The organism is Oceanobacter kriegii DSM 6294 (assembly GCF_000422845.1).
Classification (GTDB): domain Bacteria; phylum Pseudomonadota; class Gammaproteobacteria; order Pseudomonadales; family Oceanobacteraceae; genus Oceanobacter; species Oceanobacter kriegii.
Map to the genome: position 1 here is coordinate 239,412 of NZ_KE383932.1, position 57,671 is coordinate 297,082.

53 protein-coding genes (2 of these 53 cut by a window edge) are annotated in these 57,671 nt (G+C 56.1%); 38 read left to right on the top strand and 15 right to left on the bottom strand.

Translation table 11 applies throughout. From position 1 onward, the window contains the following. The 7 genes in view from lepA to acpS are tightly spaced (at most 35 nt apart) and all read left to right on the top strand, a layout consistent with a single transcriptional unit that may run on beyond the window. Window positions 1–375, top strand: partial view of a translation elongation factor 4 gene (gene lepA, locus G516_RS0117635; RefSeq protein ID WP_028294762.1) — the end only. It extends 1,425 nt beyond the left edge of the window; the window shows 375 of its 1,800 coding nt (coding positions 1,426–1,800); the start codon falls outside the window, past its left edge; the stop codon is at window positions 373–375. Between the two features lie 12 nt (window positions 376–387). After that, window positions 388–747 (top strand): DUF4845 domain-containing protein, encoded by a 360-nt coding sequence (locus G516_RS0117640; protein ID WP_084645186.1) that lies wholly within the window; start codon window positions 388–390, stop codon window positions 745–747. After that, window positions 748–1,434 (top strand): ribonuclease III, encoded by a 687-nt coding sequence (gene rnc / locus G516_RS0117645; RefSeq protein WP_028294764.1) that lies wholly within the window; start codon window positions 748–750, stop codon window positions 1,432–1,434. Then, window positions 1,431–2,321, top strand: coding sequence for a GTPase Era (gene era / locus G516_RS0117650; RefSeq protein WP_028294765.1), 891 nt, complete (start codon window positions 1,431–1,433; stop codon window positions 2,319–2,321). Before rnc ends, era begins: the two co-directional genes overlap by 4 nt. 35 nt (window positions 2,322–2,356) lie before the next feature. Beyond that, on the top strand, window positions 2,357–3,013 hold the full coding sequence (recO, locus tag G516_RS0117655; RefSeq protein WP_169449556.1) for a DNA repair protein RecO: 657 nt from the start codon (window positions 2,357–2,359) through the stop codon (window positions 3,011–3,013). 32 nt (window positions 3,014–3,045) lie between these two features. After that, window positions 3,046–3,783, top strand: a complete 738-nt coding sequence (pdxJ, locus tag G516_RS0117660) for a pyridoxine 5'-phosphate synthase (protein WP_028294767.1) — start codon at window positions 3,046–3,048, stop codon at window positions 3,781–3,783. 7 nt (window positions 3,784–3,790) lie between these two features. Further along, entirely contained in the window at window positions 3,791–4,207 is a 417-nt protein-coding gene (gene acpS / locus G516_RS0117665; protein WP_051219569.1) for a holo-ACP synthase, read from the top strand. On the opposite strand, the gene G516_RS0117670 is transcribed toward acpS, so the two are convergent. Continuing rightward, window positions 4,180–7,056, bottom strand: coding sequence for a response regulator (locus G516_RS0117670; protein WP_156879095.1), 2,877 nt, complete (start codon window positions 7,054–7,056; stop codon window positions 4,180–4,182). The two genes, acpS and G516_RS0117670, sit on opposite strands and share 28 nt — an antisense overlap. Before the next feature lie 303 nt (window positions 7,057–7,359). On the opposite strand from G516_RS0117670, the gene cysM reads away from it, so the two are divergent. From cysM to mazG, 4 genes are all read left to right on the top strand, one after another. Further along, complete coding sequence (cysM, locus tag G516_RS0117675) at window positions 7,360–8,271, top strand: cysteine synthase CysM (protein WP_028294770.1); 912 nt, start codon at window positions 7,360–7,362, stop codon at window positions 8,269–8,271. Between the two features lie 92 nt (window positions 8,272–8,363). Next, the gene (gene rlmD / locus G516_RS0117680) at window positions 8,364–9,728 is read left to right on the top strand and encodes a 23S rRNA (uracil(1939)-C(5))-methyltransferase RlmD (protein ID WP_028294771.1); all 1,365 of its coding nucleotides are present in this window, start codon (window positions 8,364–8,366) and stop codon (window positions 9,726–9,728) included. A gap of 2 nt (window positions 9,729–9,730) precedes the next feature. Continuing rightward, a complete protein-coding gene (gene relA, locus G516_RS0117685) occupies window positions 9,731–11,977 on the top strand; it encodes a GTP diphosphokinase (RefSeq protein WP_028294772.1) in 2,247 nt (748 codons plus the stop codon). Further along, entirely contained in the window at window positions 11,974–12,834 is an 861-nt protein-coding gene (gene mazG, locus G516_RS0117690) for a nucleoside triphosphate pyrophosphohydrolase (protein WP_211225143.1), read from the top strand. Before relA ends, mazG begins: the two co-directional genes overlap by 4 nt. A 113-nt stretch (window positions 12,835–12,947) precedes the next feature. On the opposite strand, the gene G516_RS0117695 is transcribed toward mazG, so the two are convergent. Continuing rightward, window positions 12,948–13,280, bottom strand: a complete 333-nt coding sequence (locus G516_RS0117695) for a hypothetical protein (protein WP_028294774.1) — start codon at window positions 13,278–13,280, stop codon at window positions 12,948–12,950. Between the two features lie 173 nt (window positions 13,281–13,453). On the opposite strand from G516_RS0117695, the gene ppc reads away from it, so the two are divergent. From ppc to G516_RS0117720, 5 genes are all read left to right on the top strand, one after another. Beyond that, a complete protein-coding gene (gene ppc / locus G516_RS0117700) occupies window positions 13,454–16,093 on the top strand; it encodes a phosphoenolpyruvate carboxylase (protein ID WP_156879096.1) in 2,640 nt (879 codons plus the stop codon). A 463-nt stretch (window positions 16,094–16,556) separates the two neighbouring features. Further along, window positions 16,557–17,210, top strand: coding sequence for an adenylate kinase (gene adk / locus G516_RS0117705; RefSeq protein WP_028294776.1), 654 nt, complete (start codon window positions 16,557–16,559; stop codon window positions 17,208–17,210). Window positions 17,211–17,353: 143 nt separating this feature from the next. Then, window positions 17,354–18,085, top strand: coding sequence for a tRNA (adenosine(37)-N6)-threonylcarbamoyltransferase complex dimerization subunit type 1 TsaB (gene tsaB / locus G516_RS0117710; protein ID WP_028294777.1), 732 nt, complete (start codon window positions 17,354–17,356; stop codon window positions 18,083–18,085). A gap of 80 nt (window positions 18,086–18,165) precedes the next feature. Then, window positions 18,166–18,963: an undecaprenyl-diphosphate phosphatase gene (locus G516_RS0117715; protein WP_028294778.1), complete on the top strand. Its 798-nt coding sequence runs from the start codon at window positions 18,166–18,168 to the stop codon at window positions 18,961–18,963. A 35-nt stretch (window positions 18,964–18,998) separates the two neighbouring features. Further along, window positions 18,999–19,805 carry a class I SAM-dependent methyltransferase gene (locus G516_RS0117720; protein ID WP_028294779.1) on the top strand — a complete coding sequence of 269 codons (807 nt, stop codon included), beginning with the start codon at window positions 18,999–19,001 and terminating at the stop codon, window positions 19,803–19,805. Between the two features lie 71 nt (window positions 19,806–19,876). Here G516_RS0117720 and plsB read toward each other — a convergent pair whose 3' ends face one another. Both plsB and G516_RS23170 read right to left on the bottom strand, forming a co-directional pair. Further along, the gene (gene plsB / locus G516_RS0117725) at window positions 19,877–22,324 is read right to left on the bottom strand and encodes a glycerol-3-phosphate 1-O-acyltransferase PlsB (RefSeq protein ID WP_028294780.1); all 2,448 of its coding nucleotides are present in this window, start codon (window positions 22,322–22,324) and stop codon (window positions 19,877–19,879) included. Between the two features lie 145 nt (window positions 22,325–22,469). Then, window positions 22,470–22,715: a SlyX family protein gene (locus G516_RS23170; protein WP_036537261.1), complete on the bottom strand. Its 246-nt coding sequence runs from the start codon at window positions 22,713–22,715 to the stop codon at window positions 22,470–22,472. A gap of 143 nt (window positions 22,716–22,858) precedes the next feature. Here G516_RS23170 and G516_RS25220 point away from each other — a divergent pair, with 143 nt between their 5' ends. From G516_RS25220 to G516_RS0117820, 17 genes are all read left to right on the top strand, one after another. Further along, entirely contained in the window at window positions 22,859–23,329 is a 471-nt protein-coding gene (locus G516_RS25220) for a cold-shock protein (RefSeq protein WP_028294781.1), read from the top strand. 272 nt (window positions 23,330–23,601) lie between these two features. Next, window positions 23,602–25,824, top strand: coding sequence for a flagellar biosynthesis protein FlhA (flhA, locus tag G516_RS0117745; protein WP_051219571.1), 2,223 nt, complete (start codon window positions 23,602–23,604; stop codon window positions 25,822–25,824). Window positions 25,825–25,864: 40 nt separating this feature from the next. Next, window positions 25,865–27,319, top strand: a complete 1,455-nt coding sequence (flhF, locus tag G516_RS0117750; protein ID WP_028294783.1) for a flagellar biosynthesis protein FlhF — start codon at window positions 25,865–25,867, stop codon at window positions 27,317–27,319. A gap of 2 nt (window positions 27,320–27,321) precedes the next feature. Further along, window positions 27,322–28,140: a MinD/ParA family protein gene (locus G516_RS0117755; protein WP_028294784.1), complete on the top strand. Its 819-nt coding sequence runs from the start codon at window positions 27,322–27,324 to the stop codon at window positions 28,138–28,140. Between the two features lie 20 nt (window positions 28,141–28,160). Next, entirely contained in the window at window positions 28,161–28,877 is a 717-nt protein-coding gene (locus G516_RS0117760) for an RNA polymerase sigma factor FliA (protein ID WP_036537264.1), read from the top strand. Window positions 28,878–29,181: 304 nt separating this feature from the next. Further along, a complete protein-coding gene (gene cheY / locus G516_RS0117765; RefSeq protein ID WP_456090133.1) occupies window positions 29,182–29,556 on the top strand; it encodes a chemotaxis response regulator CheY in 375 nt (124 codons plus the stop codon). 16 nt (window positions 29,557–29,572) lie between these two features. Continuing rightward, window positions 29,573–30,349 carry a protein phosphatase CheZ gene (locus G516_RS0117770; RefSeq protein ID WP_036537266.1) on the top strand — a complete coding sequence of 259 codons (777 nt, stop codon included), beginning with the start codon at window positions 29,573–29,575 and terminating at the stop codon, window positions 30,347–30,349. A gap of 12 nt (window positions 30,350–30,361) precedes the next feature. Then, a complete protein-coding gene (locus G516_RS0117775; protein WP_028294788.1) occupies window positions 30,362–32,662 on the top strand; it encodes a chemotaxis protein CheA in 2,301 nt (766 codons plus the stop codon). Between the two features lie 94 nt (window positions 32,663–32,756). After that, window positions 32,757–33,929: a protein-glutamate methylesterase/protein-glutamine glutaminase gene (locus G516_RS0117780; protein ID WP_028294789.1), complete on the top strand. Its 1,173-nt coding sequence runs from the start codon at window positions 32,757–32,759 to the stop codon at window positions 33,927–33,929. 62 nt (window positions 33,930–33,991) lie between these two features. Beyond that, entirely contained in the window at window positions 33,992–34,732 is a 741-nt protein-coding gene (locus G516_RS0117785; RefSeq protein WP_028294790.1) for a motility protein A, read from the top strand. Then, window positions 34,716–35,615 carry a flagellar motor protein MotB gene (locus G516_RS0117790; protein WP_028294791.1) on the top strand — a complete coding sequence of 300 codons (900 nt, stop codon included), beginning with the start codon at window positions 34,716–34,718 and terminating at the stop codon, window positions 35,613–35,615. The genes G516_RS0117785 and G516_RS0117790 overlap by 17 nt, the downstream gene beginning before the upstream one ends. A gap of 175 nt (window positions 35,616–35,790) precedes the next feature. Beyond that, complete coding sequence (locus tag G516_RS0117795) at window positions 35,791–36,573, top strand: ParA family protein (RefSeq protein WP_028294792.1); 783 nt, start codon at window positions 35,791–35,793, stop codon at window positions 36,571–36,573. A gap of 1 nt (window position 36,574) precedes the next feature. After that, window positions 36,575–37,054 carry a hypothetical protein gene (locus G516_RS0117800; protein ID WP_028294793.1) on the top strand — a complete coding sequence of 160 codons (480 nt, stop codon included), beginning with the start codon at window positions 36,575–36,577 and terminating at the stop codon, window positions 37,052–37,054. Between the two features lie 7 nt (window positions 37,055–37,061). Continuing rightward, window positions 37,062–38,513, top strand: a complete 1,452-nt coding sequence (locus G516_RS24135; protein WP_051219572.1) for a chemotaxis protein CheW — start codon at window positions 37,062–37,064, stop codon at window positions 38,511–38,513. 197 nt (window positions 38,514–38,710) lie between these two features. Further along, on the top strand, window positions 38,711–39,193 hold the full coding sequence (locus G516_RS0117810; protein ID WP_028294794.1) for a chemotaxis protein CheW: 483 nt from the start codon (window positions 38,711–38,713) through the stop codon (window positions 39,191–39,193). A gap of 19 nt (window positions 39,194–39,212) precedes the next feature. Next, window positions 39,213–39,605, top strand: a complete 393-nt coding sequence (locus G516_RS0117815; RefSeq protein ID WP_028294795.1) for a DUF2802 domain-containing protein — start codon at window positions 39,213–39,215, stop codon at window positions 39,603–39,605. Between the two features lie 110 nt (window positions 39,606–39,715). Next, window positions 39,716–39,991, top strand: coding sequence for a hypothetical protein (locus G516_RS0117820; protein ID WP_028294796.1), 276 nt, complete (start codon window positions 39,716–39,718; stop codon window positions 39,989–39,991). 71 nt (window positions 39,992–40,062) lie between these two features. Here the strand turns inward: G516_RS0117820 and bcp are convergent, their stop codons facing one another. The 4 genes from bcp to nrdA all read right to left on the bottom strand — a co-directional run bounded on the left by bcp (window position 40,063) and on the right by nrdA (window position 44,643). Next, window positions 40,063–40,548: a thioredoxin-dependent thiol peroxidase gene (bcp, locus tag G516_RS0117825; protein ID WP_036537271.1), complete on the bottom strand. Its 486-nt coding sequence runs from the start codon at window positions 40,546–40,548 to the stop codon at window positions 40,063–40,065. Between the two features lie 18 nt (window positions 40,549–40,566). Next, window positions 40,567–41,073, bottom strand: coding sequence for a class I ribonucleotide reductase maintenance protein YfaE (gene yfaE, locus G516_RS25300; protein ID WP_407635456.1), 507 nt, complete (start codon window positions 41,071–41,073; stop codon window positions 40,567–40,569). Next, window positions 41,073–42,203: a class Ia ribonucleoside-diphosphate reductase subunit beta gene (gene nrdB / locus G516_RS0117835; RefSeq protein WP_028294799.1), complete on the bottom strand. Its 1,131-nt coding sequence runs from the start codon at window positions 42,201–42,203 to the stop codon at window positions 41,073–41,075. Before nrdB ends, yfaE begins: the two co-directional genes overlap by 1 nt. A gap of 160 nt (window positions 42,204–42,363) precedes the next feature. After that, entirely contained in the window at window positions 42,364–44,643 is a 2,280-nt protein-coding gene (gene nrdA / locus G516_RS0117840; protein WP_028294800.1) for a class 1a ribonucleoside-diphosphate reductase subunit alpha, read from the bottom strand. Window positions 44,644–45,354: 711 nt separating this feature from the next. On the opposite strand from nrdA, the gene G516_RS0117850 reads away from it, so the two are divergent. Continuing rightward, window positions 45,355–46,095, top strand: coding sequence for a response regulator (locus G516_RS0117850; protein ID WP_028294801.1), 741 nt, complete (start codon window positions 45,355–45,357; stop codon window positions 46,093–46,095). 28 nt (window positions 46,096–46,123) lie between these two features. Continuing rightward, window positions 46,124–47,653 carry an ATP-binding protein gene (locus G516_RS0117855; RefSeq protein WP_028294802.1) on the top strand — a complete coding sequence of 510 codons (1,530 nt, stop codon included), beginning with the start codon at window positions 46,124–46,126 and terminating at the stop codon, window positions 47,651–47,653. A gap of 43 nt (window positions 47,654–47,696) precedes the next feature. On the opposite strand, the gene G516_RS0117860 is transcribed toward G516_RS0117855, so the two are convergent. Both G516_RS0117860 and G516_RS23180 read right to left on the bottom strand, forming a co-directional pair. Continuing rightward, complete coding sequence (locus G516_RS0117860) at window positions 47,697–48,608, bottom strand: LysR family transcriptional regulator (protein WP_028294803.1); 912 nt, start codon at window positions 48,606–48,608, stop codon at window positions 47,697–47,699. Window positions 48,609–48,655: 47 nt separating this feature from the next. Next, entirely contained in the window at window positions 48,656–50,206 is a 1,551-nt protein-coding gene (locus G516_RS23180; RefSeq protein ID WP_051219573.1) for a methyl-accepting chemotaxis protein, read from the bottom strand. Window positions 50,207–50,289: 83 nt separating this feature from the next. On the opposite strand from G516_RS23180, the gene G516_RS0117870 reads away from it, so the two are divergent. Then, window positions 50,290–51,384 carry a GGDEF domain-containing protein gene (locus G516_RS0117870; RefSeq protein ID WP_156879097.1) on the top strand — a complete coding sequence of 365 codons (1,095 nt, stop codon included), beginning with the start codon at window positions 50,290–50,292 and terminating at the stop codon, window positions 51,382–51,384. 175 nt (window positions 51,385–51,559) lie between these two features. Here the strand turns inward: G516_RS0117870 and argF are convergent, their stop codons facing one another. The 5 genes from argF to maoP form a co-directional block, all read right to left on the bottom strand. Then, complete coding sequence (gene argF / locus G516_RS0117875) at window positions 51,560–52,480, bottom strand: ornithine carbamoyltransferase (RefSeq protein WP_036537275.1); 921 nt, start codon at window positions 52,478–52,480, stop codon at window positions 51,560–51,562. Between the two features lie 11 nt (window positions 52,481–52,491). Further along, window positions 52,492–53,658 (bottom strand): aspartate aminotransferase family protein, encoded by a 1,167-nt coding sequence (locus tag G516_RS0117880; RefSeq protein WP_028294806.1) that lies wholly within the window; start codon window positions 53,656–53,658, stop codon window positions 52,492–52,494. A 358-nt stretch (window positions 53,659–54,016) separates the two neighbouring features. Next, a complete protein-coding gene (gene rimK / locus G516_RS0117885; RefSeq protein WP_028294807.1) occupies window positions 54,017–54,922 on the bottom strand; it encodes a 30S ribosomal protein S6--L-glutamate ligase in 906 nt (301 codons plus the stop codon). Between the two features lie 4 nt (window positions 54,923–54,926). Continuing rightward, window positions 54,927–55,346, bottom strand: a complete 420-nt coding sequence (locus G516_RS0117890; RefSeq protein WP_028294808.1) for an ATP-dependent zinc protease family protein — start codon at window positions 55,344–55,346, stop codon at window positions 54,927–54,929. Continuing rightward, a complete protein-coding gene (gene maoP, locus G516_RS0117895; RefSeq protein WP_036537278.1) occupies window positions 55,339–55,668 on the bottom strand; it encodes a DUF413 domain-containing protein in 330 nt (109 codons plus the stop codon). Before maoP ends, G516_RS0117890 begins: the two co-directional genes overlap by 8 nt. Window positions 55,669–55,800: 132 nt before the next feature. On the opposite strand from maoP, the gene G516_RS23185 reads away from it, so the two are divergent. Both G516_RS23185 and G516_RS23190 read left to right on the top strand, forming a co-directional pair. Next, entirely contained in the window at window positions 55,801–56,718 is a 918-nt protein-coding gene (locus tag G516_RS23185; RefSeq protein ID WP_169449557.1) for a LysR family transcriptional regulator, read from the top strand. Then, window positions 56,705–57,671, top strand: partial view of an alcohol dehydrogenase catalytic domain-containing protein gene (locus tag G516_RS23190; protein ID WP_051219575.1) — the 5' portion only. It continues 2 nt past the right edge of the window; only the first 967 of its 969 coding nucleotides appear in the window; its start codon is at window positions 56,705–56,707; its stop codon straddles the right edge of the window (only 1 of its three bases is visible, at window position 57,671). The genes G516_RS23185 and G516_RS23190 overlap by 14 nt, the downstream gene beginning before the upstream one ends.

Sequence of the window (57,671 nt, forward strand, 5' to 3'; positions counted from 1 at the left end):
AAACGCTTCCAGGAAGCGCCACTGGTACGTCTGGACGTGCTGGTTAACGGTGAGCGCGTAGATGCGCTGGCGGTGATCATGCACCGTGACAACGTACGCCGTCGTGGTAATTCCCTGACCGAAAAAATGAAAGAGCTGATTCCGCGTCAGATGTTCGACGTGGCGATTCAGGCCGCCGTCGGTAACCAGGTAGTAGCACGTACCACCATCAAGGCAATGCGTAAGAACGTACTGGCCAAGTGTTACGGCGGTGACGTCAGCCGTAAGAAGAAACTGCTGCAGAAGCAGAAAGAAGGTAAGAAACGTATGAAGCAGATTGGTAGCGTGGAAATTCCTCAGTCTGCGTTCCTGGCCGTGCTCAAGGTAGATGATTAAGGTACTCGACCGATGAAACGACAATCCGGAATGTCCATGATGGGCTTTATGGCCCTGCTGTTGGGTGTCGGTGTGGCAATCAAACTCAGTATGGCGATTGTGCCTATGTACTGGGATAACCGTTTGCTACAACAGGTGATCAGCACCATGCACGAATCCCGTTCCGTTAACTCGGCGTCGACCATCAAACAGGTGCGCGCGGTGTTTCAGGACCGGATTCGTTCCAACAACCTCAACATCCCGCTGGACAATCTGGAAGTCAAACGCGGCCGTAACAAGCTGACCGTAAACCTCAACTACGAGGTGCGCGGTCATCTGGTCGCCAACCTGTTTGCGGTTGGCCAATTTTCCGTACATGAAGAATTCGAATAAGTGAACGACCCATTACTCAAGCTCTCCCAGCGACTGGGATACACATTTAACGACGAAAGCCTGGTGACGCTGGCGCTGACTCATCGCAGCAAAGGCGGCACCAACAACGAGCGACTGGAGTTTCTGGGCGATTCGATTCTGAATTTTGTGATTGCCGAAGACCTGTACCAGCGTTTCCCGCAGGCTCGTGAAGGCAAGCTCAGCCGTTTGCGCGCCCGCATGGTGAAAGGTAAGACACTGGCTGAAGTGGCACGGGATTTTGATCTTGGCGACTTCCTGCTGTTGGGCTCCGGCGAGTTGAAAAGCGGCGGCCACAAGCGTGAATCGATTCTGGCCGATGCGGTTGAAGCCATCATTGGTGCCATTTATCTCGATTCCGGTCTCGACAGTGCTCGTGATCGCATTCTGTCCTGGTACGCCAGTCGACTGGATGATCTGAGCCTGGAAGACCCGATCAAGGACCCGAAAACCCGCCTGCAGGAATACCAGCAGGGGCGTCATCTGGCCTTGCCCAAATACGAAGTCCTTTCTGTACAGGGTCCTTCCAACGAGCAGGTGTTCAAGGTCGAAGTGAAAATCCCTGACGCCACACCATACGTTGCCGAAGGCAGCAGCCGCCGCTCAGCCGAGCAGGCCGCAGCACTGAAATTACTGTCCGCATTGGGCATCAGCGAGGCTGAGGAATGAGCGTGAAAACCGGATTTGTGGCCATTGTTGGCCGCCCGAACGTAGGCAAATCGACCCTGCTGAACCGCATTCTGGGGCAGAAGCTGTCGATCACCTCGCGCAAGCCGCAAACCACCCGTCACCAGATTCTGGGGATCAAGACCGAAGACGACGTACAGATTATCTACGTCGACACGCCGGGGATGCACCAGCGTCAGGAAAAAGCCATCAACCGCTATATGAACAAGGCGGCGACGACGGCGGTAAAAGACGTTGATCTGGTGGTGATGGTGATTGACCGTACCCGCTGGACCGAAGAAGACGAAATGGTACTGGAAGCCATCAAGGGCCAGCGTGCTCCGGTGGTGCTGGTGGTTAACAAGGTCGACTTCCTCAAAGACAAGGATTCCTTGCTGCCATATATGCAGGAGCTGTCGACCAAGTACCCGTTCGAGCAGATCGTGCCGATCAGTGCCAAGCACGGCAACAACGTCGATCGCCTGGAAAACCTGATTGATAGCTACATTCCGGAAGGCGATTATTTCTACCCGGAAGACCAGATTACCGACCGCAGCTCGCGCTTTCTGGCGGCTGAACTGGTGCGTGAAAAAATCATGCGTCAGCTGGGGGATGAACTGCCGTACGAAATGACGGTTGAAATCGAAGAGTTCACCCACGATGGTACGCTGGCAGAAATCAGTGCGCTGATTCTGGTTGAGCGCGCCTCGCAAAAACGCATTGTGATTGGTGAAGCCGGTTCCCGTATCAAGCGCATTGGTCAGGACGCCCGCAAGGACATGGAAACCATGTTCGACTGCAAGGTGATGCTGAACCTGTGGGTGAAGGTCAAATCCAACTGGTCCGACGACGAACGCGCCCTGCGCAGTCTGGGATACGACGACCGCTAATCATGCAGCGGCTGGTGGTTTTGCATCAGCGACCAATGGGCGAAAGCAATTGGTTGCTGAACATCTTCAGTGAGCAGGATGGCCACCAGCTTGTGCTTGCCCCCCGTCGTGCGGGTCGGCTGGCGCTATGGCAGCTGTATCAGGGCGAATGGCGCAGTGATAAGGACTGGCCGCGCATGACGGTCAGTGATCGCTTGTCCGAGCTCAAGTATCAGCGCCAGCAACTCTTCTGTTGTACGTATCTTTCCGAATTACTGATCCAGCTATTGCCCATGGCCGATGCCCAGCCGCAGCTGTTTCAGCGTTTCCTGACCCTGCTGGAAGCCATGCAAACGCCACAGGCGCTGGAGCCCTGGCTACGCATTTTCGAATACCAATTGCTACAGGCCCTCGGTTTTGGCTTTGACTGGCACCAGACGGTGGAAGGGCAGCCGGTGCAGGCAGAGCTTAGCTATCAGTTTCGGGCGGAGCTCGGGCTGTTGGAAATCGATGCCAGACAGTCGGCCGGTACGGATCAGACAGTCCCTGTCATGACAGCAAGCCAGAGCTTGCCGGGGCAGGCGCTGCTGGAGCTGGCCGATGGCGCGTTTAACCGCCGCAATCTGGCGGTTGCCAAACAGGTGCTGAGGCTGGCACTGTCGCAACATCTTTCAAAACCTTTGGTCAGTCGGCAATTGTTTGCCATGCCCTGAAGGGCAGCTATCCACCTTGAGGAGAATTTACCGTGTCTCAATCCCGCGTATTGTTGGGCGTTAACATCGATCACATCGCTACCCTGCGTCAGGCCCGTGGCACTCGTTACCCAGACCCGGTACAGGCGGCGTTTATTGCCGAGCAAGCCGGTGCGGATGGCATCACCATTCACCCTCGTGAAGACCGTCGTCATATCCAGACCCGCGATGTCTACGTGCTAAAGGAAACCCTGGCAACCCGTATGAACCTCGAAATGGCCGTCACCGACGCCATGATTGAGTTGGCCGAAGACATCGAGCCTGCTTGTGTTTGTCTGGTGCCGGAAAAGCGTGAAGAGCTGACTACAGAAGGTGGCCTTGACGTTGCCGGTCAGGAAGCAGCGATTACCGCAGCGGTTGCGCGTTTGGCAGCGGTTGGCAGTGAAGTGTCGCTGTTTATCGACCCGGATAACGCTCAAATTGACGCCGCGGTTCGCTCTGGTGCGCCAGTAATCGAACTGCATACCGGCCGTTATGCCGACGCCGAAAGCCGCGAAGAAGCCGATGCCGAGCTGGAACGCATTCGTGCCGCTGCGGCCTATGCCGCTGACAAGGGCCTGATTGTGAATGCCGGTCATGGCTTGAACTATCACAACGTTGAGCCGATTGCTGCCATTCCGCAAATGAACGAGCTGAACATCGGCCACGCCATTGTTGCCCATGCCGTGTTTGTGGGCTTTGAGCGTGCGGTGGCAGAAATGCGCACGCTGCTGGAAAACGCTCGTCGCTGAGTAAGCCATGACCACTGAAGCACAGTCGCTGAATAATTTGCCAGCCGGTGTGATTGGGGTGGGCACGGACCTGATTAGGGAATCCCGTTTACAAGGTTCGCTGGATCGCCACGGTGAGCGGTTTGCTCGCCGTATTCTGACCGAAGCCGAACGGCTGTTATGGCAGCAGCGCCGCTGCTCGGTGAATTTCCTCGCCAAGCAGTACGCCGCCAAGGAAGCGCTTGCCAAGGCACTGGGTACCGGGATCGCGAAAGGCGTGGGCTTTCAGCAACTGGAAGTGTTGCGCAATGAGCAGGGGGCGCCTTATGCCGTGCTGCATGGTGCCGCCAGGGAGCGACTGGAAGCGCTGGGCGGTAGCCGAGCCTGGATCAGTCTGACCGACGACGATCAGATGATTCAGGCTTTTGCCGTGCTGTCTGCCTGATTCAACAGCGCTGGCCAGTCGTTCTGGCTGGCCCATTGCTCCAGCGTCACGGACGCTTCAATCACTGTGCGCAGCTTGTTTGGCAGTTGCTCGTGCTGCTGTTGTTTCAGGGCTGTTTCCATGCTGTATAACGCCTGTTGCAGAGCGGGCACACCACAGTAGCGGGTTGCCCCGTGCATGCGATGAATAGCACTCTGCAATCCTTCCAGATCTTCTTCTTCCCACAGTTCGCGGATCACATCGGTTTCTTCACGGAGCGTTTTCAGCAACATGGTCATCATGTCGGTTGCCAGTGCTGGCTTGCCACTGGCGGCTTTTAATGCCCGCTGGGGACAGAATACCGGGGCGGCTTCGTCGGCGCTGTTTGCTGCCGGTTCAGCAGGATTGGAAGGTTCAGGTTCCTGAGCTTGTTCATCGGTCCATGTGTTGTCTTCATCGGCTCCGGCGCTGTCTTCACTGGCACGGTAGCCGGTCCATTCCTCAACGCACTCAATCAATTCGTCGGTAGAAATAGGTTTGGTGCAGTAGGCGTTCATGCCAGCCCGCAGCAGCTCTTTACGTTCATCGGCCATGGCATGGGCGGTGAGGGCAACCACCGGCAGTGCTTGTTTGCCCGGCAGCTGGCGGATTTTCTGGGTAGCTTCCAGACCGTTCATGCCCGGCATCTGGATGTCCATAAACACCATATCAAAGTTGCCTTCAGCAACCCGCTCAATGGCTTCGGGGCCGGAGCTGGCACCTTCGGTTGGCAGGCCCAGCAGGTTCAGCAGGGTGACCTGCATCTTCTGGTTCGGCTCGGAGTCATCCACCACCAGAATCGACGGTGCTGGCATGTTCTGGTCTGACGGGTTGCGTTGTTTATCGCGCTCGTCGTAGTCGGCTTTTTTGCCATTCAGCAGGTTGTTCAGCACCTTGTGCAAGCGCATGCTGTTGAGTGGTCGGGACAGGCAAATGGCTGCGCCATAGCTGTCGAGGGCCTGACGGTCCTCTTCGCGGTCGCTGTCGACCAGCGCAATAATTGGCACGCCATGAGGCACCAGTTGCGACACCAGGCGCTGGCATTTGGAGCTGCCAATCAGCTCGCTCTTGATGGCCATGACCACGGCATCAATATTCAGGCGCTGGTTATTCAGCAACTGATCCAGCTCGTCGGCGTTGCGGCAGTTGGTGCTGTCCAGTTGCCATTCCGTCAGTAGCTGGTGAATGTTGTTACTGCTGTGCTTGCGGTCGTCCAGCACGGCAATGTGGCCGTGACCCAGTGATGGCAGTGCTGCACGTTGCTCAGGGTCGATGTCCAGCGATACATGGAAGCTGAAAGTGGAACCTTCGCCGGGGGCGCTTTCGATACGAATGTCACCGTGCATTTCCTGCACCAGTGCCCGCGCAATAACCAACCCTAGGCCGCTGCCGCCAAAGCGTCGTGATGTGCTGCTGTCGGCCTGGGTAAAGGCATTGAACAACTTGTTTTGTTGTTCGGTGCTCATGCCGATACCGGTGTCACGGATCTCGACCAGAATACTGGCCTGATTATTACGTTGGTTGATCAGTGAAATCTGCATCGACACGGAGCCGCTCTCGGTGAACTTGATGGCGTTGTTCACCAGATTACGTATCACCTGCTTCAGGCGACTGCCATCACCGACGACGCAGCAAGGCACGGCAGGATCAATATTCAGCAACAGGTCGAGGCCTTTCTTCAAACCCATAGGGGCACAGGCAATCAGTTCATGCTCGGCTATTTGACGCAAGTTGAACGGCTCGTGCTCCATGATCAACTTGCCCGCTTCAATTTTCGACAGGTCGAGTACGTCAGTCAGCAGCCGCAGCAAATCGGCCGCAGAGGTTTCCATGATCCTGAGGTAATCGATCTGCTGGTCGGTCATACGGGTACGGCCCAGCAGATTCATGTAGCCGTTGATGCCACTGAGCGGGGTGCGGATTTCATGGCTGATGTTGGCCAAAAACTCCGATTTCATGCGGCTGGCTTGTTCGGCTTCACGCTGGCCCAGCAACAACTGACGGTTGCGGATTTCGAGGTCGTCCATGGTCTCCTGAATGTCCCGGGTGGCTTCTTCCAGGGTACGTTGGAATTCCGCTTCCGAGCGTTGCAGGTTTGACGCCAGCTTGTTCAGGTGTATGGCGATATCGCCCAATTCGCCGCCGCCATCAGGTCGAACACGTGTTTCATACTTGCCTTCGGTCATACGGCGCATGGCGTCGAGAATTTCCCGCGATGGACGCGAAAACTGACGGCTGATGTAGATAGCCAGCATCAAACAGGCGAACAGGGTAGCCAGAATCAGACCCAGCGATGAGGCTAGGTGACGGTAGGCTTCAAGGCTGGTATTGGCTGACGACAGTTCGAGCTCGGCCCAGCCCAGCAAACGCGGCGTTGGGTCCTGCTCGGCAAAGAAGTCGTCCGATACCTGATCGGAAATTTCGAGGTTCTGGGCAATGATGGGCGCGCGAATACGAACCGAGCTCGAGGTGCGCATCAGGTGCAGCTGTCCCCGCTGTACCTGTGAGCCGCCTAACTGATCGGTTTTCATGCGGGGGCCGGAGTGGGCCAGTAAATCCATGTCCTGGTTGTAAATACTGACCGCACGAACGTCCGGTTCTTCCAGCATGTTGTTGGCGATATTTTGCAGAATGGCGTTATTGCCGATGGTGACACCGTATTCGCACACCGGAGCCAGCTGTTTGGCCATGGCCAGTGCCCGCTCTTCCAGCAGATCGCCGAGATCCTGAAAACGCTGGGTAATAAAGAAGCCGCCCAACACCAGTGACAGCAACAACCCGGGCAGCATGCCCATCAGCAAGAAACGATGTTGAATATTCCAGTTTTTCATCGGCAAACCATCATGCAGGCGAACGGCCGCCAGCAATGCAGCCCTGTATTCGGGAGAGGTCGGTAGAGACTACTGGTGATGGTCGGGGGGTGCAATAAAAGGCCGTTGATATCTGCCGTTTGGTGGCTGAGGTTGTGGGACGATTTGCGCCATGAGTTTGGCGATTGCTGTTCCTTTGCACACTGCTAACCACTGCATAACCAAAGAAAGATTTATTATTAAAATATTTCGCGCTTCAGGCGTACCATGTATGCCATTTTGTTATAAGCGCCGTATTAGCCGGCCAACGTACCAGGTTTCCTTATGTCTTCAGAGCAACACCCGAACACCCAGTATCCAACCATTACGGATTGCATTGGCAATACGCCACTGGTGCGATTGCAGCGTATGGGCAGCAACGAGCGTGGCAATCAGGTATTGCTGAAGCTGGAAGGCAACAACCCCGCGGGTTCGGTCAAGGATCGTCCGGCCTTGTCGATGATCCAGCTGGCTGAACAGCGTGGCCAAATTACCCCGGGAGATACCCTGATTGAAGCCACCAGTGGCAATACCGGTATTGCGCTGGCAATGGCTGCGGCCATGATGGGCTACAAGATGATTCTGATCATGCCGGACAACAGCACCATGGAACGCCGCTGGGCCATGCAAGCCTACGGTGCCGAGCTGATTCTGGTGGCTGGTATGGAAGAAGCCCGCGACCTTGCCTCGCGTATGGAAGCAGACGGCAAAGGCATTGTGCTTAACCAGTTTGGCAACCTCGACAATCCACAAGCCCACTATGAGGGCACAGGGCCGGAAATCTGGCAGCAGACGGCCGGTCAGGTGACTCACTTTGTCAGCTCCATGGGTACAACGGGAACCATCATGGGCACCTCCCGTTACCTGAAGGAACAAAACCCGGACGTGCAGATCGTCGGTTTGCAACCGTCAGACGGTGCATCCATTCCCGGTATTCGACGTTGGCCGCAGGAATACCTGCCTACCATTTTTGATCAGCAGCGGGTTGATCAGGTGCTGGATATCGGCCAGCAGGATGCCGAAGACACCATGCGTCGGCTGGCTCGTGAAGAAGGGATTTTCTGTGGCGTATCGTCAGGTGGCGCTGTTTTTGCTGCGTTGCAGCTGGCACAGACACTGCAAAACGCCACCATCGTGGCGATTGTGTGTGACCGCGGTGATCGTTATTTGTCCTCTGGTGTGTTTGCACCCCGATAAATAGCCAAACCCTGTCGGCTTTCTGACCGGCGGGGTTGCAAAACCTTCTCCAGTGCCAATACTGTGCGCCGACTCGAACGGAGGGGACTCAGGTGGCATCACCACGAACATTGCAACTAACCATTCAGGATCTGACTTCAGAAGGGCAGGGCGTTGCCCGGCTTGGACGTGATGTGTATTTCGTGCCGGGGGCGTTACCCGGAGAAACCGTCACGGCGCGTCTGGATGGCCGTCGCAAGAAAGTCTGGATGACCCGCCTGCTGTCGGTGGATACCCCGAGTGCCGATCGGGTCGAAGCTCCATGTGCGCATTACCAGCGTTGCGGTGGTTGCGACTTGCAGCACCTGCAATACGACGCTCAGGTGAACTTCAAGCAACAGCGGGTTGAGCGTGAGTTCCGTCGCTACGGCATTGAAGTGCCCGAGTGGGCGGCACCGATCACCGCATCGCCATGGCAGTATCGCCGCAAGGCGCGTCTGGGCGTGCGCTTCAGCAAGGACAAACAGCAAAACTTTGTTGGCTTTCGGGAGCATGCCTCCGAGCACCTGACCAACATCAACCATTGTCAGGTACTGCCGTCGTTTGAAGTACTGGACTGGTCTGCCTGGCGTAGCTTGCTGGAAAGTCTGGCTGGGCGCGATCGCATCAGTCAGATTGAAGTGGTGGCTGCCGATAACGCCATGGCGCTGGTGCTGCGAGTATTGAAACCGCTGTCTGCTGGCGACAAAAAAGCGCTGGCCGATTTCGTGAGTCATCATGGTGCAAAGATGCTCAGCAACACCGTTGCGGGCAGTACGCTGGAATCCGGCCAGTTGCCAGAGAACTACGAAGTGCAGCTGTGGACCAGCGGTGGGCGCGGCACTGAGCCTGAATGTCTGTACCCTGACGCCGCGCAAACACTGGTGCATATGGTGGATGAGCAACCGCTGAAAATGCAACTGAGCGACTTCTTTCAGGTCAATGGTGCGGTTAATCGCACCATGGTCATGCAGGCCATCGACTGGCTGAATCCGCAACCGGATGACGTTATCTGGGACCTGTTTGCCGGTCATGGCAACTTCAGTATGCCACTGGCACGGCGCTGTCAGCAGGTTCATGCAGTGGAAGTGCAGGACAGCATGGTCAGCAGTTTGCGGCAGCAGGCCGAATCGCTGGCGCTGTCCTTGCATGCGGTGGAGGCGGATTTGTCCGAGCCCGGCAAGCTTGCTGCGCTGCCACAACCGGACAAGGTGCTGCTGGACCCGCCAAGAGCGGGGGCGGCGGCCCAAATAGACGAATTGAACGCCCGTAAGGTGTCGCAGATTGTGTATGTGTCTTGTGACGCGGCGACCCTTGCGCGTGACCTCGGTCGGCTCACCGAAGCCGGCTATCGAGTTGAAAAAGCAGGCATCATGGATATGTTCCCACAGACCCATCACGTGGAAACCATGGTGCTGCTAAGCCATCAGGGAAAATAACAATGGTAAAGGTGCGGGAAGACTTGCCGGTTTGGCACGACGGATCACTGGACATCGAACAATGGCTGGAAAAGGTCAAACAGGTCTACGACCTGCGTGAACCGGAAGCCTTGCTGAATGCACTCGATCTGGCCAAACAGCTGTCGGACGAAGCCATCGCCAAGCAAACCTGGTGGGCGGTCGACAGTATGCAAATGGGCCTCGAAATGGCCCAGATTCTGATGGACCTGCGGTTGGATACCGAATCCATCATCGCCGCCGTGCTGTATCGTGGTGTGCGTGAAGGCCGTCTGCCTTTGGCCAAGGTGGAACGTGAATTTGGCAGCGAAGTTGCCAAGTTGATTGAAGGCGTACTGCGGATGGCGGCTATCAGCGCCATTCAGAACTCTTCCGGCGAAACCGTGCTGGGCCAGCGTGAAGCCCAGGTCGATAACCTGCGCAAGATGCTGGTGGCCATGATCGACGATGTGCGGGTAGCGCTGATCAAGCTGGCCGAACGTACCTCAGCCATCCGGGCGGTGAAGGACGCTCCGGACGAACGCCGTCGCAAGGTGGCTGAAGAAGTCTTCAATGTCTATGCCCCACTGGCGCACCGGTTGGGCATTGGTCACCTGAAGTGGGAGCTGGAAGACCTGGCGTTCCGCTACATGCAGCCGCAAGCCTACAAACAAATTGCCTCCTTGCTGGACGAAAAACGGATTGCCCGTCAGGACTACATCGACAACGTGGTGCAAACCCTGCGCGATGAGCTGTTCGGAGCCGGTATTCGCTGCGACGTTTACGGCCGCGCCAAGCATATCTACAGCATCTGGCGCAAAATGAGCCGCAAGAATCTGGATTTCTCGCAAATCTATGACATTCGAGCAGTGCGCATTCTGGTGCCGGAACTGCGCGACTGCTACGCCACGCTGGGGATTGTTCACACCCGCTGGCGTCATATTCCCAATGAGTTTGACGACTACATCGCCAACCCCAAGGAAAATGGCTATCGCTCGCTGCATACCGCGGTAATCGGTCCGGAAGGCAAGATTCTGGAAGTGCAAATCCGTACCCATGCCATGCACGAAGATGCCGAACTGGGCGTTTGTGCGCACTGGCTTTACAAAGGCACGGACACCGGTGGCAAGGACCAGGGCTACGAGCAGAAAATTGCCTGGTTGCGCTCGGTGCTGGAATGGCACGAAGAGCTCGACGACCTGCCGGAGCTGGCGCAGGAGCTGCGCAGCGACATCAATCCGGATCGCATTTACGTGTTTACGCCAGAAGGCCACGTGGTTGATTTGCCCCCTATGGCCACGCCGGTCGACTTTGCCTATCGGGTGCACACCGAAGTGGGCAACAAGTGCCGTGGTGCCAAGGTGAATGGCCGTATAGTGCCACTCACCTACATTCTCAAAACCGGCGAGCAGGTGGAAATTCTGACCCACCCTAACGCCCATCCAAGCCGCGACTGGATGTACCCGGATTCCGGCTACATCCATACCAGCCGTGCCCGTGCCAAGGTGGCCCACTGGTTCAAATTGCAGGCTCGTGACCAGAACGTCGAAGAAGGCCGCGCGTTGGTATTCCGTGAACTCGACCGTCTCGACCTGTCGCAGGAACCGCTGCACGACATTGCCCAGCATATGAACATGAAATCGGTCGACGATATGTTTGCGGCGGTCGGCGCTGGTGACATGCGTGTTGGCCAGATTGTTAATCAGGTATTGCGCCAAACCGATCAGGGCCATTCGCAGCAAGAGCTGCCGTTGCTGCGCAAGAGCGAGTCCAATTACAAGCCGGGTAAGGACGATATTCATATCGATGGTGTCGGTAACCTGCTGACCCAAATGGCCCAGTGCTGTCATCCGGTGCCGGGTGACGACATCAAAGGCTACATCACCATCGGCCGTGGGGTTACCGTACACCGCAGTGACTGTGAAAACCTGCTGCACCTGGAGGCCATCGAGCCAAGCCGGGTATTGCAGGTCAGTTGGGGCAGTGCACCGGCGAAAACCTACCCGGTGGAAATGTCGATTCTGGCTTACGACCGTACCGGCCTGCTGCGTGACGTCAGTGCCATTCTGGCCAACGAGCGGGTTAACGTGATTGGCGTAAATACCCAGTCCAACCAAGGCGAAAACACCGCCAGCATGCAGCTGACGGTGGAAGTGGAAAGCCTTGAGAACCTCGGTCGTCTGATGCAGAAGATCGAACAGCTGCCGAACATCATGTCTGCCCGTCGAATCCGAGCCGGAGGTCAATCTTGAGTTATCAGCTCGACGACCTGCTGACCTTAATGGCCCGTTTGCGTAACCCGCAAACCGGCTGTCCGTGGGACTTGAAGCAGGACTTCGCCAGTGTGTTGCCACACACGTTGGAAGAGGCATACGAAGTTGCCGACGCCATTGAACGGCAGGACTGGCCCCATCTTGAAGAAGAGCTGGGCGACTTGCTGTTTCAGGTGGTGTTCTACGGCCAAATGGGCACCGAGCAAGGTCACTTTGACTTCTCCAGTATTATTGACCGGCTGGTTCGCAAGCTGATCCGACGCCATCCGCATGTGTTTCCGGATGGCACTATGAACAGCGAACGCGACCCTTCTGTTACCCCGCAAGATGCTGAAATTGGTGCCAACTGGGAAGCCATCAAGGCCGAAGAAAAAGCCGAAAAGCGCCAGCGGGCGATTGAGGCTGGCATTGAACTGCGCGATTGCGAACGCCTGTTAGACAGCGTGCCGCCGGCCATGCCTGCGCTGACCCGTGCGGTGAAACTGCAAAAGAAAGCCAGCACCGTCGGCTTCGACTGGAACGACCCGAAGGCCGTGATTGGCAAAATCCGTGAAGAACTCGACGAAGTTGAAGTGGAAGTTGTCGCCGACGACCGTGACCGCATCGAGTCGGAAGTGGGCGACCTGTTGTTTGCCGTGGCGAATCTGGCTCGTCATTACAAAATTGACCCGGAAGTTGCCCTGCGCGGCACCAACAGTCGCTTCAGTCGTCGGTTTGAAACCGTTGAAGACGACGCCATCGAGGCCGGCGGTTGGGACCATGTAGACTTGGCGCAGATGGAAGCCTCTTGGCAAAAAGCCAAGCTAAAAGAAAAGCAGGGCGAAAAGGTCAAATAGAAGCTGGCTGCTTCGACAGGCGCGAACCCTCAGGTTTCCTGAAGCTACGCGCCTGGCTTACACCTGACACCCGACACCCGACACCCGACACCCGACACCCGACACCCGACATTTTAATGCTTGTCGGCGTTGATCTTCTGCAAGTGCTTGCGGGTTAACGCCAGAAATTCCGGCGTTGGCCCGACGTCTTCGTACATCGGAAACCCTTCCTCATCCTGAGCGATGACCTTGTCACCCTGAACATACGGAAAGCCACTGGCCAAATCATTCAGTGCGGCATGCACCAGGTCGCGCATCAGGCGTTCCTTGGTTAGTCCCGGAAACATCTCCAGCAGGGCTTCAACCCGCGCCGAATCCTTGTGATTAAGCTGTATCGGGTAGCTTTCGGCTGATATCTGCTCCCCATACTCGGCTTCCCAATGGTTGATCAATTCGCTGGCTTTCATCGTTTTCTCCTTTCACATCGCTCTTTTATTTTGGTATGAATGTTCGAAAACGTTCGGAAATTTTTTCAATCAAAGCCGTCAAGACTGGCAATCATGTCGTTGCGGCTGCTATCCATTTAAGTAGAGAAACAACATTCAGACAGTCATTTACGTCAGCTAGGGAGACACAGGCCATGAGCGAACTCGACCCGAGATTGCGTGACAAGGTACGTATGCTGGGCAATCTGCTGGGCAATACCATTCGTAACGGCGAAGGCGAAGCCATTCTGGACTGTATTGAAACCGTCCGGCAGCAGGCCAAACAGGCACGAACCGGCGACAGGGATCAGCGAGAGGTGTTGTTGAACACCCTGAAAAACCTGTCTGAAGACGAGCTGCTACCGGTGGTACGCGGTTTCAACCAGTTCCTTAACCTTGCCAACATTGCCGACCAGCAACATGGCACCAGCTGGCGTCGCTCTGACGCACTGAAATCCGACCTCGACACCATGTTCTCGAATTTGCTGGAGCGTTTGCAGCAGCACCAGACCGACATGGCCTCGCTGACTCAAAAAGTCGCCGACCTCAACATTGACCTGGTACTGACAGCACACCCCACTGAAGTAACCCGGCGTACCCTGATTCAGAAATACGATGCTGTGACCCGGGCCTTGCAGCAGCTCGATGACCTTAGCGAATCCCACCCCAAACGGGCGCAGATTGAGACCGAGCTGGCTCAGCTGGTGGAAGAAATCTGGCATACCAACGAAATCCGTAAAACCCGGCCAACCGCCGTTGATGAAGCCCGCTGGGGCTTTGCGGTGATCGAAAACTCTTTGTGGACGGCGATGCCGGACATGATGCGGGACCTCGATAAACACTTGCAGAATTACGGCGCCGAGGCGCTGCCGCTGGATGCCCGGCCGATTCGTTTTGCCTCGTGGATGGGCGGCGACCGTGATGGCAATCCGAATGTGACCGCCAAGGTGACTCGCGAAGTGTTGTATCTGGCTCGCTGGATGGCGGCCGACCTGTTCCTGCGTGATATCGATGCGTTGGGCAACCAGCTGTCGATGAGCTGCGCCTCGTCGGAGCTGAAACGCGCTTACCCGGAACAACCGGACGAACCGTATCGAGCCTGCATGCACGAATTGCGCAGCCGTCTGGAAGACACCCGCAACTGGGCCAATGCCCGCAGGCGGGGACAGGAATTTGAAGGTAATCCGCTGCTCGACGACGCCGAGCTGATGGAACCGCTGCAAATGTGTTATCGCAGCCTGATGGAGCAAGGGCTGGAGAGCATCGCCAAAGGGCAGTTGCTGGATACCATTCGTCGCGCCGCCTGTTTTGGCTTGACGCTGGTACGACTCGACATGCGACAGGAATCGTCCCGCCATGCCGGGGTGATGCAGGAAATTTGTGAATATTACGGCTGGGGTGACTACCGAAGCTGGCCAGAACAACAAAAGCAGGAGTTCCTGCTGCGTGAACTGTCGTCCCGCCGACCACTGGTGCCGAAGCACTGGTCGCCTTCGGCGGAGGTGCAGGAAGTGCTCGACAGCGTGGCAGTGCTGGCGACCGAAGCCGGTGCCGGGGTGTCGTGCTATATCATCTCCATGGCCAGTGAGCCGTCCGATATTCTGGCGGTCACCTTGCTGCTGCAAGACGCCGGTGTTCGCAATCACTTCCCGGTGGTGCCGTTGTTCGAAACCCTCGACGACTTGCAACAATCTGCCCCGCGGATGGAAAAACTCTGGCAGGTTGAATGGTATCGCCACTACTGCCAGCGCAAGCAACAGGTGATGATCGGCTATTCCGACTCGTCCAAGGATGCCGGTCAGCTGGCGGCCGTGTGGGCGCAGTATCAGGCTCAGGAAGCACTCACCGACATTGCTGAGCAAGCGGGCATTTCGCTGGTGCTGTTCCACGGCCGTGGTGGCACGGTTGGCCGTGGTGGCGGTCCGACCCACCGGGCGATTCTGGCGCAGCCGCCGGGGTCGGTGGCGGGTGGCTTGCGCGTGACAGAGCAGGGGGAAATGATCCGCTTCAAGTTTGGCCAGCCGGATATTGCTCGTCGTAACCTGAAGATTTATGTCTCGGCGGTGCTGGAAGCCAATCTGTTGCCGTCGGAAGCGCCCAAAGCCGAATGGCGTCAGCAAATGAGCGAGCTGGCAGAGCTTGGGGTTGCGTCTTACCGTGAGATGGTGAAAGACACGCCGGAGTTTGTCCGTTACTTCCGCAGTGCTACTCCGGAGTCCGAGCTGGGCAAGTTGGCTCTGGGCAGTCGCCCGGCGCGACGCAAAGCTGGTGGTGGCATTGAAACCTTACGGGCGATTCCGTGGATCTTCGCCTGGACCCAGATGCGGCTGATGCTGCCCGCCTGGCTTGGTGCCGACGATGCACTGGAACAATGTCAGCAAGACGGCAAGCTGGAGCAACTGAAAGGCATGTACCAACAGTGGCCGTTCTTCCGCACCTACGTTGATATGCTCGAAATGGTGGTCAGCAAGGCCGATCCGGCCATTGCCCAATATTACGAAGCGCGGCTGGTCGAGCCTGAATTGCAGGCGTTGGGTAGTCAGTTGCGGTTACGGCTGGGCAAGGTGAAAGGGCTGGTGTTGGCCATTAACGGACAGGACCAGCTGCTGGATAACCATCCGATTTTGCGGGATTCGATGACGGTACGGGACCCATACACAGACCCGCTGCATTACTTGCAGGCAGAGCTGCTGTACCGCGAGCGTCAGCATCCGGAGATCGTGCCGCAAGTGGTTGAAGAAGCGATCAAGGTCACCATGGCGGGCATTGCCGCGGGGATGCGAAATACCGGTTAACCTTTCCCGGAACCGGCTGAATAGTGAATATTCAATCGATGAATAAAGCGCCAGCCACTTGTGTGTCTGGCGCTTTTTTGTACGGGTGTTAGTCGTTTTCGGACCGGAATTGCGAATCAATTTGTATAAATCTCATACCATGACCGGCCGCTGGACCGAATTTCGACAGCTGCTTTATCGATTGCTCAAGTCACTGATTCTGAAAGACTAATTGTGTACATCTGGCGGTCTGGGTCATTGGTATCAAGAGGGAGTTAAGCCCTAATGGCGGTTCTGTGACGCCAATCAAGTCGCTATACCAAAGTCTTGCGACACTGAAGGCCGAATTCGGTCAGAATAAGTTGAGATTGGGGTCTGGCCAGAGTAAGGTAAGTTCTTTTTTTTGCCCTGGTTAAAAAATAATCAATAAGATTTGACCGAAGGGATTCAAGAAATTCCAAGCTAAAACAACGAGGGGAAACGCATGCGCGTAATTCTTTTGGGCGCGCCGGGTGCGGGTAAAGGCACTCAGGCTCAGTTCATTTGTGAAAAGTACGATATTCCACAAATCTCTACCGGCGATATGCTGCGTGCGGCAGTGAAAGCTGGCACCGAGCTGGGTTTGAAGGTGAAAGAAATCATGGAAACCGGTGGTCTGGTTTCTGATGAAATCATCATCGGTCTGGTAAAAGAGCGTATTCAACAAGACGACTGTGCCAATGGCTTCCTGCTGGATGGCTTCCCACGCACCATTCCACAGGCAGAAGCCATGCTGGAAGCCGGTGTGGATATCGACGCGGTGGTTGAAATCCACGTTGATGACGAAGAAATTGTTCAGCGTCTGAGCGGCCGTCGTGTACACCCAGGTTCCGGCCGTGTGTACCACGTGGTGTACAACCCGCCTAAAGCGGAAGGCAAGGACGACGAAACCGGTGAAGACCTGGTTCAGCGTGACGATGACCAGGAAGGCACTGTTCGCAAGCGTCTGGCTATCTACCACGAGCAAACCGAGCCGCTGGTTTCCTTCTACAAGGAACTGGAAGCCAAAGGTGGCGACAAGGCACCAAAATACAGCCACATCCCTGGCGTTGGCTCCCTGCAAGACATCACTGCTCGCGTTATGGAAGCACTGGGTTAATCCCGACGCTCCAGAACTGCAAAGAAGCGCCTTCGGGCGCTTTTTTTATGGCCGCTGTTTCTGCGCTGCCGTTGCTGTAATCGGCCATCGTCCAGTCCCGTCTTCATTGCTATACTGCGCGCTTTTCGCTTAGGGCAGTACGTATGGCCAACCTGTTGATTCTCGATGCATCTTCTTCCTTGTGTTCCGTGACCTTGCTGAACGGGGAGCAGCGCCATGATTTGTCCGAGACCCAACCCCGTCGTCATGCCCAGCGGTTGCTGCCAATGGTGGATGAAGTGCTGCAATTGGCCGGTTTGCCCAAGGCTGAGCTGGATGGCATTGCCTACGCTCGCGGCCCAGGCTCTTTTACGGGTATTCGTATTGCAGTGAGCGTGGTGCAGGGCATTGCCATGGGGCTGGATATTCCGGTGTACGGTTTCTCTACCCTGCAAATGCTGGCTCAGCAGAGTGCCGCCAGCCTGGGTGGTCAGCCGGACCGTATTGTCAGCATTCTGGATGCTCACATGGGCGAGGTGTTCTGGGGCGTGTATCAGCGTCAGGACAATGGCATCTGGGCCCTTGTGGGCGACGAGCACGTTGGAGCGCCGGACGTTTGCGCGGCGGCTCTTGCCGAGGCCTTTGGCTCTGAGCCTGAGTCCAACTGGTGTCTTGCTGGCAATGGCGTCAAATTGCTGCCAGAGAGCATGCCGCTACCGACTCAATGCGCACGGCTGGAAGACATAGAGCCTTTGTGTGGTTTTGCTACGGCACCGGTGCAGGCTGCCTGGCAGCAACAGCTGTTTGGTGAGCTGGACCAATACCCACCGGTTTACCTGCGGGATTCCGTTGCCTGGAAGAAACTCGACGAGCAGCCGAGCCTGCTGAAACGCTGAGTGACATAATTCCCTGATTGAATTCAGGATCTGTTTTGCCCGGCGGCTGATCGCCGGTTGTTCATTATCAAGGAGAGCCCGTGGGATTTTTTGAAACCTTTGTTCTGGCCATTGTGCAGGGCATTACCGAATTTTTGCCAATCTCGAGTTCAGCGCATCTGATTCTTCCCTCCCAGGTGTTAGGTTGGCAGGATCAGGGCTTGGCTTTTGATGTGGCGGTGCACTTTGGCACTTTGCTGGCGGTAGTTTGGTACTACCGGGCCGAATTGCAGCGCATGATTGCCGGGTTCTTTACCACTGGCTTTACCAAAACGCCCAACGCCGACGCCAAGCTGTCGTGGATGGTGGCACTGGCGACCGTGCCAGCGGTGATCTTTGGCCTGTTGGGCGAAAGCTTCATTGAAGAAAACCTCCGCTCCACCACTGTGATTGCGACCACGACCATCGTATTCGGTGTGATTCTGGGGCTGTCGGACCGCTTCAAATCCCATCGCAATGATCTCACCGAAATGACCATCGCGTTGGCATTGGCGATTGGCTTTGCTCAGGCTCTGGCGTTGATTCCGGGTACCTCTCGCTCGGGCATCACCATGACCGCGGCGTTGTTTTTGGGTTTCCACCGTCTGGATGCAGCGCGTTTCTCATTCCTGCTGTCGATCCCTCTGATTCTGGCGGCCAGTGGCCTGAAAACCATTGAACTGATCAGTGCCGACACTTTGGTCGACTGGGGTACTTTGCTGCTGGGCGTGGCCATTTCCGGCATCAGCGCCTGGGCGGGCATTCATTACTTCCTGCAGTTGGTCGATCGTGTCGGCATGTTGCCATTCGTGATCTATCGCCTGTTACTGGGTGCCGTGTTGTTCCTGTTCTTTGTGTAAAACCCTTGATGATGTGAGCGGACCGAAAACGCCTTATGCCTGAATTGATTTGTCTGAATGCCGACCTGCAACCTGCCGCCCGTCAGTGGTGTGAACAGTTCGGATTTACCTATGGCAGCAAGGCGTCGCTTCTTGAGCCAGGGTTCCATCTGGTGTTGGGCTTCGATGGACTGGCGTTGCAAGAAGGCGGCAAGAAAGGCAAAGCCCGGGTACAGGTCGACTTCACCGCTGGAGCAGCCGCCCATCGACGCAAGTTTGGTGGCGGCATGGGACAGGACATTGCCAAGGCCGTTGGCATCAGCAGTGGCTATAAACCGTCAGTGATTGATGCCACCGCCGGGCTTGGCCGTGACAGCTTTGTGCTGGCCACCCTTGGTTGTACGGTGCGAGCCCACGAGCGTCAGCCGGTGGTTGCAGCCTTGTTGCAGGATGGTTTGCAGCGAGCGGTGGATGACCCGGATGTGGGCGATATCATTGCCCGTATGTCGCTGAAATTCGGCTCCAGCCACGAATTGCTACAGCCGATCGACAACCCGGCGGATAAGCCCGATGTGGTGTATCTGGACCCGATGTTTGGTGAAGATGCCAAGGGCTCGGCGCAGGTGAAAAAGGACATGCAGGCGTTTCGTAGCTTGGTTGGTGCCGATATGGACGCCGATGAATTGCTCGATCATGCCCTTGGGGTGGCTCGCTGTCGTGTGGTGGTCAAGCGGGGCCGTAAGGCAGTGCCATTGGCCGACCGTGCTCCCAGCTATTCACTGACGGGCAAGTCGAATCGCTTTGATGTGTATGCACTCGCCAAAGTCGCTCCGTTCGCAAGCGAAGCGTTTGTCGATAGCTGAGCCTCTGGTGTTAACAGCGAGCTGAGTTAGAACAATCTACAACCTGCGTGTCTCGCAGGCTGGTCCTCCTGTTACAAGCTGCGCTGAATGGTATGGCGCACGCTGCCATCCAGTGCTTTCTCCAACTGCACAATCAAGAGTTCCAGGCCGCCAACAATGGCCAGCTTGCCGTCGTCGGATTCGGCCAGTACCTGCTGCTTCAGTAGCTGGTTAACCAGCGTACGGAACAGGCTCTTATCGAAAAACTCCGGCGCATTGAGGCCATGCAGCAGGCTGATACGCTGGGCAATCAGGGTGCTCTGTTGTTCCAGCCGTTCGGCGCTAAACACCTCGGAACCGTGATGGTTCAACAGTGCCAGTGTCAGGTAGTAACGTTCCAGTGTTGGCATCATCAGGTGAGCCATGGCCTCCAGCTCGTTGTAAGCCGAGTCACGGTCGTCGACGGCCTTGTAGATGCCGTCGTCGTGCTTCAGGTAGCCCGCCGAACACAACTGTTGCAGCCAGCCCAACACCTGATGTTCCAGTTCATCCTCTTGCCATGGCAAGAACAGTTCGGCCTTCAGGTACGGGAACAAGGCCCGCACGGATTCGTGAATCTGGCTGAACAGCATGCCCTGACGGTGGCTCAGCAAACAGCACAGGATGCCAGGCAGGGCCAACAAGTGCAGAACGTTGTTGCGATAGTAGGTGAGTGACACCGCCTGACGGTCGTCGGCGTGAATCAGATCGCCCATGTCGTGGCTCAAACGGCTGATGGTGCCGAGGGTTTCGGCGTGGTCAATCCAGTCTTCCGGTTGGCCTTCGCTGACGTGGGTCATCTGGCTGATGGGGACCGCTTCGATCATGGCAGACCATTGCTCCAGACGCTGGATCAAGGCGGTTTCCGGCATCGCCTCGCGGGGGCTGGCCAGCAAGGCCATGGCCACCAGGTTGATCGGGTTCACCGACGCTGCACGGTTGATTTCAGTGACAATGCGCTGGGCCAGTTGGTCGACCACGTCGCGTGCCCATTCCGGCCGGTATTCGCTGGCGGCATGATCCTGCTGACGCCACTCGGGCTGTCGCTGGTTAAGGAATTCGGTCAGGTACACCGGGTCGCCAAAGGTCACGTGCACCTTGCCAAAGTTACGACGGAAGGATTTCAGGGTGCCGACAACGCCCAGCAAACTTTCCTTGCGCTTTTTGGCGCCTTTCAGCTCTTTCTGATAGCTGTTGGCTTCAAATACTTTTTCATAGCCGACATACACCGGCATAAACAGAATCGGTTTGCGGCTGTCGCGCAAATAGCTGCGCAGGGTCATGGCCAGCATGCCGGCTTTCGGTTGCAATGTCCGGCCGGTACGGCTGCGGCCACCTTCAACGAAATATTCGGCCGAATAACCACGGGTGAAAATGGTGTGCAGGTATTCGTCGAACACGGCGGCATAGAGTGGGTTGTCGCGGAACGAGCGACGAATAAAGAAAGCACCGCCACGGCGTAAAATTGGCCCCACTACTGGAATATTGAGGTTAATGCCTGCGGCAATTTGCGGCAGCTGCAAGCCACTGTGGTACAGCACATACGACAACAGCAGGTAATCAATGTGGCTGCGATGGCAGGGCACATAAATCACTTCGTTGTCGCGGGCGGCGGTTTTCAGTTGTTCGATGTTGTGGATTTTGACGCCGTCATAGAGGGTGTTCCAAACCCAGCTTAACAGCACATCCAGAAAGCGTACGGTGGTGTAGGAGATGTTGGAGGCGATCTCGTCAGCGTATTTGAGGGCTTTCTTGCGCGCTCGTGGTGGCGACATGCCGTTGTTATCGACGGCGTTGTCGATGGCTTTCTTCACCAGCGGACGGTTGGGGATCTGGCTGATCAGGGTGCGGCGGTGCGACAGGTCCGGGCCAATAACGGTTTGGCCAACCACGCGGAAATGGGTGCGCAGCAACATACCGGTTTTACGCGCCAGCTGGGCCGGGGTGGTGGTGTTCTTTACCAGTCGCTTCATCGACACCGGCCGACTGAAATGCACGAAGGTATTGCGGCCGTTAATCAGGATCGCCATCAAGGTGAACAGGCGACCACCGAGAGTACCGCTGTTCTGAATCCAGATACGCAGGAATGAGCCTTCTTTCTCCGGGCCGCGGCCCCAGAACACGCGTACGGGGACAATTTCGAGTTCCTGCTCCGGATGAGCAATTTGCCATTGGGCCAATTGCTGCAAGGCCTTGCTGGTGACCGGTTTGCCTTCCTTGCGGAACGGGCCGCCAGCACGGCGATAGACATGGAAAAAGGGTGTCAGGCCCGCTGCGGCGTAGCCTTTTTGCAGTGGCTGGGGCCACTCAAACTCGGCCACTTCGCGGTCAACCACCAGGGTTTCAGCCAGTGACGGGTATAAAAAGGCATACACCCGGATGGTGCCGTCGGGATTGCCCTGGGACTGCTGTGGGCCAATCAGTCGGGTTTTCAGAATCAGATACAGCGCCTTTTGTAGCCAGCGCAGCATGGTTTGTCGCGTTCTTGATAACCAGCTCATGTTGCCAAAGTGTCCGAATCAGGGTGAATGTTATGGGAGTGTGGAAAAAACCGATGTTGTTTTTATAGGTAATGATTTGGGGTATCGGTTGTCAGAACGATTTAAGCAGACTGCTGTGATGTATTCACGATAATCAATTCATTCATTAATAATGTGGTGGAGGCACATCATCGGATGGCGATTTTGACATGCCCTGGGACTGCATCAGTTGTTCCAGACGCTGATTCATCAGTTGCATGGCCTGGCGTGCCAGTTCAAAGTCACCGTTCAAACGCGAAACCTGCTGGTTCAGGGCGTCGATCAGCTCATCGGAATAGGCATTTCGCATTTCCAGTTCCTGGATTCGGTCCAGTGCTGATGCGAGTTGGGCGGAAAGATCGGTATCGCTCATTGTGTTTTTGGTCCTGCCTTTGCGTGGTTCGCTATCATATTGATTTTTTTGGAAATTTGGGATTACATTCAAAGAGTAAGGTTAGTTTGTCCTTACTGCGTGAATGATAAAAATATCGTTAGTCGTTATATACAGGTAGCAATATGGCAAAAAAAATAAGTTTGGCACTGCTGTGTGCCGTCATTGTACTGGTTGCGTTCTGGTTGTCATTTACTTCCCTGCTGGGTGATCTTGTACTGGCAGATGGTTCTTCTGTGGCAGATGCATTGCCACTGGCAATTCCGATGATTGTGTTCCTGGCCGGTTTGGCAGGGGGCCTGGTAGCCGTGTTTATGGCGGGTGGGGATTCTGAACCACGTCGTCGTCAGCGCAGCTCTGGCACCATGGTTGAGGAAGACGTTGATGACGGCCGTGAGCGTGGTGTCGTCAAGTGGTTCAACGTAAAAAAAGGCTTCGGCTTTATTACCTGGGATGAAGGTGAAGACGTGTTCGTACACTTCCGCTCCATCCGTGGCCAGGGCCATCGCTCCCTGACCGAAGGCCAGCGTGTGAAGTTCACTGTGGTTCGCGGTGACAAAGGCCCGCAAGCCGAGGATGTATCCGCGGTGCGTTAATACCGCAGTTTGGTATTTTCCTGAAGAAAGCGGCTCCGGCCGCTTTTTTTGTCGCTGGCGTTTGGTGTTTGATTATTGTTCGCCAGACGCCAGACGCCAGACGCCAGACGCCAGACGCCAGACGCCAGACGCCAGACGCCAGACACCAGACACCCGACACCCGACACCCGACACCCGACACCCGACACCCGACACCCGACACCCGACACCCGATTTTCTGGCCCGGTTAGTGCAACACCCTCCATAGATTCAATTTTCTGACGGGTAGGGTTATGGCGACGGCCGCGTCTCAGGTGTTTTCCCAAATCAAGCAAGGCAGCTCGTTGCTGCTGAAAGGCAACCTCAGCATTCCCATGATGGTGGTGGTGCTGCTGGGCATGATGACCCTGCCGTTGCCACCGCTGCTGTTGGATACCTTTTTTACCTTCAACATTGCGCTGTCGATCGTGGTGTTGCTGGTCAGCGTATATGCCAGAAAGCCGCTCGATTTCGCCATTTTTCCGACGATTCTGTTGGTTGCTACCTTGCTACGTCTGGCCCTGAACGTGGCGTCTACCCGTGTGGTACTGATGAATGGCCACGAGGGTGGAGATTCCGCCGGTAAGGTAATCGAGGCCTTTGGTGAAGTGCTGATCGGCGGTAACTATGCCGTCGGTCTGGTGGTCTTTATGATTCTGATGATCATCAACTTTGTGGTGGTCACCAAGGGCGCCGGCCGGGTATCCGAAGTGAGTGCCCGCTTCACCCTCGATGCCATGCCCGGCAAGCAAATGGCAATTGATGCCGATTTGAACGCCGGTCTGATTGATGCTGACCAAGCGCGCACTCGCCGTGCTGAAGTGGCCGGTGAAGCTGACTTCTACGGTGCCATGGACGGTGCCAGTAAATTCGTTAAAGGCGATGCCGTCGCCGGTATTCTGATTCTGTTGATCAACGTGATCGGCGGTTTTGCCATTGGTATGGGACAGCATAACCTGGGCTTTGGCGACGCCGTCGAGGTCTACACCCTGTTGGCCATCGGTGATGGTCTGGTGGCGCAAATTCCGTCGCTGCTGCTGTCGGTGGCCACCGCCATTATGGTGACGCGCAACGGCAATGATGAAGATATGGGCACTCAGGTGGTTGGCCAGATGTTCTCGTCGGCCAAGGCGCTCGGCGTCGCTGCGGGTTTGATGTTCCTGATGGGCGTTATCCCCGGTATGCCTCATGCGGTGTTTCTTGGGGCGGCGCTGGTCGCTGGTGTATTGGCCTACGCCATTCGTTACAGCAAGGACGGCGGTCAGCTGGGTGATGCGGTGGTCAAACGCTTCGGCGGCAAACCCAAGCAAGATCCCAAGGCGTTGCCATCGGCTGCTGGTGGCAAGGGCGGTGCTCTGGAGGCTCCGAAGCAGAAAGCGGAGCAGGCGATCAAGCAAATGGAGGTCAAGGAGCTGGGCTGGGACGACGTTGAACCGGTTGACCGGGTTGGGCTGGAAGTCGGCTACCGCTTGATTCCACTGGTCGACAAACACCAGAACGGTCAGCTGCTTAGCCGCATTAAAGGCGTTCGCCGCAAGCTCTCGCAAGACCTCGGTTTTCTGATGCCATCGGTGCATATCCGCGACAACCTCGACCTGCTGCCGAATCAATACCGCATCACTCTGATGGGCGTCACCCTGGCGGAAGCGGAAATTCATCCGGAACGTGAAATGGCGATCAACCCCGGTGAGGTGTTCGGTAAAATTGACGGCATCGCTGGCAAGGACCCGGCGTTCGGGATGGACGCCTTCTGGATTGAAGCCAGCCAAAAAGACCGCGCCCAGACCCTTGGCTACACCGTGGTAGATGCCAGCACCGTGGTGGCGACTCATCTGAATCAGAAACTCTACCGTCACTCCCACGAGCTGCTGGGCCATGAAGACGTTCAGAAGCTGGTGGACATGCTGGCCGACAAGTCGCCGAAGTTGGCCGAAGAACTTGTGCCCAACAAGGTGAACGTCAGCCAGCTGCTGGGCGTACTGCAAAGCCTGCTGAAAGAACACGTGCCGATCCGCGACATGCGATCCATCGCCGAATCTTTGGCGAACTCACCGGCAAACAGTCAAGATCCTGCCGCTTTGATGGCCGCTGCCCGCATGGGCTTGCGTCGCCTGATCGTCCAGAACATCTACGGCCATGCGGATGAGCTGCCGGTTATCACCCTTGATCCAGGGTTGGAACAGTTATTGCTGAAGTCCTATCAACAGTCATTGCAACAGGCCCAGCAGACCGGTGGGCAAGCAGGATTGGTTCTGGAACCGGCGATGGCCGAGACACTGCAAAAGTCGCTCACCGAAGCGGTCCAGAATCAGGAAATGGCAGGTCATCCGGCAGTGCTGCTGGTAACCGCCCAGATCCGTACAGCGATGGCGCAATTTGTACGTAACTCACTGGAACAGCTGCACGTGTTGTCGTATCAGGAAATACCCGACACCAAGAGCATCACCATCTCGGCAGCAGTGGGTGGCAAACGATAATTGATGGCAGGGCGTGCCCAGCGGAAATAGAGACGTTCTTATGAAAGTAAAACGCTTCATTGGACCCAACATGCAACAGGCGCTGCGCATTGTTTCCCGTGAACTGGGAGACGACGCCGTCATCCTGTCGACCAAGAAAGTTGCCGAAGGCTTTGAAGTGGTGGCGGCACTGGATTACCAGAGCGACAACCAGAAGAGCCCCAGCGAAGTGAACCGTCAGCTGGAGCTGCAAAAAGAACTCGAACGTGCCCGCGCCTTGCAGAAAGACCGTCAGCAGGCCATTGCCCGCGGTGAAACCCCGGCGCCGGTCGATCTTGAGCGCGACATTCGTTTCGACAGCGGTCATCGCAATGCGGCGATGTCACCGCTGGCAGGCTATGAACGTCCGGCGGTCGACATTGCCGCAGAGCCAGCCTCCATACCGACGTCAAAACCAGCTTCTGCGGCACGGTCAGACATGGCTAACGGAATGTCTGCTGGAGTGGCTGCTGGAATGACGTCAGGTGCTGGCATCGACAGCGAAGCCTACGGCGACATGCTGGAACGTATGAAAGGCGAACTCAGCGACCTGAAAAACTGGATGGTCAGCCACGGCGGTAGCGCCTGGGATACCGGTCGTCCGATGACCTGGCAGCAGAGTCAGCTATGGCAGCGTTGCCAGGACATGGGGCTGGAACCAGTCTGGTCGGATCGCATCGTTACCTCCATTGAAGACCACGAGAATCTCGAACAAGGCTGGAAGCAGGTGCTGCAACAAATGGCCTCTGACGTACCCATTGCCAAGGCCGGCAGCCTCGACAAAGGCGGAATTTTTGCACTGGTTGGTCCTACGGGGGCGGGTAAAACCACCACCATTGGCAAGCTGGCCGCCCGCTTTGTGATTCACCACGGCGCTGATTCGGTGGCGCTGGTGAGCATGGACAGTTACCGCGTTGCCGCCCAGGACCAGCTGCGCAGTGTGGCACGGATTCTGGGCGTGCAATTGCACACCGCAGCGCCAGGGGACGACCTGTTGGCGATGGTGGAACAGCTGTACAGCAAGGAACGGAAAAAGCTGGTGCTGGTGGATACCGCCGGTCTGGCCAGCCAGGACCCGTCGTTTCCCGTGCAATTGTCTATGCTGAAGAAAGCCTGCAACCGTCAGGGCAAGGGCCCTCGACTGCGTTGCCTGCTGACACTGCCATTGACCAGTCAGGGACGTTGTTTGCAAGAAAATTACGAGCATTACAAAGATGCCGGCCTGGCCGGCTGCATTTTCACCAAGCTGGACGAATGCTTCAGCCTCGGTCCTGCCATGAGCATTGCGGCATTGACCCGCACGCCGGTAGTGATGGTGGCTGATGGTCCACATATCCCGGACGACCTGCATTACCCCGACGCGGGCAAGCTGGTCAAACTATCCGAGCAAATGGCGCGGATGGCACGTACACGCTGGCAAGCGACCGTATCCGGTCGTTTTGGTCAGCAATCCGGTTCACAACACGGAGTTCAGTAGTTATGGCACATCCAGTTCAGGTAATCGCAGTAACTGGCGGCAAGGGCGGGGTTGGCAAAAGCAACCTCTCGGTCAATCTGGCCATCGGCCTGGCTGAACTCGGCCGTCGGGTGGTGGTGCTGGATGCCGATTTGGGCCTTGCCAACATCGACATTCTGCTGGGGATCAGCTCCTCCAAAACCATCGAAAATGTGCTGGCAGGGGAGTGTGACCTGCGCGACATCATGGTTCGCGGGCCGGGCGGCATTCGCATTGTGCCGGCGGCGTCGGGAACCCAGAAGCTGTCGCAGCTGAACACCATGGAGCACGCGGGCCTGATTCAGGCATTCAGCGAGCTGGCTGACGACATCGACGTATTGATCGTGGACACCGCTGCGGGGATTTCCGACACCGTTATCAGCTTCGTCTGTGCCGCTCAGGAGGTGCTGATGGTAGTGACCGACGAGCCGACGTCCATTACCGATGCCTACGCCCAGATCAAACTGCTGAACCGGGACTACGACATGTTCCGATTCCGCATCGTTGCCAACATGGTGCGCACCCCACAAGACGGCCACGCTCTGTTTGGCAAGCTCACCAAGGTGACGGACCGCTTCCTCGACGTTGCCCTGCAATACGTTGGCGCGGTGCCGCAAGACGACGCCGTCAAACGCGCAGTGCAGCGGCAGAAAGCCGTGGTCGAAGCCTATCCGCGTTCGCGAGCTGCAACGGCATTCAGGGCGCTGGCTAAAAAAGTGGATGCCTGGCCGCTGCCGGCTACCCCACGGGGTCACCTGGAATTTTTTGTTGATCGACTGGTGCAGCAACAGATCGGAGCCTGACAGTGAATCACACGAGTTGTATGGCCTATGCCGCAGTAGAAAAGAACAGCGTCGACGAGCGCGTTCGGGAGCATGCCACGCTGGTAAAACGCATTGCCCATCATTTGATGGGGCGATTACCCGACTCGGTGCAACTGAACGACCTGATTCAGGCGGGCATGATTGGCCTGCTGGAAGCTGCTCGTAAATACGATGGTGACAAGGGCGCCAGCTTTGAAACCTACGCTGGTATCCGCATTCGAGGCGCCATGTTGGACGAAATGCGGCGCGGTGACTGGGCTCCCCGCTCGGTGCACCGCAATACCCGCCGGATCAGCGACGCCATTCACGAAATCGAAAGTGAAAAAGGCCGTGACGCTGAAGACAGCGAAGTGGCTGAACGGTTGGGCATGAGTACCGATGAATACCATGGGGTACTGCGCGACAGCGCCAGCTGTCGGCTGTTCAGTTACGAAGAAATGCTGGAAAACAACGACAGCGCCGTCGATGCCATGATGGACGATGACAACGACGACCCCTCTCATGGGGTTGAGCGAGGGGCGTTTCAGCGCCAACTGGCCGACGCCATCAAGGAATTGCCGGAACGCGAGCAGTTGGTGCTGGCGTTGTACTACGACGAAGAATTGAACCTCAAGGAGATTGGCGCGGTGCTGGGCGTCAGTGAAAGCCGGGTGTGCCAGATACACAGCCAGGCGGCCCACCGACTGCGCTCCCGTCTTGGCGGCTGGCTCGACTAGCCAGTCTCCGGCCTTATACCGAATCAGGGCTACTGAGCTTTGCTATGGCTCTGTCTATAGCTCTTTATAGCTCACTATAGCCCCTGTCCTATCCCTTCCAACTGCCGATGCATGGGCTGATTTACAGCCCTGCGCGCAGAAAAAAGCCCAATTGATTCAACTTGTTGAAAACTGTTACCGAGTTTCTGGATAACCGCCAGAGTGGGTCTACACTTCCTTTAAAGCCCTTACGCCAAGGCGTGTTCGGGTAGCAAGTACGGCTTGTGAGTGAAGTCGATAATTGGAGGTCGTTTTGGACAAGAACATGAAAATTCTCATCGTTGATGATTTCTCTACGATGAGACGCATCGTTAAGAATCTGCTGCGGGATTTGGGATTTACCAATACCTCTGAAGCGGATGATGGCTCAACCGCCTTGCCGATGCTGCAGCAGGGCGACTTCGATTTTCTGGTCACCGACTGGAACATGCCTGGCATGACCGGTATCGAGCTGTTACAGAAAGTTCGGGCAGACGAACGCTTGCGAAGCCTGCCGGTGCTGATGGTAACGGCCGAGGCCAAGCGAGAACAGATCGTCGCAGCGGCGCAGGCCGGTGTGAACGGTTATGTAGTGAAACCTTTCACTGCGGCGGTGCTGAAAGAAAAGATTGAAAAGATCTTTGAGCGTGTTGAAGGCTAACCCAGGGATGTAAACCATGTCTGAAAGCAATCAGCCTGTTATCGCTCAGGCCACCAGTGAGGAAATGAAGACTCTGGCCCAGAACATGGTCGAGAGTATCGAGCGCGGGGAACTGACCCACGCCGTATCACTGGTCAGCCAATTGAACGATGTTCGTGACAAAACATTGTACGAAGAGATCGGCCGTCTGACGCGGGCGCTGCACGAGTCGATCAAAAACCTCAATATCGAAACCGTAGGCGCTGGCTCGGAGATTGAAAAAGCCACCGACAAGCTCTCCTACGTGATCGAAATGACCGACAAGTCGGCCAACCGCACTATGGACCTGGTGGACGAAGGCATTCCGTTGGCTTCCGAAATGAACGAGCGCGCAGCAGAGCTGGGTGAGCAGTGGCAAAAGTTTCTTAACAAGGAACTCAAGCCCACCGAATTTCGGGCGTTAACCAAGGATATACAAGACTTTTTGGCCCAAAGCGAAAGTCAGTCCCGGCAAATAAAGAATCAGTTTAACGAGATTCTGCTGGCACAGGACTTTCAGGATTTGACCGGCCAGGTGATTCAGAAAGTCGGCACGCTGGTGCGTGACGTCGAATCCCAGCTGGTGAACCTGGTGGTGATGGCAGGCACTGTGGATAAGATCACGGGCATACAACACCATGGGCTGGATGCAGAACCCGAGGCCGAGCCGGATTCACCGATCAAGGCAGAAGGTCCTCAGATTGATACAAGCGTAGATGGCGTGGTCGCCAGTCAGGATGACGTTGATGACCTGTTATCCAGTTTGGGTTTCTAAAGGAGCAGGTAGATGAGCTTCGATGCTGATGAAGAGATTCTTCAGGATTTTCTGGTAGAGGCAGGCGAGATTCTTGAGCTGTTGTCCGAGCAGTTGGTTGAGCTGGAACAACGCCCTGATGACAACGATTTGCTGAACGCCATTTTCCGTGGATTCCACACCGTCAAGGGTGGTGCAGGCTTCCTGCAACTGACCCCTCTGGTGGACTGCTGTCACGCTGCTGAAAACGTGTTCGACACCTTGCGTAACGGCTTGCGGGGTGTGAACTCCGACCTGATGGACGTGGTGTTGCAGGCGCTTGACTCGGTCAACGACATGTTCGACAACGTTCGCTCCGGCGTGATGCCTGAGCCCGCTGACCCGGAATTGATTCATCAGCTGCACAAGTTGGCCGAGCCACAAACCGCCGACGAGCTGGAACCCTTGCCAGAGCAACCACCAGAGCCTGCGGCAGAAGCCCCGGCTGCTCCTGTGGAAGCGGCTGTCTCTGAGGGTGGTCAGACGGAGGCTGCTCAGGCAGACGCAGGTGCCCCTGATGCCGATATCACTGACGACGAGTTCGAGCAGTTGTTGTCGGCGTTGGATGAAGACGGTACCGGTCAGGCTCCGGCACCTGAAGCGGCTCCGGCAGCGGCGGCAGACGACGATTTGTTCGATATGCCAGGCGCCAGCGCCAGCGGTGACGATGAAATTACCGAAGACGAATTTGAAGCCCTGCTGGATCAGATTCACGGCAAAGGCAAGCACGGCGCTGCAGCACCGGCTGCTGAAAGCGCTCCGGCACCGGCTGCGCCAGAACCAGCTGCCGCGCCAAGCGGGGGCGGTGACGACCTGATTACCGACTCTGAATTTGAAGAGTTGCTGGACCGTTTGCACGGCAAAGGCAAACACAGCTTTGCGAATGGGGACGAAGCGGCTGCACCTGCAGCGCCTGAACCAACGCCAGAGCCTCCTGCTGCTCCAGTGGCTGCACCACCACCGGCTGCACCTGTTTCCGAAAGCAAGCCGGCGCCGGAAAGCAAGCCTGCTGCCCCGGCAGCCAAACCCGCGGCACCGGCTGCCGCCGGCGGAGGCGCCGCTGGAGGCAAGCCGCCCGCAGCGCGAGCACCTGCCAAAAACGACAAGGACGCGGGCGGGGAAGCCACCGTGCGTGTGGATACCAAGCGTCTTGACGACATCATGAACATGGTCGGTGAGCTGGTACTGGTACGTAACCGATTGGTACGTCTGGGCCTCAACAGCTCCGACGAGTCGATGTCGAAAGCGGTGGCCAACCTCGATGTGGTTACCGGTGATCTGCAAACATCCGTGATGAAAACCCGGATGCAGCCGATCAAGAAAGTATTTGGTCGTTTCCCTCGAGTGGTACGGGATCTGGCCCGCCAGTTGAAGAAAGAAATCAACCTTGAGCTGCGCGGTGAAGAAACCGACCTGGATAAAAACCTGGTTGAGGCACTGGCTGACCCACTGGTTCACCTTGTGCGTAACTCGGTTGACCACGGGGTTGAGACACCGTCTGAACGTGAAGAGTCCGGCAAGCCACGGGTAGGCCATGTGGTGCTGTCAGCGCAACAGGAAGGTGACCATATCCTGCTGCAAATTCAGGATGACGGTAAAGGGATGGACGCCAACCTGCTGCGCCGCAAGGCGGTTGAGAAAGGTTTGATGGATCAGGATGCCGCCGACCGCTTGACTGATCAGGAATGCTTTAACCTGATCTTTGCACCGGGATTCTCCACCAAGGAACAAATCTCCGATGTGTCGGGCCGTGGTGTGGGCATGGACGTGGTGAAAACCAAGATCGCCCAGCTCAATGGCACCATCAAGATTGATTCAGAACCCGGTGTGGGCACCAACATTGTGATCAAGGTACCGCTGACGCTGGCGATCATGCCAACGCTGATGGTGATGCTGGAAGATCAGGCGTTTGCCTTCCCGCTGGTGAGTGTGAATGAAATCTTCCACCTCGATCTGACCCAGACCAACATTGTTGATGGTCAGGAAGTGGTGGTGGTGCGTGAACGGCCAATACCGTTGTTCCACCTCAAACGTTGGCTGGTGCCAACCAAGTCCAGCAAAAACGACACCAGCGGCCACGTGGTAGTGGTGTCGGTTGGCACCAAGAGTGTGGGCTTTGTGGTTGACCAATTGGTTGGCCAGGAAGAGGTGGTGATCAAACCGCTGGGCAAAATGCTGCAAGGCACTGCCGGTATGGCGGGTGCCACCATCACAGGTGATGGCCGCATTGCTCTGATTCTGGATATTCCTAGCATGTTGAATCACTACGGTGCCCGACAGGCCAGCGCGGCCTGATCAGGCAGGGCCAGCGAACAACGACTGGCCCAGAGGTAATGCACATTTGAAATGGATGTCCTGACGGCGTCAGGTCTAGAAGAGTTACCACTATATGGCTATCAAGGTACTGGTTGTCGACGACTCGGGTTTTTTCCGTCGCCGGGTGTCCGACATCATTAATGCAGATCCTCGAATGAAAGTGGTGGGTGAGGCTTGCAACGGTCGCGAAGCGATTGAGCAGAACGACGCCTTGCAGCCAGACGTCATCACCATGGACTACGAGATGCCGGTGATGGATGGCATCACCGCGCTGCGTAATATCATGATGCGCCGTCCGGTGCCGGTGTTAATGTTCTCATCGTTAACGTTCGAGGATGCCCGCGTAACGCTGGATGCCCTCGATGCTGGGGCACTGGACTACCTGCCCAAAAACTTTGACGCGGTGGCCAAAGGCACCGCAGAAATGCGTCGTACCCTGACCGACAAAATCGTGGCGGTTGCAGCCAGCCGCTTGGGCCGTAAAGACAGTGCGCCGAAAGGCGATGCGCCGTCAGCAGCGCCGTCAGCAGCGGCGTCTGCTCCGGCAAGTGCACCGCAATCGGCGGCTCCGGCTGCCAGTCAGCAGAACATTCCCAAAGTGGATGCTGGCACGGTCAAATCCACTCAAACCCAGCAAGCTGCTCCGGCAGCGCCTCGCAAACCACCGGCGCAGCTCAAGGGCATCGAGCTGGTGCTGATTGGCACCTCGACCGGCGGCCCCGCGGCCTTGCAAAGTGTATTCAAGGGGCTGGCTCCCAACTTCCGAACTCCAATCATTATTGTTCAGCACATGCCGGCGTCGTTTACCAAAGCCTTCGCCGAGCGTTTGAACAGCCTCAGTTCCATGACGGTGAAAGAAGCCGTCGATGGCGACAAGATTATTCCGGGCCATGTTTACGTGGCTCCGGGTGGCATGCAGCTGATGATCGAAAATCGCGGCCAGCCGGCCATTCGCATCCGCGAAAGCGACGACCGCATTAACTATCGCCCCAGTGTCGATATTGCCTTTGCCGCAGCTGCCAAATACTTCGGCAGCAAGGCGTTGGGTTTGGTACTGACCGGCATGGGCGCGGATGGCAAGGAAGGGGCGCGATTGATGAAAGCCGCGGGGGCTCATATCTGGGCGCAGGACGAAGCCAGCAGTGTGATCTACGGCATGCCGATGGCGGTTACCAAAGCCGGTTATGCCGACGACATTGTGTCACTGAAAGACATCGGTCCACGGCTGTCGACAGACCTGCTCTGACCTACCGCACAGCCGCAGCCAGGCAAGGCCGTCAACGATAGCCAACGGCAAAGGAGCGCTTTATGGGATATTGGCGATTACCACTGCTGCTGTTGGCTCCGGTACTGATTATTGCCATGTTTGCCAAAGAAGGCGGCGTGGTGTCCCTGCTGTGGGACCCGATGGCAATGATTGTGGTGGTACCGGGCAGCTTGTTGGCCACCTTTATTCCCGCTCCGGTGGATGCTATCCGCCACCTTCGACACGCCTTGCTGCACTTGCCAGCAGATCACCATTACGCCATGGAACAACTCGCCAGTCGCCTGATAGAGTGGGGCAATACCCGTCGCCGTAAAGGCAACCCCGGTTTGGAAACCCTGCTGCACGCCGAGCAAGATGGCTTTTGCCAGCGTGCCCTGCAGCTGATGGTGGATGGCCATCCGCCTGCTGATATTCGTCAGGCGTTGGAGAACGAGTTGTTGTATCGCCAATCCCGCGACCAGCAAGCGCTGGCGCTGTTGGGTAACTTGGCCGGTTACTTGCCCACCCTGGGCATCGTTGGCGCGGTATTGGGTCTGATTCAGGTGCTGTCGGGTATCAGTAATCCGGACACTCTGGCGCAAGGCATTGCCACCGCCTTTGTGGCCACCTTCTACGGGGTGGCGTTATCCAATCTTGTGGTGCTGCCATTGCAGCAATATGCCCAGCACCGGCTTGGGGTGCAGCAGCAGTTTTACTGGGCGTTGTTGCAAGGGGTCGATGACCTGCTGCACGGCTCCAACCCTGCCGCCATCGTGGATCGTATCCGTGTCTGGCATCAATAAACGTGCGACTGGTGTTCAAGCGCCCGTCAAACGACGCCGGGCGGCGCCTTCCATTGCCTCACCGGTAACACCGGACTCACAACGCTGGCTGCTGTCCTACGCCGACTTTATTACCTTGCTGTGTGCCTTTTTCATCATGCTGTACGCCATGAGTGAAGTGGACCGGCGTCAGGGCACCAATCTGTTGGTTGAGTTGCAAAACCGCATTAACAGTCTGGCGGAACTGCCCAACGGCATCGCCGAAGGGGAGGCTGAATCGATGGCGTTACAAAAACAGCCCATTGATGCAGCCGACCAGCCATACCGTGGTAATCAGCCGTTGCAGGTGGCGCAACGATACGTCGACAAGGTAGCTCAACTTTTTCCGGCCAGCGCCGATACAAAAGTCATGAAAGGTCCCGACTGGGTCAGTCTCAGTTTGGCCGGGGAATTCCTGTTTGATGACAGTGAGTACCTGCTATCGCCGCAAGCCAGGCAAGCCGTCGCCGAATTGGCGGCAGAAATTCGCCGCTGGCCCTACACCATCAGGGTTTATGGGCACACGGGAATTCGGCCCGACAGCGCTTATGACAGTAATTGGCAGTTATCGGCCATGCGAGCGGCGTCGGTTGCCGAGGCTTTGGCGGGCGGCGGTGTAGCACCACAACGACTGGAAGCCACCGGCATTGCGCACTACCACGGGCTGGCGACGGCTATCGATGATGAGCGGGTTGAGTGGCAAATGGATGCCTCTCTTCAACCGCAGCAGAACCGGGTTGATGTGGTGTTAAGCGTGGCTGCCAGCCCGACACCCTGGAATAGCCAGATACCTGTGAGTAGCTCTGAGCCTGAAAATACGCCGGGGTCTATCAATCCTGCAACGCCGGGGACGGCAGCCCCGTAACGGCGAAAAAGCGTGCTGGAACGGCTTTTGCTGTAACCGCTATAGAGCAACAGAACGAGCGATAAACGACTGAATTCCGACACCGGAGCCGTCGTCGTCGCGCAACAGAATGACAAGGCCGGGGTGGCGGTAACAAGACTGCCATTCGGCCCATGAACAACCCAGAGGTGAGCGCATGCGAGTCTGGTCAATTGCCAATCAGAAAGGTGGCGTTGGAAAAACAACCAGCGTGGTGACGTTGGGTGGACTGCTGGGAGCCGAAGGACATCGGGTGTTGCTGGTGGACCTTGATCCGCACGGCTCGTTGACCAGCTATTTCAAGCTCGACCCCGACAGCCTTGAACACAGTATGTATCAGCTGTTTTTCAACAATCAGTGCAAGAACCGCGAATACATTGGTCAGGTGATTCGGCCAACCACCATGCCGAATGTCGATCTTCTGCCTGCCGCTACTTCGCTGGCGACGCTGGAGCGTCAGGTCAGCGGTCAGGAAGGCATGGGACTGGTGTTATCACGGGCGCTGGCGCAAGTGTGGGAAGAATACGACTACGCCTTGCTGGATACGCCGCCGATTCTCGGTGTGCTGATGGTCAATGCGCTGGCAGCCTGTCAGCGACTGGTGATACCGACCCAGACCGAGCATCTGGCCATGAAAGGGCTGGAGCGCATGGTTCACACACTGAAGATGGTGATGCAGTCACAGAAGCGCCAACTGCCGTACACCATTGTGCCGACCTTGTTTGACCGCCGGACGTCGGCATCGGTCAGTACCCTGAAAGAAATGCGCCGCATCTATCGCGACAGCCTCGCAGAGGAGCCGATACCGGTCGATACCCGTTTACGAGACGCCAGCCAGCAAGGCGTATTTCCTCACCAGTTGGAAGAAGAAAGTCGAGGAGTGCGGGTGTACAAACACTTGCTGACCGCCTTGAACACTGACCTTGAGAAGGTGAGCTAGTATGGCCGACACGCTGTCGAAAACGGCGCTGTCACTCGGGCCTGCCTTGCCCGCGGACACACACGAGCCTGAACCGGTGGAGTCGCCCTCAAGCGTCGATGATGTAATCGTTGGCTACCTGGATGGTCTGCTGGGCACAGGGCCGGAAGAAACCGATTGGGATGGATTGCTGCAACAAGCCACCAGTCAGGCTGCGGCAGAGCCTGTTCAATCCGAGCAACGGACAGAACCTGAAAAAGAAACAGAATGCCAGCTCGCCACGGAAGAGAAGATTGTTTACCAGACGTCGCTGGCCAAAGGCATGGAATTGTTGCCAGTCGATGGTATGGGCGAAGCGCATCCGTCACGGCTGCCGCTGCAACTGCTCGACAGCTTGTTTCTGGTTCGCCGCCTTCCTGCTGGAACCCGCTTGCATGCCACGGTATTGGCCGCTTGCAGCTCGCTGAAACATCGTCTTGATCGGGTTGGGTACTCGAAGTGAGGGGTGGATGAGTCAGCAAGCCAAACGTCCCAACAAAGTCGATGGCGTCCTGCAAGGCTATCTAGATGACCTGTTGATCGAGGACCTGCTGGTTGAAGCCACCGAGGTCACCGAACGCTATCAGGCTACGGATGATCCGCGTCCCGACGAACCGGTGTCAGTCGAGCGGGTTTCAGGCGAGCCTGTTTCAGATGAACCTGGTTTAGCTGAGCCAGAAGCAGCCGAACTGGAATCCAAGCCGGACCCAGAGCCCGCTAGTGAGACTGCTATTGGGTCTGTCAGTGAGCCTGCTATTGATACTGTTGGGGAGCAGGTAACAGAGGCCAGTGAGCGCATCCCGCCAGAATCAACAGCGGATGTTCCCAACAGCGCCCGTCAGGCACTGGATAACAAATTCAAGCGCAAGGATGGCCGGCCGTCGTTTCTGGCTCAATTCGATGATATCGATGACGCTGGTACTGGTGGTTTGAGTGGCGTAAATAAAAACGCCCCCGAAGCAGACAACCCCTTTCAGCAGCCGGAAGCGGCTGAGGATTATCCCTACGAAGCCCCAACTCACAGCATGGACGACGAGCTGATTGATGATGTGATGCCGGGCGTTATTTCATCCCGTACTGAGTCATCCCGTATTGATTCAACCCGCACAGAACTAGCCCTATTTACTGAACCTGCCCCATTCACAGAGACAGAACGCTTCAATCCTGAGTTGGCTCGTCAGACATTGCCGAGCCGAACTGAGCGAGAGCCTCTGAATGCTTTTGCGCCACCACTGGCATTGCCTGTGGCATTACCGGAGATTCCGCTACCAGAGGCCGTTGATCCTGAACCGGCTGTTGTTGAGCCAGAGCCCTTGGTTGCTCCAGAGCCGGAAGTATCTGAGCCTGCCGTCTCAGAATCAGTAGAGACCGCCGTTGTAGAGGCAGAGCCAGAAACCGCCGAGAGCCAAATTTCTGACACAGACCTGCAGCTCGACACCGAGTCCTCGCCATTAAACTGGCAATCCGGCACCGGGGTGGACTGTCTTATCTTTGTGGTGTGTGGCCTGAAGCTGGCGATTCCTCTGCCAATGCTGGGGGGCGTGCACAAGGTCAGCGACCGGGTTGTGCCTCTGTTTGGCCAGGCCAGTTGGTCATTGGGGGTCTGGCAAGGCGACAACAGCAAATTGACCATCATCGACAGCGCCCAGTTGATGATGCCGGAGCGCAAACGCAGCTTGCAGGACGAGGGGTACGAATACTTTATTCAGCTCGACCGCTCACCCTGGGCGGTGGCCTGTCAGGAAATATGCGACACCGTCAAACTCAACGAAGACGCCATCAAGTGGCGAGGGGAGCGCAGCAAGCGCCCCTGGTTGGCGGGCACCGTCATTGACGAGATGTGCGCCTTGATTGATGTTCCGGGTCTGATGGAGTTGCTGGAAGACAACGTCAGACCAGCGGCCAAGCGGGTTCAGCAATAATATCGAACGTGTTTTTAACGGGATTGGCCGCCTGGAAAAGCACACTTCTCGACCACTGTTTTGGCCGTTCGGGCCAGTGCACGAGAAGTCTCAAATTTTCTTTGCCATGAACTGGTACACATTGTGCTCTGTTCTATAGTTAAGAAAGGTTCGTCATGTTTACGTCAGGCAGCGGCCTTTCTTAAGAGGATGTTTTTATGTCAGCGATTGCCGGAAACAAGAGTGCAGAAGATCCCGTACTGCAGTGGGTCACCTTCCGACTGGATAATGAAACCTACGGCATCAACGTGATGCAGGTTCAGGAAGTTCTGCGCTATACAGAAATTGCCCCGGTTCCCGGTGCTCCGCAGTACGTGCTGGGCATCATCAACCTGCGCGGTAACGTGGTCACGGTGATCGACACCCGCCTGCGTTTTGCCTTGCCGGAAGCTGAAACCACCGACCAGACCCGCATCGTGATTATCGAAGCGGAAAATCAGGTGGTGGGCATTCTCGTCGATGCGGTGGCAGAAGTGGTGTATCTGCGTCAGTCAGAGATTGAAACCACGCCATCGGTGGGCAACGAGGAAAGTGCCAAGTTCATTCAGGGCGTTTGCCACAAGAATGATGAGCTGCTGATTCTCGTTGATCTTGAGAAACTGATGACCGACGAAGAGTGGTCTGAACTGCAGGGTATGTAAGCCCTGAAGGAAAGCGTCAATGTGGCCTTTAAGTATTGAGCAAGGGGTTCTGTTGGTGGTTGCCGGTGTGCTGGTGGTGGGTTTGGTCACCATCAAGCGGTTGCGAGGTGCCATCGTCAAGCTGGAAAAACAGTCGCTGTCGCAACAGCACAAGTTAAGTCAGCTGAAACAGAATCAGGAGGCCATGAACCAGAGTGTGGTGGGCATGGGGCGCAAGATTCGGCAATTGACCGAGCGTTTGGGCGAAGCCGAGCAGCGTTCGCTGTTTACCCCGGGCGATGAGGCCTCCTATCAACAGGCCGCACGATTGGTCAGCCTGGGGGCATCAGCCCGTGAGTTGGTCGAGAATTGCGGTATGGCCCGGGCAGAAGCTGAGTTGCTGGTGTCGCTGAAAGGCGGTCGCCCGCACTGATGTATGCCGTGGTCTGGATGGCAGTGACGAGGGAGTAGTATCAGGACATCACAGGCAAGTGACCGTTAAGGAGTGGCTTAACCATTTCCCAACAGGGGAAGGAGGCGCTTATGCTGACTTGGGTTGCCAGTGTGGCAATGACCGCCGTTATGGCGACAGTTCCTGCGCTGGCGCAGGCTCCAGCGGCAAACAACCTTGTGTCGGGTGTGACCTATAGCGGCCAGACTCTGGTATCTAACCGGATTATGGACGCAACCAATATGGAATACTCGCCAGACTACACCGACCTGTATTTGATCGAGGCCTTCGACAAGAGCCGGTTTATCAGGATTTACTGCAATGCCAGCAGTTGCTACAAGCTCAGGGGAACGTTCAAGTTTGTCTGAACAGATACAAAAAAAGCGGCCATCTCGGCCGCTTTTTTGTGTTTTTAACTGCCTGCACATTTGGGCTGTGATCAGCCTTTAGCGCGCTCGGCTAAAAACGCGATCACGTCGTCGTGATGGGTTTTGGTTTTTACCTTGGGCATTACATGCAAAATGCTGCCGTCTTCACCAATGATGAAGGTGATGCGGTTAACACCCATGTATTCCTTACCCATGAATTTCTTCAAACCCCAGATGCCGTAGGCCTGGCACATGGTGGTTTCTTCATCGGAAAGCAGATCAAAATTGAGGTTGTCGCGGTCGATGAACTTCTGCAGGCGGGCTGGTTTGTCCGGGCTTACGCCAACGGCAACGGCGTTGTACTGAGCCAGTTCTTCCTTGCTGTCACGCAGACCACATGCCTGGGTTGTACAGCCCGGTGTCATTGCCTTCGGGTAGAAGTACAACACCAGCACCTTGCCGGCGTAGTCGGCCAACGTCACGGTTTCGCCTTTCTGGTTCAGGGCACTGAAGTCCGGCGCCTGGGTTCCAACGTCTGGCAGTGTCAATGTGCTCATGGTTGTTCCTCGAATGTGTCAGTCTATCAGTTGGAGTTGTATCGGGCCGCGGGGGATGCAGCAGCACAACAGGATTTCATCGTCGTCCACCCAGGCCAGAGGTTCCTCGGTGTAATGTACGTCGCCTTTCAGCAGACGCGCACGACAGCTGCCACAGTAGCCTTCACGGCACTGGTACTGGACATCGATGTTCTGGGCTTCCAGTGATTCCAGCAAGCTGTTGGCGTGTTGGAAAGTCGCTTCCCGGCCGTCGTCCAGCGTCACCAGGTAGATGGGCGGCGACATGCCGTCCAGCTCCAGCTGCGGCGTTGGCTCGGGTTTTTCCGGGTCGTTTTCTGGCAGGTAGAGCTGTCCCTGACGCTCGTCGTCGCTGTCGGCTTCGGCTTCAGCGGGCTCAAGGTCGAATTGAGGCTGCTCGCTGGCGTCGCCATCGAGCTGAAACTCGTCGTCGTGCAGATTGAGGTGCGGGGGCTGTTCCTGGGCATCGCCAGTCGGTGTCGACTGGCGAGAATTCGTGTTACTCATCAAAGATCGAAATCACCCAGGTCATCGGTGTTGATTTCACTGTCGATGGCGCCCACCAGGTAGGAGCTGATTTCGGATTCCTGTGGTGCAACCTGCACGTTATCGCTGTTGAGCCAGGAGTTGATCCACGGCAGCGGGTTGGAGCGGGTTTCAAACAGTGGATCAAAGCCCAGCGCGGCAATACGCTGGTTGGTGATGTATTCCACGTACTGACACAGGATGTCCTTGTTCAGGCCGATCATGGAGCCGTCCTTGAACAGGTATTCGGCCCATTCCTTTTCCTGCTGGGCGGCGTCGCGGAAAATCTCGATGGCGTCGGCGCGGCATTCTTCAGCGATTTCGGCGAATTCCGGATCATCTTTGCCACGTGCCATGATTTGCAGAATGTGCTGGGTGCCGGTCAGGTGCAGGGCTTCGTCGCGAGCGATCAGTTTGATGATCTTGGCGTTGCCTTCCATCTTGGCGCGTTCTGCGAAGGCGAACGAGCAGGCAAAGCTGACGTAGAAACGAATGGCTTCCAGTACGTTCACCGACATCATGGTCAGGTATAGGCGACGCTTCAGTTCGCGCTTGCTGACTTCAATGGTTTTGCCATTGACCACATGAGTGCCTTCACCCAGCTGCTGGTGCCAGGTGGACAGTTCGATGAAGGAGTCGTAGTACTGGGTGACGGAGATGGCCCGACGGGTAATAAACTCGTTGCGGGTAATGTCGTCAAAAATGGTCGCCGGGTTCGGCACAATGTTACGCACAATGTGGGTGTACGAACGGCTGTGAATGGTCTCACTGAACGACCAGGTTTCAATCCAGGTTTCCAGTTCCGGCAGTGATACCACTGGCAGGAAGGCAACGTTTGGAGAGCGGCCTTGCACGGAATCCAGCAGGGTCTGGTATTTCAGGTTGCTGACGAAGATGTGCTGCTCGTGTTCTGGCAGGTCAAGGAAGTCCTTGCGATCGTTGGTCAGGTCGACTTCTTCCGGGCGCCAGAAGAAGGACAGCTGTTTTTCGATCAGGTTTTCGAAAATCTTGTGCTTTTGCTGATCGTAACGGGCCACGTTGACCTGTTCGCCAAAGAACATGGGTTGAGCAAAAGTGTCGAATTCGTTGCGATTGAACGTTGTGTAAGCCATGGGCGCTGTCGTCTCACCTGGCCGATGCTCGGCCAAACTGGTTCAGGTAATAACTAAAAGGAAACCCGCGCAGGCAGTTGCCGGCACGGGTATCGTGATTTGCTGCCCCATATTGTACAAAGCCTATACATATGGGGGAAGAAGAAGGGCGAACCCTTCATCAGATTTTACATGCACCACCGGCGCAATCATCGTCTTCGGCGATAACGGCTTCTTTTTGTGGGTCTTCCATGCCATCACGGGTGTTGTGGTAGTACAGGGTCTTGACGCCATTCTTGTAGGCCATCAGCAGGTCTTTCAACAGCTGCTGCATTGGCACCTTGCCGCCGAAACGGGATGGGTCGTAGTTGGTATTGGCTGAAATTGCCTGGTCGACGAACTTCTGCATGATGCCGACCAGTTGCAGGTAACCGGTGTTGTTCGGAATCTGCCACAGCAGTTCGTAGTTGTTCTTCAGGGTTTCGTAGTCCGGCACTACCTGTTTCAGGATACCGTCCTTGCTCTGCTTAACACTGATGTAGCCACGTGGTGGCTCAATGCCGTTGGTTGCGTTACTGATCTGGGAAGATGTCTCGGAAGGCATCAACGCGGTCAGGGTAGAGTTACGCAAACCGTGGCTGCGAATTTCTTCACGCAGGGCTTCCCAGTCGTAGCGCAGCGGCTCTTCACAGAACTTGTCGACTTCAGCCTTGTAGCTGTCGATCGGCAGGATGCCCTGTGCGTAAGTGGTTTCGTCGAACATCGGGCAAGCGCCGTATTCCTTGGCCAGCTTGGTAGAGGCTTTCAACAGCCAGTACTGGATGGCTTCAAAGGTACGGTGAGTCAGGCCGTTGGCGGAACCGTCGGAGTATTTAACGCCGTTTTTGGCCAAGTAGTAGGCGTAGTTGATCACACCCACACCCAGGGTACGACGACCCATGGTGGCTTTGAACGCGGCCGGTACCGGGTAGTCCTGGTAATCCAGCAGGCTGTCCAGAGCGCGAACGATCAGTTCAGACAGTTCTTCCAGCTCGTCCAGTTCGTTAACCTTGCCGAGGTTGAAGGCAGCCAGCGTACACAGTGCGATTTCACCGCTCTCGTCGTTAACGTCCATCAACGGCTTGGTTGGCAGGGCGATTTCCAGACACAGGTTGGACTGGCGCACAGGTGCTTTTTTCGGATTGAACGGGCTGTGGGTATTACAGTGGTCGACGTTCTGGATGTAGATACGGCCGGTGCTGGCACGCTCCTGCATCATGCTGGAGAACAGGTCGACAGCCTTGATCACTTTCTTGCGGATGGATTCATCCTGCTCGTACTTCACGTACAGCTGTTCAAAGCGTTCCTGGTCTTCAAAGAAGGCGTCGTACAGGCCTGGCGCGTCGGATGGCGAGAACAGGGTGATGTTGCCGTTCTTGATCAGGCGCTCGTACATCAGCTTGTTGATCTGCACACCGTAGTCGAGGTGACGAACCCGGTTTTCTTCAACACCGCGGTTGTTTTTCAGTACCAGCAGGCTTTCAACTTCGTAGTGCCAGATCGGGTAGAACAAGGTCGCGGCACCGCCACGAACACCACCCTGGGAGCAGGATTTAACCGCAGTCTGGAAGTGCTTGTAGAACGGGATACAACCGGTGTGGAAGGCTTCACCGCCACGGATCGGGCTGCCCAGAGCACGAATACGACCACCGTTGATGCCAATACCGGCGCGCTGGGAAACGTATTTCACGATGGCGCTGGAAGTCGCGTTGATGGAATCCAGGCTGTCACCGGCTTCGATCAGTACACAAGAGCTGAACTGACGGGTCGGGGTACGAACACCGGCCATGATTGGTGTTGGCAGTGACAGTTTGAAGGTGGAAACCGCATCGTAGAAACGTTTTACGAAGTCCAGACGACGTTCTTTGTCGTAGCCACTGAACAGGCAAGCGGCGATCAGTACGTACAGGAACTGGGCGCTTTCAAATACTTCGCCGCTGACGCGGTTTTGAACCAGGTACTTGCCTTCCAGCTGTTTAACTGCAGCGTAGCTGAAGTTCAGGTCGCGGCTGTGATCCAGGAAGGCATCCATGGCCGCAAATTCTTCTTCGGTGTAGTCGTCCAGCAGGTGCTGGTCGTAGCGCTTCAGTTCAACCAGCTTGCGTACGTGGTCGATCAGGCGTGGCGGCTCGTATTGGCCGTAGGCTTTTTTGCGCAGGTGGAAAATGTTCAGGCGGGCGGCCAGGTACTGGTAGTCAGGCGCTTCGTCAGAAATCAGGTCGGCGGCGGCCTTGATCAGGGTCTCGTGGATCTCGGACGTCGGCATGCCATCGTAAAATTGCAGATGTGCGCGCAGCTCCACCTCGGACACGGACACATTATGCAGTCCGTCCGCCGCCCAGGTCAGGACCTTGTGGATCTTGTCCAGATCCAGGGTTTCCTGTCGACCGTCGCGTTTGGTGACTTTGATAGAGCTGTTCATATAGTTTGCGCCTGTACTCAATTTGTTTTCGATCACATCCATGCTCAACAACCGCCGAAATTAGCTTGATTTGACCGGTTTCCAACAGGGGAAACCGGTGTGTACTTGCGTCGTTCAGGTTAGCGAGCCGGAGAGACCGTGTTGCTGTCAGATCACGGTGTCGGGAAGCGCCTGGACTGCCTCTCCGGCGGGTAACCGGAATATCAGCCGCCCGCAGAAGATCATCGAGTGTAACATCTCGATAAGATCCGTTTTTTGCGGTGGATAACAGGTTGGAAGCAAGGGCTGTTTCATATGACGAGGTAGAACTCGGCGACTCCGGGACGCCTAACCGTGTTGTTAGGAGACACAAGATAATGGGCTCGGGCTGCTGATTCAACCCCATATATTGTGTGTCTCTCAAAACGGGGTGTGGATAAATTGTGAAAGAATTGTGTACGTCTCAGGAGTAAGTTGTTGGTGATATTGCAACGATTGCCGCTAGCCCAGTAACGGTGCGGATCGTGTAAAAAGAAACCGCATTTTGTGCTTTGGTAAGTTTCTGTGCATTCGCTTGACTTTCAGTCTATGGTTACTGAAGAAGCCCTGTTTTGTAACAGAGCAATTCCAATTCAAGGCGGCAGGAACGGTCAGATCCACAGAGAGAACGGCCTGGAAGAAGTCGCGCCTTTACGTTAAAAGCTCGGCACGCAACAAACTGCTGGAGATCCAATGGTGAATGAAGCCCCATTGCATGATTCTGATGAAAACTGGCGCATCCTGATTGTAGAGGATGATGAACGCCTGGCGGCGCTGACCAAGGACTACCTCGAAAGTAATGGACTGAACGTTGCTATCGAAGGAGACGGAGCACGCGCCATTGAACGCATTAAATCCGAGCAGCCCGATCTGGTGGTGCTGGATTTGATGTTACCCGGTGAAGACGGTCTGGCAGTGTGCCGACTGGTTCGCCCACATTACAGCGGCCCGATTCTGATGCTGACCGCCCGAACCGAAGACCTCGACCAGGTGCTGGGTTTGGAGATGGGGGCAGACGATTACGTTGCCAAGCCGGTACGCCCGCGGGTGTTGCTGGCACGTATCCGCGCTTTGCTACGTCGGGTTGGTGACGTTGCGGAGCCGGTACGCGAAGAAGGCAGCCAGGAAAACCGCCTGACCTTTGGCAATCTGGTGGTCGACAGCGCGATGCGGGAAGCCTGGCTCGAAGGTCGCAGTATTGACCTGACCAGCGCTGAATTCGACCTGCTGTGGCTGCTGTGCAAAAGCGCCGGTCGAGTGCTGACTCGTGAAGAGATTTTTCACCAGTTGCGCGGTATCGAATACGATGGTCAGGATCGCTCCATTGACGTACGGGTGTCTCGCATCCGTCCGAAGGTGGGGGACGACCCAATGAACCCGCGCCGGATCAAAACCGTGCGCAGTAAGGGCTATTTGTTTGTGAAGGAACTGTAACCGGGTTGATGATCAGGAAAGCACGGTTATGAGTTCAATGTTCATTCGGGTGTACGGCTCTGTGCTGTTGGCCATTGCGTTGATTTACGGCGCTGGCCAACTGGCCATGATGCTGACAGAAACCACCCGCTCGCATTATTACTGGCAGCAACGGTTCTCGCCGCTGTGGCTGGAGTTGCTGCCGTCTCCTTTTTCTCCCCTGTCTTCATCTTCACAGACCAGCACCGATGTGGCGGATGCCTATGACTCGGTTTATGGTCAGGCGCAGTCGGTTGGCAAGCTGTCGTGGCAGTGGTTGTCGCCAGAGGCGTTAGGGGCGTTCAAGCAATATCAGCTGGATCACCGTGGGGTTGCCGTAGCCCCGTCTGCTGAGGCACTGGAAGTGTGGTTGGCAGACCCCACTGTGGCACCCGATCGGGTGTTGCACATTCGTATGGCCAGCCCACAGGGGCACCATTGGCCAGCCTTGGTCGACTCCCTGCAAGCGCTGGTGCAAAAGTATCCACAACGGGCAGATGCACTGGTGCAGTGGCTGCCTGAGTTGGTGGGTGACGATGTTCGTATCGCCATCTCGGATCATGGCACGCTGGAGCGTTTCCGAATCGCTCTGCCTGACGGTCGTTATATTGGTCTGACGCCGGAGCTCGGCTATTGGCGTTTGCAGGCCACTTTGGTGATTTTGCTGTTCGCGGCCTTATTGCTGGGCGTGGTGATGTACCAACTGGTCAACCAGCTGGAAGGCGGCCTTAAAAATCTCGATCAGGTTACCGGGCGTTTGGCACAAGGGCATTTGTCGGCACGGGTGTCGGTCGCCGGTCACGATGCTGTGTCGGGGCTGGGTTGTTCGATCAACAAGATGGCTGACCACATTCAGCGATTGATTGGCATTCAGCGGGAAATGCTGCGAGCGGTATCCCATGAGCTGCGCACGCCGGTGGCGCGTTTGCGATTTGGTCTGCAAATCATGGAAGACGATGCCAGTGACCCGGTACTAGGTAAGCAACTTCGTGGAATGGACGATGACTTGCAGGAACTGGACCAGCTGATTGATGAGATTCTGACTTACGCTCGTTTGGAAGAGGGTGGTCCCTTACTGGAATTCCAGCTGGTGGATGTACAGGACATTGCCTGGCAGGTGGTGGATGAAACCAATCCATCGGCGCGGGTGAACGTATTGTTTATTGAATCCGGCGCCCGCGATACCCGTGGGGAAGTGGAGCCAAGATACATACACCGGGCGATTCAGAATCTGGTGGGCAATGCCTGCCGCTATGCGTCATCGGAAGTGAATGTGCTGTGCAGTTTCACCGAGGATACGTGTCGGGTCGATGTCGAAGACGATGGCCCTGGTATTCCGGAAGATCAGTGGGGCTCGGTATTTGAAGCCTTTGCCCGGCTTGACGACAGCCGAACCCGCAGCTCGGGTGGTTATGGTCTGGGGCTTTCCATTGTGCGCCGGATCACCTACTGGCACGGCGGTCGTGCCATTGTTGGTCGCAGTGACAGTCTGGGCGGTGCCCGTTTCAGTCTGGTGTGGCCTCGCCGCCACACCGAATAATCCAAGCGGCGATAGCCTAGCCAGCTTGGCCAAGCCAGCCTGCTCAGGCTGGCTCAATTCCCTTCAAGCGATCAAAGCAGGTCTCTACGGACAGCTGCAGGAAGTCCTGCATGTAGTTGTCGTCACATTGATCTTCCCGAATGGCAGCGTACAGGGTTGGCCAGATACCGTCTCCCAACGGCGTGGCGGTCACCAGCTTGCCATCCAGATAGGGTTGCAAAGCCCAGTTCGGCAAACAGGCGACCCCACGGCCGCTGGCAACCAACTGAATCATCATCAGTGTCAGCTCGGTTTGTCGGGTGCCCGCAGGGGCTAATCCGGCCGGGCTGAGGAATTTGCTGAAGACATCCAGGCGGTCGGTGTCGATGGGGTAGTGGATCAGGGTCTCAGTGGCCAAATCTTGCGGTTCAATCTGGCTCCGCGAGGCCAGCGGGTGCTGGTTGGCGACGGCCAGCAGTGACTGGTATCGGAACAGCGGCTGGTAGTGGATGCGAGGGTCTGGCTCAGGGTCGGAAGTGATCACCAGATCAATGTCACCACGGGTCAGCGCTGGCAGTGGATCGAAGTGAAAGCTGGTGGTCAGGTCGATTTCGACCTCAGGCCATTGATCCCGAAAGCGATTGATGGCGGGCATCAGCCATTCAAAGCAGCTGTGGCATTCAATCACCATGTTCAGGCGGCCGGTTTCGCCGCCAGCCAACTTCTTCAGGTTAAGCTCGGTGTGTTGCAGCTGGGGTAACACCTGATCGGCGGCATTGAGAATTTCAAGCCCGGCTCGGGTAAAACGCAGGGGGCGCGATTTGCGTACAAACAGGCTGACCCCCAGACGGTCTTCAAGATCCTTGATCTGGTGCGACAAGGCGGACTGAGTCAGGTGTAGACGCTGGGCGGCTTCCACCAGGCTGCCGCCGTCTCTTAAGGCCGTTAGTGTGCGGAGGTGTTTGATTTCCAGCATATCTATGAACTACTTTCATGATCTCATCTGGAGCCCATGATAAGGGTTCAGGTTGTTTCCTGAAAGCGGTGAACAATGCTGGCTTGTTCCTGCGATACATTGGCTGCCGTCTGACAACTTGCGTGCATATTGTCGGCCATGACACCGGCCTCATCCGACAGCCTGCGCAGCTCCATGATGCTGTCCTGAATTTGATGCACGGCGTCGTTTTGCTCGTCGGACAACTGGCTGTTGCGATTGGCACTGGCACTGATGCTGTCGAGGGCCAGACGGATGTCCATAAACACTTCATTGACCGACGACGCCTTGGTAAGGGTTTCCTGCAGCGACGCCTGGCCTTCGCTGATGGCACCAACGGCGTTATCCGCTTGCTGGTTGAGGCCATCGACAATTTTTTGAATTTGGCCGGCCGATTCCTGGGTGCGCTTGGCCAGATTTCGTACTTCGTCAGCAACCACGGCAAACCCACGGCCTTGTTCACCGGCGCGGGCCGACTCAATAGCGGCGTTCAGTGCCAGCAAGTTGGTTTGTTCGGCAATGTCGGTAATGGCCTTGAGGAAACTGCTGACCGCCTGAATTTCGGTGGCCAGCAAGCCAATGGCTGACGAGGTGTCACTGAGTTTGCCGTTCAGGGCACTGGTCTCAGACACCATGCCCTCAACCTGAGTGATGCCACGACTGGAAATATCAACGGCGTTGGCAGTGCCTTGCTGGCTGTCATTGGACGCTTGCTGAATGGCCGCGGCGTTGTCTGAAATGCGTTGGGTGCTGTCTTCTACCTGAGCGGTGAAGGTGTGCTGTTTGTGAACGCTGTCGCGGGTGCTGCTGGCGCGTTCGAGGGTTTGCTTGCCAATGTCCTGCAAGGATTCGGTATTCTGTGAGATCCGAACCAGAGTGGTTTGCAGTTTGCGCTTCTGGGCGATTTGGGCAAATTCCACCGCACCTTCAAGATTGTGTTTGCCAGTGTAAATCCACGCCATGGTGGGGTTGTTGATAATCTGTCGAGCTTTACCCAGCAATGACTGATTGCGCTGACGTTGCACCAGTATTCCGACGGCTCCAAACAAACTCAGTGCAGCTGACAGCCAAAGCGGGGACGCACCAAGCCATGGCAGCACAGCGGTTGCTGCCAGCGCCAGGTACACCAGATGGTTAGGGTCAAACAAGGTGTTGGCGGCGGTGACGGAGCGGCCTTTCTTCATACGTTGATAGGCGTGTTCAGCCCGTGCGACTTGCTCCCGGCTGGGCTTTACCCTTACCGATTCATAACCTATGGTGGAGCCTCCACTGTATACCGGCGTGACATAGGCATCGACCCAGTAATGGTCGCCGTTTTTACAGCGGTTTTTCACCAGCCCGAGCCAGTGCTCGCCGCGTTTGAGGGTTTGCCACATGTCGTCAAAAGCGGCTTCCGGCATGTCGGGGTGACGTACCAGGTTATGGGGGCTGCCAATCAGCTCATCCATCGAAAAGCCACTGATGCGTACAAAGTCGTCGTTACAGTGGCTGATCATTCCCTTGGTATTGGTGGAAGAGACCAGGTGCTGGTGTTCCGTCAGGAGGATTTCCTTGTCGGTAATGGGCTGGTTGTTACGCATTGTGAGGACTCGAGCCGCTGTCTTTACTACACTATAGACAAGGGTTCATCGGTTGCCTGCCAGAGGCGGGAAAAGGACGTTATTTGACCATTAAGTTACATCGAGACATCTACCGTCGGCAGGGATTGGCTGTGGTAGGGATGCTGTTGTTTACCGCCTTGTTTGTGGGCGGTAATCGCTTTCTGGGGCTGGCACCCAAAGGTGAACTGCAACTGGTAACGACCTTTTGGGCTGGTATTGCCTTGTTGAGTTATTGGTCCTGGAGCGGCCGTACCCGGGATTACCGCGACCCGGGGCTGACGGTGTTGTACATCCTTTGGGCGACCCTGTTTGTCAGCCTTTCTATCCTGATATCTCCTCAAATGCGCTTTGTGATGATGCTTGCTTATTTGGCGTTGCTGCCATTTGGCATTCTCGGCATGGGCTGGCGCTCGTTCTTTGGCGTTTGTCTTACCACCATTGGCGGCTACAGCTTGCTGGTGCTGTATTTTCGCAATCACACCGAAGGCGTTTTTGATCCACGGCTCGAACTGCTGTTAGGGGCATCGTTTGCGCTGGCAGCCATGTCTCTGGCGCTGGTGGCCCGTGAGATGGTGTTGTTGCGGGAAGCCTACAGCCGCAAGAGCCGCGAGCTGAAGCTGGCCACAGCGCGAATTGAAGAGTTGTCGATCAAGGACGAAGTAACCGGTTTGCTGAACCAGCGTTACTTTGATCGCACCTTGCAGAATCAGCGAGCGGTCAGCAACCGGGATGGTCGGCCCTTTGTGGTCGCCTTGATGGACATTGATCACCTCGATGCCTTACGGGCGTTGCACGGCGAACGATCGGTGCAAACCATGATGCATGAGCTGGCACAGTTGCTGACGGTGACGTTGCGGGAAGTTGATATCGTATCGGCTTATGGAGCGGGACGTTATGGTGTGCTGTTAACCGGCGCAACGATTGACACCGGCCAGGCGGTGCTGGAGCGCATTCGTCAGAAGGTGACCGAAACACCGTTTGCCAAAGGCGTGATTCAAACGTCGGTTTCCATTGGTGTGGTGCAATATCAGCCGTCGGAATCGGTCGAGGAGTTATTGAGTCGTGCAGACATGCATGCGGCCATTGCCGTCAATGAAGGCGGTAATCGGGTGGTGGTTAACTGGTCCGGATCTGCTGGGGTCAGTCACAGCGAATAACACCAGAAGTGCCTGTGCGGCCTCTGACCTGTTCTGACTGATCTATTCTGATTGATCTGTTTTAACGACGAGGGCTGCAAAGAGCTTTAAAGGGACTTTAAAGAAGAGTTTAAAAGAATGGTTGTCGACATGGGTCGACAACCACAAGGGGCGCCAGAAAGGATGTCGCGAAGGATCAGGAAAGGCCCTGAGCTTCCTTCAGCAAAAATTCCATCAGGGCTTTTTGAGCGTGCAGGCGGTTTTCGGCTTCATCCCAAACTACGGAACGAGGATCATCCAGCAGGGTCATGCTGATTTCTTCACCACGGTGCGCTGGCAGGCAGTGCATAAAGACTACGTCTTCTGCGGCCGTGTCCAGCAAGGCTTCAGTAACCTGATAACCCGCAAAAGCGCGTTCGCGTTCTTTCTGCTCTTCTTCCTGGCCCATGGAGGCCCACACATCCGTCACTACCAGATGCGCACCTTTTACGGCTTCTTCCGGAGTGCGGTAGATGGTAACGCTGTCCTTACAGGCTTCCAGAATTTCTGGCTTTGGATCAAAACCTTCTGGTACTGCGATGTTCAGGTGGTAGCCAAACTGCACGGCGGCATTCATGTAGGAATGACACATGTTGTTGCCATCGCCGACCCAGGCCACGGTTTTACCGGCAATGGAACCGCGGTGCTCAAGGTAGGTTTGCATATCGGCCAGCAGCTGACATGGATGGTAGTCGTCAGTCAGAGCGTTGATCACAGGCACTTTGGAGTTGGCTGCGAACAGTTCCAGACCGGCGTGATCGAAGGTCCGGATCATGATGATGTCGACCATACGGGACAGCACGCGAGCGCTGTCCTCGATAGGCTCACCGCGACCCAGTTGGGTATCGCGGGGAGACAGGAAAATCGCCGATCCACCAAACTGAGCCATACCGGCTTCAAAGGATACGCGGGTGCGGGTGGATGATTTTTCAAAAATCATGCCCAGAACCTGATTCTTGAAGGGTTCATAGATTTCATGACGATGTTGCATGGCCTTCAGCTCGATGGCGCGCTGCAAAATCTGGTTCAGCTCCTCTGACGACAAATCCATCAGAGTCAGAAAGTGTCTCACGGCAATTCCTTCGTCTATCAGTCGAGTGATTCAACAAGTTCGCAGACAAGCTCAACGATCTTGTCTGCGTCTGTTTTATTCAGGTTCAGTGCCGGCAGCAAACGGATCACGTTGCCAGCGGTTACGTTGATCAACAGGCCTTTTTCAAGGGCCTTGCCAACCAGTTCAGGGCAATCCTGTGACATCACCAGGCCAATCATCAAACCACGACCACGGATATCAACCAGTTTGCTGTTGCCAGCCAGACGCTGACGGAATTCGGCGGCCAGGTACTCACCCATTTCACGGGCGTTGTTGCACAGACCTTCGGATTCAATGGTATTCACGACCGCGAGGGCAACGGCGGAGCACAGCGGGTTACCGCCGTAGGTGCTGCCATGGCTGCCCGGTTGCAGGATCTCGGCAGCCTTGCCACGTGCCATGCAGGCACCAATTGGCAGACCGTTGCCCAGACCTTTGGCGGTGGTGACAACATCCGGAACAAAGCCCAGCTGTTGGTAGGAGAAATAGCTACCTGTACGACCGTTACCGGTTTGCACTTCGTCCGCCAGCATCAGCCATTCGTTGGCATCACACAGGCTGCGAACGCCTTGCAGGAATTCCAGAGAGCCCGTTGCCAGACCACCTTCGCCCTGAACGGTTTCCAGCATCACGGCAACAACGTTCGGGTTGGCTTTGGCGACTGCGGTCAGGGTATCCAGATCGTTGTACGGTACACGGATAAAACCGCTCAGCAGTGGGCCGAAGCCTTCCTGTGCCTTGGCATTACCGGTGGCTGTCAGGGTGCCCATGGTGCGGCCATGGAACGCTTTGGTCATAACGATGATGACTGGCTCGGTGATGCCGCGCTGGTGGCCGTATTTACGGGCAAGTTTGATCGCCGCTTCGTTGGCTTCTGCACCGGAGTTGGAGAAGAACACCTTATCCATGCCGGAAATACGCGTCAGGGCATCGGCCAGTTCCTGCTGGCGGGTGATGCCGTACAGGTTGGAGGTGTGGATCAGGCGGCTGCCTTGTTCCGTTAATGCACTGGTTACGGCAGGATGAGAATGACCGAGGCCAGTGACTGCGATGCCCATCAGGGCATCCAGATACGCCTTGCCTTCGGTATCCTTGAGCCAGCTACCTTCACCAGACACAAAGGTGACAGGCAGACGGCCATAGGTATTCATGATTGCTGACATACAGGGATTGCTTCCTTAAAAACGCAAAAGGGCAGCTGCTGCTGCCCAATAGGTGTTCGACTATACGAAAGGCGTTTGGTGAAGTAAACGACTGCGGGTCAAGCGGTGGCGTAATCGCCCATTATGGATGCAAAAACGAAGAAAATACGGCTGTTGACGAATATTATTCGTCGTAAGATTGGTTTGAGTGCACTAAATTCGATGTCTGGCTGCTTTGGAGAATTAAATTGCTGGGAGAGACTGGGCGCCTGTTCAAGGAGTTCACCCAATACTTCGGGCTGAAAACAACAAAGGGCCTTGCGGCCCTGTGTTGGTGACTTTGTGTTTACAGCTCGGTGCTGGCAACAATAAACGTTGATCAGCCCTGACCGCGGGTTTTGGTTCTGTGCGCCTGGGCATTTTTCTCGATGAACATGATGATCTTCGAGGCCACATCGGTATTGGTGGCTTCTTCGATGCCCTGAATACCCGGTGATGAGTTTACTTCCATAACCACTGGCCCACGATTGGAGCGCAGGATATCGACACCGGCTACGTTCAGTCCCATGGTTTTGGCAGCACGTACGGCGGTAGAGCGTTCTTCCGGCGTGATGCGGATCAACTGGGCAGTACCACCACGGTGCAGGTTGGAACGGAATTCGCCGTCCGCGGCCTGACGCTTCATGGCCGCAACCACGCGGTCACCCACAACAAAGCAGCGAATATCCGCACCGCCAGCTTCCTTGATGAACTCCTGTACCATGATGTTGGCTTTCAGACCCATAAAGGCTTCGATCACACTTTCTGCCGCCTTGCGGGTTTCGGCCAGTACCACACCAATGCCCTGGGTGCCTTCCAGCAGTTTGATTACCAGTGGCGCACCGCCGACCATCTGGATCAGGTCAGGAATGTCGTCCGGGCTGTGAGCAAAGCCGGTCACCGGCATGCCAATGCCTTTACGGGACATCAGCTGCATGGAGCGCAGTTTGTCGCGGGAGCGGCTGATGGCAACGGATTCGTTGAGCGGGTATACGCCCATCATTTCAAACTGACGCAGTACCGCCGTGCCATAAAACGTAATGGAGGCACCAATGCGGGGAATCACTGCATCAAATCCCGTCAGCGCATCGCCCTGGTAATGGATCGATGGCTCGGTACTGTTGATGTTCATATAACAGTGCAGAGTATCCAGAACGACCATTTCGTGGCCACGCGCTTCGCCAGCCTCTATCAAACGACGGGTGGAGTAGAGGCGAGGATTGCGCGACAGAATCGCGATTTTCATAGTGTTAATTGCTCAGATAAGTGTGTTCAACGTCGACCACAAATCGACCGGCGAAGGCTTCGCGCCCCAACAGCATAGGATAGGTCATGCTGCCGCGGTGACTCAGATTGAGATCAATCGCCCAGTGTTGGCCGCCCAATGACACATTGGTACGAATCACGTAGCGGTAGCTGCGTGAGCCATTGGAACTGGCGATGCGCTTACGGCTATGAACAGGTGCTTCGCAGACCTGATCAATGGGCATTTCTCCACGACGAAACAGCACGTGGAATTGAACCCACTGCTGGCCGTCGCGTTCAAAGGTTTCAACCTCTTCAGCATGAATGCTGCTGGAGCAGGCGCCGGTATCGACTTTGGCCAGACATTGGATGTCCAGTTCCGGTAAATCGATTTGTTCCAGGTATCCGATTGCTGGTTTAGTCATCCGAGTCCGCAGTCTCCGCAATGCCGTCAGTGACTGCACCTGAAGATGCGGTGAAATAAACCTGCTTGCGACGCAGTGCGGCCAGATAGCGGCCCCAGGCTTTTTCAACGTCGGATTGTGCCACGGCTTCGCCCATGCACACCTGTACAAAGCGGGTTTCAGCTTCATCGGCTGGCAATTGGTCGCCTTGATGAAGCGCTTTCAACACCACACCCTTGCTTTCCAGCAGGTCGGCCTGAGCCCGGGTGAAATCTCCCGAACGATGGAAGCCGCGAGGGAAGTTGGTGTCATCGTAGAATTTTTTGCTGCTTTCAAAACTCATGACGGTTCCTCGTAGATGCATTTTTTGAAGCGCTGTGGCTGGACGCCATCTCTATTTCGGCGGAGTATGGTCAGGGCACAGAGTGCGGTAAAACAAAAAATATTTGTCGTAACGAACATCATAATTGGTCGAATGGATACAGAACTTCTAAAAACCTTCATGGAGGTTTCGCGCACCCGTCACTTTGGCCGTGCCGCGGAAAATCTTTACCTGACCCAGTCTGCTGTCAGCTTTCGGGTGCGCCAGCTCGAAGGCCTGCTGGGCGTCGAATTGTTCACCCGTCAGCGTAACAACATTCAGCTGACTACCGCTGGTGAGCGCCTGATGCCACTGGCGGAGAGTACCGTGCAGCTGGAGAAACGCATCCGCCAGGAAGTGGCCACTGAAGATGCTCGTAATCAGCAGGTGGCCATCGGTGCGACGCCGAACTTATGGGATGGTTTCCTGCAACAACAGGTTCCTTCCCTGATTGACGGCGCTGCCGGTTTGGCGGTGGCAGCGGTTGCGCATAGTAGTACCACCCTGGTTCGGCAGGTGCTGGAGCGCACCATTGATTTGGCCTTTCTGTTTGACGCCCCCAAAGTTGACGAACTGACCACGCTGGAAGTTGCGCACTTGCCATTGCATCTATTCAGTAGCCAGCCCAACCAGCCTGCGGAAGAAGCGGTCGGGGAAGGGTATGTGATGGTGGATTGGGGAACAGCGTTCATTAATGATCACAATCTGGCCTTCAAAGGCCAGGCCAGTCAGCAGGTGATGACCAATACGGGACGCATCGCGCTTGATTGTGTGCTGACTCGCGGCGGCGCAGCCTATCTGCCTGTTGGCCTCGCCCAGAGCCACGTAGATAAACAAGAACTGTTTGAGGTCGACGATGCACCGGTGATCCAACGTTCGGTATACGTCAGCTACCACAGCAACGGTGGGCGGGAACATATTATTGATACCGTGGTGCGACAGGTGGCAGATGCCAACAACAGTGCGCATCCACTGGTTAAAAAACTCAATCCGGACGATATAGGTATAGGAGGGCTGGATGACAAACGCTAAAGCGGTCACGGTTTCACAGCTGGGTGGCCCAGAGGTTCTGCAAATCACCTCGGTTGAAGTGCCTGCTCCTTCAGCAGATGAAGTATTGGTTAAGGTATTGGCAGCTGGCTTCAACCCCATTGATACCAAACTGAGGGCCGGACTGGCCCCGGTACTGACAGAAACCGGCATCACCGGGGTAGAACTGTGTGGTGAAGTGGTCGCCGTTGGTGATGCGGTAACGACGTTGAAAGCAGGCGATCGGGTGTTTGGTGTCAGTGGTGGTGTGTTAGGCACCTGGGGCGCCTGTGCGGAATACACCCTGGCTCGAGCCGAATTGTTGGTACCAGCCCCGGACAATATCTCCGATCAGGTTGCAGCCTGTGCCGGTGTTGTTGGGTTAACGGCGCTGGAGGCGCTTGAACGTCTGGCACCTGTTTCGGGCCAGAAAATCATGATCCTTGGTGCGTCCGGCGGGGTCGGGCTGGTGGCGGTGCAACTGGCTTTGGCAGCAGGACTTGAGGTGTATGGCACCGCAGGCACGGAAGAGCGTGTTGAAGCGCTGGCGGCTATGGGCGTAAACGCCTGCTTCCATAACGAAGTTGACGATTTACTTGCTGCTGACAGGGTATTCCCGTTGGTGCTGGATACTCATGGCGGGGCATCATTGCAGCAGGCGCTGAAACTGGCGGAAAGCTATGGCCGGGTGGCGACCATTAATGCTCGCGGCGAACACGAGTTGGCGATGGCGCATGGTAAGGCATTGACCCTGAGTGCCATCTTCTCTCTCATCCCGGTATTAAAGCGTATTGGAATTGAACAGCACCAAAAGCGCCTGGCGACCTTGTCAGCCATGCTGGAAAGTGGCGCATTGATACTTAACGAGCCGGAAACGGTGGCGATGTCGGAAGTGGCTGCGATTCACCAGCGTTACGAATCTGGTCAGTTGGGCCACAAGGTAGCGTTCGTCTGGT

Coding starts and splice junctions, on each gene's coding strand:
- adk (WP_028294776.1), top strand. CDS start 16,557: ATGCGCGTAATTCTTTTGGGCGCGCCGGGTGCGGGTAAAGGCACTCAG.
- yfaE (WP_407635456.1), bottom strand. CDS start 41,073: ATGAGTAACACGAATTCTCGCCAGTCGACACCGACTGGCGATGCCCAG.
- plsB (WP_028294780.1), bottom strand. CDS start 22,324: ATGAGCTGGTTATCAAGAACGCGACAAACCATGCTGCGCTGGCTACAA.
- G516_RS0117880 (WP_028294806.1), bottom strand. CDS start 53,658: ATGTCAGCAATCATGAATACCTATGGCCGTCTGCCTGTCACCTTTGTG.
- rimK (WP_028294807.1), bottom strand. CDS start 54,922: ATGAAAATCGCGATTCTGTCGCGCAATCCTCGCCTCTACTCCACCCGT.
- cheY (WP_456090133.1), top strand. CDS start 29,182: ATGAAAATTCTCATCGTTGATGATTTCTCTACGATGAGACGCATCGTT.
- G516_RS0117815 (WP_028294795.1), top strand. CDS start 39,213: ATGTGGCCTTTAAGTATTGAGCAAGGGGTTCTGTTGGTGGTTGCCGGT.
- flhF (WP_028294783.1), top strand. CDS start 25,865: ATGAAAGTAAAACGCTTCATTGGACCCAACATGCAACAGGCGCTGCGC.
- G516_RS0117795 (WP_028294792.1), top strand. CDS start 35,791: ATGCGAGTCTGGTCAATTGCCAATCAGAAAGGTGGCGTTGGAAAAACA.
- G516_RS0117780 (WP_028294789.1), top strand. CDS start 32,757: ATGGCTATCAAGGTACTGGTTGTCGACGACTCGGGTTTTTTCCGTCGC.
- ppc (WP_156879096.1), top strand. CDS start 13,454: ATGAGCGAACTCGACCCGAGATTGCGTGACAAGGTACGTATGCTGGGC.
- nrdB (WP_028294799.1), bottom strand. CDS start 42,203: ATGGCTTACACAACGTTCAATCGCAACGAATTCGACACTTTTGCTCAA.
- G516_RS0117640 (WP_084645186.1), top strand. CDS start 388: ATGAAACGACAATCCGGAATGTCCATGATGGGCTTTATGGCCCTGCTG.
- G516_RS23185 (WP_169449557.1), top strand. CDS start 55,801: ATGGATACAGAACTTCTAAAAACCTTCATGGAGGTTTCGCGCACCCGT.
- G516_RS0117760 (WP_036537264.1), top strand. CDS start 28,161: ATGGCCTATGCCGCAGTAGAAAAGAACAGCGTCGACGAGCGCGTTCGG.
- era (WP_028294765.1), top strand. CDS start 1,431: ATGAGCGTGAAAACCGGATTTGTGGCCATTGTTGGCCGCCCGAACGTA.
- bcp (WP_036537271.1), bottom strand. CDS start 40,548: ATGAGCACATTGACACTGCCAGACGTTGGAACCCAGGCGCCGGACTTC.
- acpS (WP_051219569.1), top strand. CDS start 3,791: ATGACCACTGAAGCACAGTCGCTGAATAATTTGCCAGCCGGTGTGATT.
- nrdA (WP_028294800.1), bottom strand. CDS start 44,643: ATGAACAGCTCTATCAAAGTCACCAAACGCGACGGTCGACAGGAAACC.
- cysM (WP_028294770.1), top strand. CDS start 7,360: ATGTCTTCAGAGCAACACCCGAACACCCAGTATCCAACCATTACGGAT.
- G516_RS23170 (WP_036537261.1), bottom strand. CDS start 22,715: ATGAGCGATACCGATCTTTCCGCCCAACTCGCATCAGCACTGGACCGA.
- G516_RS0117850 (WP_028294801.1), top strand. CDS start 45,355: ATGGTGAATGAAGCCCCATTGCATGATTCTGATGAAAACTGGCGCATC.
- G516_RS0117775 (WP_028294788.1), top strand. CDS start 30,362: ATGAGCTTCGATGCTGATGAAGAGATTCTTCAGGATTTTCTGGTAGAG.
- G516_RS0117720 (WP_028294779.1), top strand. CDS start 18,999: ATGCCTGAATTGATTTGTCTGAATGCCGACCTGCAACCTGCCGCCCGT.
- recO (WP_169449556.1), top strand. CDS start 2,357: ATGGGCGAAAGCAATTGGTTGCTGAACATCTTCAGTGAGCAGGATGGC.
- G516_RS23180 (WP_051219573.1), bottom strand. CDS start 50,206: ATGCGTAACAACCAGCCCATTACCGACAAGGAAATCCTCCTGACGGAA.
- relA (WP_028294772.1), top strand. CDS start 9,731: ATGGTAAAGGTGCGGGAAGACTTGCCGGTTTGGCACGACGGATCACTG.
- G516_RS0117860 (WP_028294803.1), bottom strand. CDS start 48,608: ATGCTGGAAATCAAACACCTCCGCACACTAACGGCCTTAAGAGACGGC.
- G516_RS0117820 (WP_028294796.1), top strand. CDS start 39,716: ATGCTGACTTGGGTTGCCAGTGTGGCAATGACCGCCGTTATGGCGACA.
- flhA (WP_051219571.1), top strand. CDS start 23,602: ATGGCGACGGCCGCGTCTCAGGTGTTTTCCCAAATCAAGCAAGGCAGC.
- G516_RS0117770 (WP_036537266.1), top strand. CDS start 29,573: ATGTCTGAAAGCAATCAGCCTGTTATCGCTCAGGCCACCAGTGAGGAA.
- G516_RS24135 (WP_051219572.1), top strand. CDS start 37,062: ATGAGTCAGCAAGCCAAACGTCCCAACAAAGTCGATGGCGTCCTGCAA.
- G516_RS0117755 (WP_028294784.1), top strand. CDS start 27,322: ATGGCACATCCAGTTCAGGTAATCGCAGTAACTGGCGGCAAGGGCGGG.
- maoP (WP_036537278.1), bottom strand. CDS start 55,668: ATGAGTTTTGAAAGCAGCAAAAAATTCTACGATGACACCAACTTCCCT.
- G516_RS0117855 (WP_028294802.1), top strand. CDS start 46,124: ATGAGTTCAATGTTCATTCGGGTGTACGGCTCTGTGCTGTTGGCCATT.
- tsaB (WP_028294777.1), top strand. CDS start 17,354: ATGGCCAACCTGTTGATTCTCGATGCATCTTCTTCCTTGTGTTCCGTG.
- G516_RS25220 (WP_028294781.1), top strand. CDS start 22,859: ATGGCAAAAAAAATAAGTTTGGCACTGCTGTGTGCCGTCATTGTACTG.
- G516_RS0117800 (WP_028294793.1), top strand. CDS start 36,575: ATGGCCGACACGCTGTCGAAAACGGCGCTGTCACTCGGGCCTGCCTTG.
- G516_RS0117810 (WP_028294794.1), top strand. CDS start 38,711: ATGTCAGCGATTGCCGGAAACAAGAGTGCAGAAGATCCCGTACTGCAG.
- G516_RS0117670 (WP_156879095.1), bottom strand. CDS start 7,056: ATGAAAAACTGGAATATTCAACATCGTTTCTTGCTGATGGGCATGCTG.
- G516_RS0117695 (WP_028294774.1), bottom strand. CDS start 13,280: ATGAAAGCCAGCGAATTGATCAACCATTGGGAAGCCGAGTATGGGGAG.
- G516_RS0117890 (WP_028294808.1), bottom strand. CDS start 55,346: ATGACTAAACCAGCAATCGGATACCTGGAACAAATCGATTTACCGGAA.
- G516_RS0117785 (WP_028294790.1), top strand. CDS start 33,992: ATGGGATATTGGCGATTACCACTGCTGCTGTTGGCTCCGGTACTGATT.